This window comes from Microcoleus sp. T3_B1, assembly GCF_036700445.1.
In the GTDB taxonomy this organism is placed as follows: domain Bacteria; phylum Cyanobacteriota; class Cyanobacteriia; order Cyanobacteriales; family Microcoleaceae; genus Microcoleus.
Genome location: NZ_JAUBOX010000021.1, coordinates 1 through 56673, shown reverse-complemented (window position 1 = coordinate 56673; position 56673 = coordinate 1). Strand labels below are relative to the sequence as shown.

Sequence of the window (56673 nt, the reverse complement as noted above, 5' to 3'; positions counted from 1 at the left end):
AGCGAATTGGTAATTCCAGAGGCGATTAATCAGATCATCGTCTTCATGCTGCTCATGAAAATCGGTCTGACCGGTGGTCAGGCGATCCGCAATTCCAACCTGACGGAGATGGTGATACCCGCAGCGTCTGCTGTAGCAGTAGGGGTTCTTGTTGTATTCATCGCGCGCTATACGTTGGCCAAGCTGCCGAAGGTCAACACCATAGATGCGATTGCGACCGGGGGATTGTTTGGTGCTGTGAGTGGCTCTACCATGGCTGCAGCCCTGACACTACTGGAAGAACAAAAAATGCCATACGAGGCATGGGCTGCCGCACTCTATCCCTTCATGGATATCCCAGCGCTCGTAACGGCGATTGTGGTGGCCAACATTTATCTCAACCAGAAGAAGGGTAGTGCAGCAGCCCACTCTACCGTGCAGGAGTCTTTCAGCAAGCAGCCCGTTGCAGCAGGCGATTATCCCGATCAGCAAGATTATCCCCGCGGCCGGCAAGAGTATCTCAGCAAGCAGCAGAAGCCTGCGGATAATCGGGTCAAGATATGGCCGATCGTGCAGGAAAGCCTCCAGGGTCCTGCCCTATCGGCAATGTTGCTCGGCATTGCTCTTGGCCTGTTCACCCAGCCGGAAAGTGTCTATAAAAGCTTCTACGACCCCCTCTTCCGCGGCTTGCTTTCGATCTTGATGCTGGTCATGGGTATGGAGGCTTGGTCAAGACTTGGCGAACTACGTAAGGTTGCCCAGTGGTACGTCGTGTATAGCGTAGTGGCACCGGTGGTGCATGGGTTCATCGCCTTCGGTCTCGGCATGATTGCCCACTACACCACAGGATTCAGCCTGGGCGGTGTTGTGATCCTGGCTGTTATTGCCGCCTCCAGTTCAGACATCTCAGGTCCGCCCACGTTGCGAGCCGGTATCCCGTCGGCCAATCCCTCCGCCTACATCGGCGCATCCACAGCCATCGGTACACCCATTGCGATCGGCTTGTGTATACCGCTCTTCCTCGGGCTGGCCCAGGCGATAGGCGGCAGCTAATCCCAGACGGGTCGCTGTCTGTCGGCGCTCCCTTGACCCGGCAGACCAAGCAACTCAATATATTAAGATCAACATACGTAGGTAAGGAGGTAACCAATATGCCCAAGCCAGCCAAAAAGCTTGTCATCGTCACGGAAAAGATTCTGCTGAAAAAGATCGCCCATATCATCGAAGAAGCCGGGGCAACTGGTTATACGGTTGTGGAAACCGGCGGTAAAGGCAGTCGCAACGTGCGCTCGTCGGGACAACCCAGCGTTTCTGACACCACGGCGAATATAAAATTCGAGGTACTCACCCAGGATCGGGATATGGCCGAGAATATTGCGGATCAGGTCGCAGTCAAGTTTTTCCTCGATTTTGCGGGCATGATCTATCTCTGTGACGCGGAGGTACTGTACGGGCACAGTTTCTGTGGACCAGACGGCTGTTGAATCGAGACGACACAGACCTAAAAAGCCGGGGCATAACCCGGCTTTTTAGTAGCCGTATTTCTTGCCTGCGGGACTTGCGTCTCAGTTGCAGTCCCCAACGCTCGGCTTTCTGATTGGTGGTATGGTCATTGCCGCCCTCGGTAGCCAAAAGTTTTCAAAATTTTGTCCAGTCGTTATCGAAATCGTCGCCGCCGTTATGGTCTCCGTTGTAATTTGTTGTCAGCACTTTACAATTATGAGTTAGCTCTCAGGTCTAAAATTCAAAAGCTTTAATTCTAACATAGATTTTTTTTGCAAGAGGTCTAATATGAAATTACAGACTCGCCCCGGTACCAACAAAATCACTAACGTTCAAATCGCGTTGATGGCGACAGAGGCGCTGTGGAATAATAAGTTGCGTACCAGTTTAACTATGCTGGGCGTAATTATTGGGATATCTTCGGTAATTGCTATTACTTCGGTGGGACAGGGAGTACAAAAATCAACTGAAGAACAGTTAAAGGCTTTGGGTACAAATGTGCTGTTGGTTTTATCCGGCGCTTCGCGATCGGGTGGTGTCAGTCAGGGAAGCGGTTCTGCTACTACTCTTACTTGGGATGACGCTAGGGCGATCGGCAAACAAGCTCCTGCAGTTAAGGCGATTTCGGCTTATTTGCAGCGTCAAGTGCAAGTCGTTTACGGCGGACAAAATTCATTTACTTCGATTTTGGGAACGGATTTAAACTATCCAGATGTGAAGAACATTCAACCCCAAGAAGGACGGTTTTTTAACGAGGATGAATTGAATGCTGCTGAGCCTGTAGTTGTCCTCGGTTCTAAGGTGCGGGAGGAACTTTTTGGAGCCGGAGCTAATGCGCTATCCTCCGATATTCGCATTCAGGGAAACCGCTACAAGGTCATTGGAGTGATGGAAAGCAAGGGGTCTGTAGGGGGAACAGATCAGGACGATCGAGTGTATATTCCTCTCAAAAATATGTCTTCGCGGATTGTGGGGAGAAATTCTTTAGCGGGGATTGCAATATCGGGTTTTTGGTTGGAAACTGCCGACGAAGCGGATTTAGCGGATGCTCAATTTCAAGTGGAAAATATCATGCGCTTACGCCACAATATTTATCCGCCACAACCGGATGATTTTCGAGTTGTAAATCAAGCTGAAATAGTTAATACTTTCAGCAATGTGATAGGTTTATTTACGGTGATGGTGGGTTCGATCGCCGGAATTTCTTTGGTGGTTGGCGGCATCGGTATTGCTAATATTATGTTGGTGTCTGTTGTGGAACGCACTAAGGAAATCGGGATTCGCAAAGCGGTAGGCGCTACTAATGCAGCAATACTCATTCAATTTATGGCGGAATCTATTTTAGTTTCCACGGTGGGGGGAACGGCGGGTATTGGGTTGGGAATTGCGATCGCCTTTGGGGCCTCGACAGCGTTCAAATTTCCGTTTGTGGTTTCTGTATGGTCGATCGCAGCGGGTTTTGGGCTGTCTTTTACTGTAGGCTTATTGGCGGGAGTATTGCCGGCTCGGAATGCCGCTCGCTTAGATCCGATCGCAGCTTTGCGGAATGATTGAACTTAGTGACGTTCGCCCCCGTTAAATTCAACACTCTTGGACCCACGAGTGGTCAGAAACTGGGGAAAGATGGACGATCGGACTTCCTTGTCGGCCACAGATTCGCTAACGGGACTTAGACAAAAACCAGGTCAAAAATGGCTGCAAACGGGCACAGGTAAACGGTTTGAGCTTGAATTGAGCTCAGTCGATAATTGACAAGGGTTTCACCTCTGATATCAAATCCGCGCTTGATCGTCGGGCGTAAAATCGAGTCAACAGTCAACACTCATACCAATTTTTTATGAGGCCCCGTAGAATCCGATCCCCCCTAGCCAAGGGCGGGCACGGGGGCACCGCCCCTACTAAGGGGGGGACAAGATTCCGATCAAAGTCAACCCCTACTCCCCTTCTTAAGGGGGATTTAGGGGGATCGAGATATGTGCGACTTCACATTAAATTGGTATCAACCATCATTCAGTTTTTCGACTGACAGCCAACAGCCAACAGCCAACAGTCAACAGCCAACAGTCAACAGCCAACAGTCAACAGCCAACAGCCAACAGCCAACAGTCAACAGTCAACAGTCAACAAACTCTTTCCCTTACCTAGACTGCGTTTCAGGTAGTTTACGGGCTAGAAAATTTCTAAGTCCAATTAGAAATAATATACGCTAATTCAAATATAATAACAAAAACCCCTTATCCAACAGGCAATTTCCATGTTAGAAGCATTGGTATTGGCAACAGTATTTTGCGGATTTTTTGGTATCATCTTTAAAAAGAACCTGCTCATGAAAATCGTCTGTATGGATGTCATGAGTACAGGGGTTATCGCCTATTACGTGGTGGTGGCATCGCGAGAAGGCTTGCTGACACCAATTATTTCAAAGGGGAAAAATGTTGTCGCTTACGCCGATCCGGTTCCCCAAGCGGTGATCTTAACGGCGATCGTGATCGGCTTTTCGATTCAGGCTTTAATGCTGGTAAGTGTGATGAAGCTGGCACGAGATAATCCGACATTAGAAAGTAACGAAATCGAGATGAATAATACCCCATGAATACCCTGACGCTAGCCTGGATTGGACTCCCGTTTTTTGTCGGGTTTACTATTTATTTGATTCCGAAGTTTGACAAGTATCTCGCAATATTCGGAGCGCTCGCGTCCGCTGCCTATGCGTTCCAGCTTTTTGTTATGCCGTCAGCGGTGACGCTGGAGTTACTGGATAATTTCAGTGTCACGTTGTTAGTCGATCGCTTGAGCGGGTATTTCATCTTAACCAATGCCTTAGTCACAGCAGCGGTGATTATCTACTGTTGGCCCACAGAGAAGACGGCATTTTTTTATGCACAGATTCTGATGGTACACGGCAGCCTGAATGCGGCCTTTGCCTCTAGTGACTTTATCAGTTTATATGTGGGGTTAGAAGTCAGCGGGATTGCGGCGTTTCTGTTGATTGCCTATCCTCGCACCGATCGATCGATTTGGGTGGCTTTGCGCTATCTATTTATTAGCAACACGGCCATGCTGTTTTATCTAGTCGGTGCTGTGCTGGTTTATAAGGCAAGTAATTCGTTTAGTTTTGCCGGCTTGGGTGCAGCGCCCCCAGAGGCGACAGCTCTGATCTTTATGGCTCTCTTGGTTAAGGGAGGTGTGTTTGTATCGGGGTTATGGCTACCGTTAACTCACTCGGAATCAGAAACGCCTGTGTCGGCTTTGCTGTCAGGAATTGTGGTTAAAGCCGGGGTATATCCCCTCGTGCGCTGTGCGCTGATGGTGGAGGAGGTGGCACCCATCGTCCAGATTTTCGGAGTCGGGGCGGCGTTGATGGGCGTGTTCTATGGCATCTTTGAAAAGGATACCAAGCGGATGCTGGCGTTCAGCACGGTTTCGCAGTTAGGTTGGATTCTCGTAGCCCCGGAAGTGGCAGGCTTTTATGCCCTCGCCCACGGCGTGGTCAAATCGGCGCTATTCCTGATTGCGGGTTCTTTACCCAGCCGCGACTTTAAGGAATTGCGACAAAAGCAGATTAATACTACGCTCTGGATTGCGTTAGTGGTGGCTAGCCTTTCGATCTCAGGCTTTCCCTTTTTGGTTGGCTTTGGGGCAAAGATGTTGACTTTGAAGAATTTGACACCCCCTTATGCGATCGCCATGAATGTGGCAGCCGTAGGAACGGCTATCCTATTTGCTAAATTCATCTTTCTGCCCCGTGGTGGAGCAGCAAAATCAAAACCCGGTTTTTGGCCTGCGGTGTTGCTGTTGCTAGGTGGGCTGATTGCAGCCAATGCCTTTTATGTTGAGGCCTATACGCTGGACAATATGCTTAAGGCGATCGCCATCATCGGCGTTGGTTGGTTAGCCTATTTTCTAATTTTTCAACGCACGGCAATCAAACTGCCACGTATGCTTGAACAATTCGATCATTTGGTCGGTGTTATGAGCTTGATTTCGCTCCTACTATTCTGGATGGCATTCTCAACATGATTGGACAGCTAATATTAAGACTGACGATCTGGTTTCTACTCACTGCCGATTTTAGTTTGGCAAATATTGCGATCGGCTTCATCATTGCTTTCCTGTTGCCGCGCAGCTACTCACCCCCGGAACCTTTGAGAGAATGGTTGGGGGTGTTCGGTAAAATCTTGATGGCGATTCCGATAGCTTATCTGGAAGCTTTTGAACTCATCTTCCGCCCCCATAGACACGAAGATGTGATCATGGAAAAAGTGCCAAACCATCGATCGCCCTTGCTGATATTCTTAGATGTATTCCTGATCACTTTTACTCCTAAGACGATTGTCGTGAAATATCACGAAGAGGGTTTTTACGAAGTACACCGAGTGCGACGGACTTCGAGTAATTAGCTGAAGTTTTTTCGGAATTATTTAACCGCAGAGAACGCAGAGAACGCAGAGAAGGGAGAAATAAATAAGTAGATAGGCGATAAAATACGTAAGTATGTCCGCAGTTAGTAAAAGTGCTCTATCGCAGGGGTTACGATACTTTACATTTTGTGACATACCCGAGTTTATTTACACGCTCGATATTGGATCATTCTCAAGAATCTGTAGGGGCGGGTTCACCAATAGCTTTAAAGATTGCAGACAGGTTAAATAAACCCGCCCCCACCCGCGAAACAGCCCGTCAAGAACAGGCAGGATGCCTGTTCCACAATGATGGCAGAGGTCTATTAAGTTGCACTATTCTCAAGAGTTTCTTGTGGGGTGTAGGGGGTTGGGCACGCGAGCCCGCCCCGATATTAAGTAAGAAAAAAGCAGGAGTACACACAATTGAACAACTTGAACAACGTGATTTTAATAGCCATGATTTTGGCTCTGCTCATACCCATGTACGAGGTATGGAAAGATCATGATATCTGGCAGACAATGTTGGCGTTTGCCAGTATTTCGACCAAGGCGGCAATCATCGCTCTCGTCATATCCGTCTGGCGCGATGATTGGATGATCGGTGTGGTGGCGGCGATTATCCTCAGTGTGGGTAATGCTGGATTGATGTTGTTGGCACAAATAATCAAACGTATCAGTGAAGCATGATCGTAATAGATGTATTGAGCTATACCTGCATCGGTATAGGGATTTTTTTCTGGTTTTGGGGTACTTCTTACCTACTTGGGAAGCGATCGGTTTTATATAAACTGCACAGTCTTTCGGTAGCAGATACGCTGGGTTCGATCGCGATAGTCGTCGGATTGCTGCTGCAAATACCCAGTAAATGGCCCCTGCTGATTCTGGCGCTCATTTGCTTAGCAACCTGGAACACAATGCTGGGATATGTGTTGGCCTATTGTTCCAAAACAGGGACTGACTATGAACGATAATAGCTACATTTATGTCCTCGTCGCTCTGCTACCCTTAGCTGCTGGTATGGTGGTATTTCAGGTCAATCCATACCACGCATTGCTGCTGCGGGGGGTATTGGGAGCGATCGCCGCCTTGGTGTATACAATTTTAGGCGCGGGGGATGTGGGCTTGACCGAAGCCTTGATGGGTACTCTACTCGCGATTACACTTTATGCAGTGACGGTGCGTTCATCCCTCGTGCTGCGTCTGGGTGTCATCGAAGACGGGATAGAGGGCGATGCCGTACCAGACGGCAAAACCGCAGGTCATTTTAAGCAACTGATAGATGACATCCGCACAGTTTTTCAGAAACGCCATATGCGCCTGGAACTGGTTCCCTATGCTAGTGTACAGGCATTGCAGCGGGCGCTGATCGAAAAAGAAGTTCATGCAGCTTGTTCCCCACAAGACCCACTAGAACACAGTGGCGAAGCGCAACTTTATAACACAGCAATCAGAGTTCGGCGTGTCTACGACATCATGCAAACCGAACTTTCATCACCGGGGACAACCCTAACCTATGTAAATACACCTGACGCAGAGGACAAACATTGATGAAGTGGGTTTACTTTTTATCAGGGATAGCGCTGTTTATCAAAATGCTGCTAATCGCCAATCCCACAATGGACTTATCGCAGCAAAGTTCGATCGTCGAATTGGTTGTTCAAGATAGTGGAGTATCCAATGCGGTTTCCGGTATCATTTTGCGAAATCGGCTGTACGACACGATCTTTGAAGTCGTAGTATTTACGATCGCCATCTTGGGTGCAAGTTTTATGCTAGCAAATGAACAGCCGTCCTGCGCCATATATCAGTTTACCGATCAACCATCGATTATTTTGGCGCGATTGGGAGCGACGATTGCCGCCTTGGTGGGTGTCGAACTAGCAATTCGCGGGCATTTAAGTCCAGGCGGTGGTTTTGCAGCGGGTGTAGCGGGGGGAACTGCGATCGGCTTGGTGGCGATTACCTCATCACCGCAGTGGATGCAAGAAATCTACCAGCGCTGGCACGCCGCGACTTTGGAGAAAGTTTCGGTACTTGTTTTCATTGTATTGTCCGTTATCACTCTGTCAGGATATGAGTTACCGCACGGAGAGTTAGGCACACTTTTCAGCGGTGGCATTCTCCCCTTGCTCAATATCCTGGTTGCAGTCAAAGTCGCATTAGGATCGTGGGCGGTGCTGTTGGTGTTTATTCGCTATCGCGGATTGCTATGACAAATGTTCCGATCTCAAATCCATTGACATCGAAATCATTCATCACTCTCCTTCTCTGACTCTGTGTCCTCTGTGTTCTCTGCGGTTTAATCATTCAGCAACAACCGTAAACGATATTTTACGTTTATAAGGCTGACCCACGAGTAGTCAGAAACCGGGTTTTTTTGCGAGGTCAAAAACCCGGTTTCTTTGCTTTTGATAAGTAATTCCTGTGTACTCATCTGCGTTTATCTGCGTGCATCAGCGGTTAAAAAATCCAAATTTACGAGAGATCCGCTTACACTAAACCAGCTTGAAAAATCTGATTTGCTGTGAGGTTCAAATCAGGAAAAGTTTGCGACACAATGCGATCGTTCTCTCGAAACTTGAGGATTTGATATTCACCATCAACCAAGTTACAGACAGAAATTGTCGGTTGTTTAGGATTGCCAATAAAATTGCGTCCACCCAACGCAGCATAATCCACAATCCAATATTCAGGGATACCCATCTCCTCATAATCAGCATATTTCAAATAGTAATCATCGCGCCAATTGGTTGACACAACCTCAATTACCAACGGTATCGATTTACCCAAACTGAGGACAGATTGTTTTTGCCACAATGTCTCATTTACCAGATTTGCACGATTTAGCACCAACACATCGGGGAAATACCCAGAATCTTTTTCAGGAGGTCTAACTATCGCTTGGTTGGGGATACTGTATGGCAACCCCAGACGATCGATTGCAACGGAAACTTTGATTGTAAGAAAGCCTTTAACTTCCTCATGTTCGCCTACTGGTTGTGCCATCTCAACAATATCTCCATTATGCAGTTCGTAGCGTACCGCCGAATTTTCAGGCAGCCAGTCCACAAATTCCTCGAAGTTTACGAGTTTGGGTAAAGCTTGAGTCATAGGTTTTCAGAATTACCGATAATATCAATTATATCTCTATCTATCTGCGTTTATCTGCGTGCATCAGCGGTTACAAATTTCCATTTTTTATAAAGTCCACAAGTTATTGTGCGACTTATGTTGTAACCATTTCTGGTTTGATATCAGGTGATGCTGGCTCAAAATACAACACCATGATTTGCTCTGGATACAGCCCAACAGATTCATAAGTGCGTCCGTTGCGATCGCTAAATTCAACCTCAAACGCTGCACCATCAGCCAACAGTTCCACCACTGTCCCTACTTGTCCGCGCCAGAGATTGTATTCAGGAACATCAACTGTCAAGGCAACGACATCGAGTAATTTAATTGTATTCTTTGCCACTTTTATTACCTCCAGACATTACAGAGGATAGCAGGTTGTTAATCTCGGAATCTCGGAATCATGCTCAATAATCCAGCCACTCGGAAGGGTTGCACTTCTATTTTGCCATTCAATCCTGAAATCTAGGATGTAGCGTTGCCCGAACCCATCCCGCCTCCCTAACTGAACTTCGTGAGTTTGAATAACTTCAACCAAATTTTGGCGCAATTCCTCAGCATTGTCAGGTGTCATGCCAAGAATTGACGAAAAAAGCCGCGCTTTGTGTTTGCCATCGTCGTGTTCTGGATTGAGGCAGTAGTCACGAAGTTTACGAATATCAACAACTGCATTCTTTGCATTTGGAATGAGCATAGAAAAGCTGATACTAATAAGCAGCCCTCAGTTTATCTTGAAATTTGTGATGCAGGCTGACTTTCTGGAAATTAAAGTTTCGCGACATACTACCTTTTCCCCGCGAGGAGACTGAAACAGAGTAGATCCGAGAGCCTCCTGTTTTCTAAAGCAAGCGAGGCAGAGCCTCTGAACATGGGTTCCCAGGCTGTGCTTGGAAGTTAAATAGTAGAGTTAACTAGGTTCTGAAATATCGAGTTTGCTTTTTTCAGTAAAATAACTGATGTTAATTATCGGTACACAGTTTATTCTGGATACCGGAAAGGATTTCAATCTGCTCTTCAAGCGATCGATATCACTAACGAGCGGAGATGAGGCTCGTTAAAGTTGATGCCGTATATCATCGACAAGCTTGACGTTTATTGCGATTTGTTTTATATTGGTAAATGCGACAAATCATAGGCTGATAGCTCAATGAGCTCAGTCTTGTATAATCCAAAGACTTCTCTAAAACTCGTTAACAAAAAAAGTTGACATAGAGAGGTTTTTTGGACTATCATTTTTTTAATTGCGTATGATTGCCTAAACCCTTAAAACGGAGTTAAGTCTATGATTGGTCGCCAACTCGATCGGGATTTCTCCATGTTGAAGCTAGTCGATGACGCATCATAACTTACATCATAACTTAGCTGAAGTCGGGCCAAACGATAATTTTTAGCGTGTTGCAATGTAAGTTTGGTGTTTTGCAGATTTATTTGACTTGGAAAGGTTCAGGATGTGGCTCAATCTCAGATTATTGAGAGGCTTCTATGGTTTTCCAAGCAAAAGGTACTGCGATCGAAGCATTTTGCCCCGTTCTCAAGCTAGGTTTTCCGATCCATCTACATTTTGGAGAAAGCAGAAAATGAAGGACTTTAACAAAAAAGATAACGATCGAGTGGCATCGGGCTTGTCGATTACGCTGTTAAGTAATGCTGAGAATCAACAAATGGGATCGCCTTCATATTTTGAGGGAGATCTATAAACTTGGATGTGTGAGGGTGGAGAAATATGGAGATACTCATCAACCTAACTCTCTAGATGGAAATTAGGCTGATGAGTTCTAGGGAATTAGGTAAAAGTCAAGTGCAGAAAGTGAGTTGCCCCTCACTCTCTGCAAAAATTAGCGGTTCTGTCGAGTATGAAAATGTTAGCTTTCGTGACAATTGTCACGGTTGGATGCGATTTTCAAGATAGGTGACTTTCTATCGCATCTGCTACACTAATAATCATTAATGACAGACAAAAGCCAACAGGTTTTAGAAGCCTGTATCACCTTCAAAAAGTAAGTCGATTGAGTAACAAGTAAATCGTTTCATCATTTCTCCTTTTATTACACAAAAAGCACAACTACGTCCTTGTCTCCAGATTAGTAAAGACCTTCAAGGAGACTGATGCACCTTTTATGGCTCAGTTTACACTTCCTTTAATTGACTCTTCCATTTCTCTAGAAACAATCCGGAAATATTTCCAGATTGTTTTCTTCATTTGACTCAGTTCGATCCTGAATCCGCTCGGTAAAACCTTTTACAAACAATAAAAAGTCGGGTAATTAATGTCTCCATTGCTCACATAGATCTGTTAAGTGGATGTAAAGCCTCGGGCTCTGTTTGTCTCTTCGCGATCGGTGAACAAAGAGCGTGAAGGTATCGCAATAAGTACAAACTATATATCGATAAAACTCTTTCAAACATTTTTCGTCAACGAGACCGAAATGGACACACATAGACATTTCTTCTAAAAAATTAAGAATATTGACTATCTCCTGCTTTTTCTCTGCATCTGCATATATCTGATTCATGTACTCATCACTTTTGGTATCATCATTAGCTAGCGATTTGAGATCTTTATGAATTTTTGCTGCAATTTGTCGAACACTAAAATAGCTAGGATCGTTCCATATTTGTATGTAACGTAAGGTTCGATCGATTTTTTTGTCCTCTAAATTGATTTCGATTCCCCGCAAAGCATATACGGCACTAGATATTCCTGCGGCAGTAGCTAATGTAGTTACCGCAAAATTTAAAGTGTCTCGGTATTGTGATTTTGAGTCATAAAAATGAACAGCGATTAAAGTTAAGGCTGCAATAAAGGTAGTAATTCCAATTCCCATTGTGAGATTTAGACTGATTTTGAGGAATCCGTCGGGTTCTCTTTTACTGAGTGGAGTTGTCGGTTTGGTTAGCATTTTTAACTCTTTAGTGTTCAATGAATCTCAAATATTAATCATTTTTACAAATCTACTCAGGGTTTTCCGGCATCAATTTAAAATAGTTTTGTCTTGGGCGAGTGCCTTTTCAGAAATACCGTGCAATCGAGGGTTTTCCAGAAAGGAGCAAAAAAATTGCACCCACTCCTCAAAGAAGTGGGTGCAAAACGACCAAATGTATTTTGAGCTAAAAACTCAAAACTCTATTAATAAGCGTCTTGCAATTCGTAGAAATCAGGGGAAATGTAATCTTTCCGCAGCGGCCAGCCTACCCAATCTTCGTTCATCAAAATCCGTTTCAGATTCGGATGTCCTTCATAGACTATGCCGTACATATCATAGGATTCCCGCTCTTGAAAGTCGGCTGCTTTCCAAATCCAGTAGACTGATGGCACTCTGGGATCTTCGCGGGGAATGAATACTTTGACGCGGACTTCTTCGGGATGGGAAGCATTGTCTGTCAGCTTAGCCAAGTGGTAAACGCTGACTAAATCTTCTCCCGGCCCTTGGTCGTAGGCGCACTGGCACTGCATATAATTAAACCCGTAGGCATACAGTGCTGTTGACATTGGAATTAAGAAGTCTCGATCGACCTTTAATATCTCCACGCCCAAATTATCGGCCGCTAAAGCTTCGTGTTCAAAGCCATTCTGAGTCAACCACTGGGAAACCTTCCCGGCTTCAACAATTGAGGTTTCTGTCTCAGCCACGGTTTACCTCCTGTTTTTGTCCTGCAAGCAGGGCCGGCGGTACTGGCATTCCCATCGCTTCCGTCAATTCTTTCGGCGGCGCCATCCGGCCGGGAATTGACAAATATTTGCCATCCAAGATGTCGTCTACTACTTTCATTTTGTGGGGTCTGGTGTAGTAGCGGTGGGTTGGCAGCAAATTGGCCCGTTCTTGCATAGAATCGTTGGCGATTTTTTTCCGCAGTTTGATAATTGCGTCAATAATCGCTTCTGGGCGGGGGGGACAGCCGGGGATGTACACGTCTACGGGAATCAGTTTGTCAACGCCTCTGACTGCTGTGGGGGAGTCTACGCTGAACATTCCGCCGGTGATGGTGCAAGCGCCCATTGCGATGACGTATTTGGGTTCCGGCATTTGTTCGTACAGCCGCACTAAGATGGGGGCGTACTTCATGGTAATTGTACCGGCGGTGATGATCAAGTCGGCTTGCCGGGGGCTCGATCGCGGTACTAAGCCGAATCTGTCGAAGTCAAAGCGCGATCCGATCAAAGCTGCAAATTCGATGAAGCAGCAGGCTGTGCCGAAAAGCAGCGGCCACAGGCTCGAAAGTCTCGCCCAATTGTAGAGGTCATCCACTGTTGTCAGGATGACGTTCTCTGAGAGTTGGGATGTGACTTCCGGGCGAATAGCGGGGTTGGCAATTAGAGGTTTTTGTGATTTGTCAGAACTTAAGACCATTCCAAGGCTCCTTTGCGCCATGCATAGACAAGAGCAATAACGAGGATCGTGATAAAAAACAAGGCTTCGATGAAAGCCAACAGTCCTAGCTGGTTGAAAGCAACCGCCCAAGGATAGAGGAAGACGGTCTCTACGTCGAAGATGACGAAGACCAGGGCGAACATATAATATCGGATGTTGAACTGAATCCAGGCTCCGCCGATCGGCTCGACGCCGGATTCGTAGGTAGTGCGGCGGTCGTAGGGACGACTTTTGGGCCGCAGTACCTTAGACGCCGTGAGGGCGAGGATAGGGACTAGGCTGGAAATTAACAGGAAGCCTAAGAAATACTCGTAGCCGCTGAGTGCAAACACGGTGAATAATTACTGCCTAGGTGAAAGGGTTCTGTAACTTGTCTTTACATTATATAGATTGTGGGTAGCTAAAATTACGAGTTAGTTGAGATTAATCCTCCATCTTCTGCAATAATTTTTAATGTATATTTTAAGATTAGCTTACCTACTCTTTTTGAGCTGTCAACTACCCCCGACGGCAAGTCGCGGGCTTCGGGCATAAAAACTGAAGCCCCAAGTTGATCAGCCTCAGTCCCCTTTCGGGGCTACGTTATCGGCAAGAGTTCAAGTTCACACCAAGGAATCCGTAGCTAGTTCCTTGCTCTGTAACCTAGGGATTAAACATCTGTAAGGGGTTAAGGAAGTGTCTCTGGGAAATTACCGACCGATAACATTGGCGAAGCTCACATTACTGGAGTAGCAAGGCGCTTCCCGGCATACAGGGAAATGGATAAGCACTACTCCTCTACTTATCCAACCCCTTTCGGGGACTCTGAATTTATTCAGCGTCCTGTTTCATACGTGACCATCAAGGTACGCGGTTTCCACACTCCTAGAGATTTTATGAGCGATCGAGCCACGGAGACTAATACCCTCGATCGGCACGAGTGCCGAGCCTGCGGCTACGTCTACAATCCTAAAAAAGGCGATCCTAAAAATGCAATTGCCCCTGGCACTGCTTTTACAGATGTGACCCCGACTTGGGTGTGTCCCGTTTGCGGGGCGCGCAAATCGATGTTTCAAAATCTCGGTCAGATGGAAGGGGTATCGGGATTTAAGGCAAATCAGCGCTACGGTGTCGGTGTCAACGGCATGACCGAAGGTCAGAAAAGTTTGCTGATTTTTGGCGGCTTGGTCGTTGGTTTCTTGTTGTTACTTAGTATGTATGGTTTGCAGTAAAACGATTGTGAGATTTTGGCAACGAATTGTAATGTTATTGGCCGCTGCGCTTATCTGTACGAGTTGCAGCACCATCGGTTCTGTGAGTTACAACCCCTGGCAAGTGATTTCCTTGCCGACGGAAGCTAATTTGCAGGATATTGCCTTTACGGGCAATCCTCAGCACGGCTGGGTTGTGGGTTCTGAGGCGACTCTGCTCGAAACGCTCGACGGCGGTACTAGCTGGAAGTCCATAGCACTGGATATCGACGATCCGAGGTCGCGTTTTGCGTCGGTGAGTTTTTCGGGTTCCGAAGGCTGGATTGTCGGCCAGCCTTCTGTTTTGCTCCACACGAACGATGAGGGCAAGTCTTGGACGCGGATTGCTTTGAGCTCTCAGTTGCCCGGTTCTCCGAGTACGATCGCAGCTTTGGGCCCGAATTCCGCCGAGATGACGACCGATGTCGGGGCGATTTACCGGACTTCCGACGGCGGCAAAAATTGGAAAGCTGTCGTGCAGGATTCTTTTGGGGTAGTTCGCAATATCAACCGTTCTGAAAACGGGCAGTATGTTGCGGTTTCCTCGAAGGGCAATTTCTACTCGGTGTGGAAACCAGGACAAGAAGCTTGGGAACCTCACAACCGCAATAGTTCTCGCCGCCTGCAAAATATGGGCTTTACCAAGGACGGGCGTTTGTGGATGCTCGCCCGTGGTGGTCAGATTCAGTTTAGCGACCCGTCCAATCCTGAAGGTTGGGGGAAACCGTTTTTTCCCGATCGCAAGGCGAGTTGGGGTTTGCTGGACATGGCTTACCGGACTGATAATGAAGTTTGGGTAGCCGGCGGCGGCGGCAATTTGCTGTGCAGTTTGGACGGCGGGAAAACTTGGCTAAAAGACCGCGAAGTAGAAGATGTTCCGGCTAATTTTTACAGGATTGTCTTTATGGGCCCCGATCGCGGATTTGTGATCGGCGCGAGCGGTACTCTACTTAAATATCAAGGTTCAGCGCAAGCTGCTTGATAGTAGAATAGTAATAGAGATTGTCTGTCAATTTGTTGTTGAAAGGAGGATTCTAAATGGCTGGTACAACTGGAGAACGTCCGTTTGGGGACATTATTACAAGTATCCGTTATTGGGTAATTCACAGCATCACCATTCCGGCTTTGTTTATTGCTGGATGGCTGTTTGTGCAAACGGGTTTGGCTTACGATGCTTTCGGAACTCCTCGCCCTAACCAGTATTTCACACAGCAGCGGGAAGAAGTGCCGATTATCTCGGATCGCTTTGAAGCTAAGAAACAAGTAGATCAGTTCATTAACGCCAAGTAATTTAACAAGGATTTGGAAAAATGACGAGCAGAACCCCAAATAATGAGCCAATTTCGTATCCGATTTTTACGGTGCGCTGGTTGGCAGTTCATACTTTAGGTGTCCCAACAATTTTCTTTTTGGGCGCGATCGCAGCAATGCAATTTATTCAACGATAGGAGTTTACAATGCCTGAGCGCGTTCCTAATCCCAACGAGCAGCCTGTTGAGTTAAACCGGACTTCTTTGTATTTGGGTTTGTTGCTGATTTTTGTTTTGGGTATTTTGTTCTCCAGTTATTTCTTTAATTAACTGGTGTCTGAGTTGGCTTTCGATAGTTCGATCGAATTTGTTTACCTGTAAATTAGTGAGGTGATGGCTATGTTTAGTGAAAGTGGCAGAATTCCTTTGTGGCTGGTAGCTACTGTTGCAGGCCTCGGTGTTCTGAGCATTGTGAGTCTTTTCTTCTACGGTGCTTATGCCGGTTTGGGTTCTTCGATGTAAGGAGAATCAAGCTGATTTTCGGCTTTTAACCCCCCTTGAAAAAGGGGGGTTTTAATTATTAGGCGAATTGTGTTGGTAAATCTGGTATAGTCTTTCTCAGTAACATGAGGTGCTCTGGCGGGCATAGGGCATAGGGCATAGGGCATAGGGCATAGGGCATAGGGCATAGGGCATAGGGCATAGGGCATAGGGCATAGGCATAGGACTCACCCCATACCTCACCACGCTTGAGAACCGCTATAAATGTTATCGAAAGTATTAATTTGTGGGCAAGTTTATGATAATTTAATTTCCTGGTGAGATCGGGATTTGTTGTGGCTGGATGGAGATTTGCTCAATCAACTGCTCGCCTTGCGGGTTCACCAATAACCCCAAAATCGATCGCCACTAGCCGACGATCGCCGATCGAGTGTGGGCAGATCGTGAAATTAGCCAAAAGTTGCGAGTAGAATGGTGCAAGAGCCGATCGCTCGATCGTAGTGCACAGCGAAATATGACCCCACCGCCGCCGCCCCGCAAACCTCAAACCGTCTTGGGTGCGATTACCCAAGCAGTCCAGACTATTGCTAAGGTTAATTTTAACCAGCTAGCGCTGAAACCTAATGCCAAAGTACCCGAACTGTGGGTGCAGGATGCGGGTGCAGCTAAAGCTGAGGTTTATCCGCTGTTGGGCGATCGATATTTGTTAGGTCGATCGTCCAAATCTTCAGATATAGTAGTTCGCAATCCCGTTGTCAGTCACGTGCACTTATCCCTGTCGCGGGATAGTCGGCGGCGGACTCCTTTTGTGATCAAAGATGAAGACTCCACCAACGGCATTTACAATGGCAAAAGGCGAGTTAAAAGTATGTCCCTGCGTCACGGAGACGTGTTCACTTTAGGGCCGCCGGAACTAGCCGCCGCTGTTAGAATTCAATTCGTATATCCGCCGCCTTGGTATTTGGAACTTGTGCGTTACAGCTTTTATGGCGTCAGCGGAATCACCGCTTTGATTGCCGTGTTGGTAGGCATGGAATCGACAAAGTTTCAAGTGCGGCCTCTGCCGAGAAGTATCAATGGCCCCGTGATTGTTTACGCCCGCGACGGGCAAACTCCGCTGCGTCCTCCTCAGAATAACGCTCACTTAGAATTAAAGCAATTGCAGGATTTTTCGCCTTATTTATCCAAGGCGGTACTTGCTTCGGAAGACAGCCGCTACAATTGGCATTTGGGGGTAGATCCGATCGGAGTTTTGCGCGCGCTTTTGACCAATGTTCGCGGGGGAGGAATTCGCGAAGGCGGGAGCACTGTGACGCAGCAGTTAGCGAGGAGTTTGTTTCGAGATTATGTGGGAACTCAAGATTCGGCAGGGCGCAAGTTACGGGAAGCTGTAGTTGCCTTGAAACTGGAGAATTATTACAGCAAAGATGAACTGTTGCTGACTTATTTGAATCGCGTCTTTTTGGGAATTGACCTTTACGGTTTTGAGGATGCGGCTCGGTTTTATTTTGGCAAGTCTGCGAAGGATTTAACTTTGTCAGAGGCGGCAACTTTGGCGGGCATTTTGCCTGCCCCAAACAGTTTTAATCCGATTCAAAATTATCAGTTGGCGGTACAGTATCGCGATCGAGTGATCGAACGGATGCGGGCCCTGGGGACGATTTCTCAGGAAGAAGCCGATCGCGCGAGGCGATCGCGAATTGAGATCAATCCTAAAGCCCGCCAATATCTGCAAAGTACGATCGCTCCTTATTTCTACAGTTATGTATTTGACGAATTAGAGTTTTTGCTGGGGGAGCAGCTAGCCAGAGAAGGCAATTTTATTGTAGAAACAGGTTTGAATCCCGGCCTGCAAAAAGTGGCTGAAGCTTCCCTCAGAAATGCTGTTGAAAATGCCGGAGCCAGTGCAGGTTTTTCTCAAGGAGCCGTGGTAACTCTCAATAGTACAACCGGGGAAGTCTTAGCTTTAGTTGGGGGCGTAGATTACTTAAAAAGTCAGTTTAATCGGGCTACCCAAGCTTTGAGACAGCCCGGTTCTACATTTAAGATTTTCAGCTATGCAGCCGCCCTGGAACAGGGAATCTCACCCGATAAAACTTATTCTTGCGCCCCCCTTTCTTGGGGCGGACAAAGTTACAGCGGCTGCGAAAGAACCAGCGGCAGTGCGGATATGTATCGGGGTTTAGCACAGTCGGAAAATGCAGTTGCTTTGAGAATAGCACAGGATGTCGGTTTAGACAATGTAGTGGGAATGGCCAGACGTTTGGGAATTACTTCGGAACTGCGTTCTAACCCTGGTTTAGTATTAGGGGAAAGTGAAGTTAATGTGTTGCAATTAACGGGTGCATTCGGGGTTTTTGCAAATCGGGGTTTGGGAAATCGTCCCCACGTAATCAAGCGAATTATTGACAGCAGCGATTGCAAAGATAGAAATGATTTTAACAGTTGCCGGGTGATTTATGAGTATCAAAAAGATGGCGTTGCCAATCGGCAGTTAGTTTCGGAAGCCGTAGCGGATACTATGACTGATATGCTGCAAGGTGTTGTGCGGGGAGGTACGGGTAGCAGTGCTGCTTTGGGGTTGGGAGAAGCTGGAAAAACAGGCACGACTAATGATAATAGAGATTTGTGGTTTGTCGGTTATATTCCGAGTCAGCAACTGGTGACTGGAGTTTGGTTGGGAAATGATGATAATTCTCCGACTGGGGGAGGTAGTTCAAATGCCGCTCAGTTGTGGGGGGAATATATGCGGCAGGTGGCGCGTTAAGTCATTAGTCATTAGTCATTAATCATTAGTCATTAGTCATTAGTCATTAGTTAGTGGTTGGTTGTTAGTTGTTGGCGAGCATAACTAATCGCAAAAAAAGATTTAGCAGTAAGGTGCGCGGCGCGGCGCACCCTACGAGGATTTAGGGGCAATTTCTGCGCTTATCCTACAGTCTGAGAAACAGGCCGACAGCCCGACAAGATCGAGTGCAAATTGACGACATTTCCGATTACCGCGATCGCAGGTGCTGCAAATCCGATCGCCTCAACTTGCTCTACAATACTACCCAAAGTTCCGATCAATTCTTCTTGTTCCGGCCGCGTTCCCCAGCGCACTAATGCTATGGGCGTTTCTGCACTCAATTCGGCTGCTGTTAACTGGCCGATAATGTAAGGCAAATTGTGGATTCCCATGTATACTACAATGGTTTCGGAGCCGCGGGCGATCGCCTGCCAATTTACCTCCGGTCGATATTTTCCCGCTGATTCGTGACCGGTGACAAAGGTGACTGAGGAACTGTACGATCGATGTGTTAAAGGAATTCCTGCATAAGCAGGGGCCGCAATCCCAGAAGTTACACCGGGCACAACTTCTACCGACACTCCAGCTTTTACCAACTCTTCCATTTCTTCGCCACCGCGGCCGAAGATAAACGGATCGCCGCCTTTGAGACGAACTACGATCGCATTATCTCCAGCTTTTTCTATCATTAACTGAGTTGTTTCGTCCTGCATTAACGAGTGACGCCCTTTGCGTTTTCCGGCATCAATTCGTTCTGCTTGGGGGTTGATTGCTGCCAAAATTTGAGGGCTGACTAAAGCGTCGTAAATCACCACATCCGCGCACTCTAACAAAGCTTTTCCCTTCAAGGTCATCAAACCCGGATCTCCGGGCCCCGCACCTACTAAATACACTTTTCCTAAAGACATTTTTCTTGCTTCCTTTACCTCTTCTGTGCCTCTGCGGTTCATTTTTGAATTAAATTCCCAATTAAGTCTGCTAATTGTACACTTGGGCCTAGAGGATTTGCGAGATGAAGTTCCGCCGCAGGAAATTGCTGCTTTAGCTGTGCGACATTTTTGGCGATCGCATCTGTAATTCCTCCATTAAATAAGAAGTATGGCACAATTCCTATTTGCTGCTGTCCACCACGAACCAAACTGTCAATTTGTTCTGACAAACTCGGCTTTACCGACCAATAAGCGGTCTGTGCACCGAGTTTGCTGGCGATTTTCTCAACAGTCGAGTTACCTCCGGGCCGACGGCTGCCGTGAGATAATAAAATCCATTTTGGCAATAGCAGATTGGGGAGAAAAGCCACCTCTTCCATCTGACTTTTCACCAATTTTGTTAAGCCTGCTTCCTGAGAACCTAAATGCGGGCGCAATTCAATTTTTAGCTTGTCACCAAAAGTTTGTTGGGCAATTTCCACCTCTGCCGGTATGTCTTCGGCGACGTGAACTCCCGGCAATAAAAATACAGGCAGTATTTGCAATTCTGTCAGTCCCAGGGACAGTGTACGTTCGCCAAAACTGCAAATTTGTTCGTGCAGCGGTGCGGGGCCGAGTTCTAAGGTGGCGGTTGCGACTGCGGGGAATGAGTCAGCCAATGTTTGAGACAGCAGTTGACCTAGGTTTTCCAAAGCTAGTTGGGGTCTGGGGTCACGGCTGCCGTGAGAGACTAATAAATAGGTCGATCGCAATTTCAATATAGATTTGATGTTAATGTTCGAGCCGGATTTCAAATAATTATAACACCGTTGGGCGCGTGACTTGAAAAATACTCAACACAAAAGTTCGATATCCTAGGGTGCGTGGCTTAAAAATCAATAAGGTTCAGTTAAGGAAAATTGTAGAGAAAATGTTGGGTTTCGTTCCTCAACCCAACCTACGCACTGGGCTTAAATCTTCTAAGCCGCACACCCTCAAAAAGAAGGTGTGCGGCTTAAAAATTACTTAACACTGGGCTTAAATCTTCTAAGCCACACACGCTACACAACTCACAAATTAACCTTTGGGAGCGGGATCGGCAATGTATTTGAAAGTGGGTTCCGAGTTCCAAGGGCCGCGTTCATCCTTGCCATTTGTGGACAAGTTAAAGTAGAGATCTACGGTGTTATCTGGCGGAATGTTGCCGAACATCGGATCGGTGAGTTTACCGAGAGATTCCAGAGCTTTCATGAACATTTGAGTGTGAGAAATTTCGCGAGTCAGCAAAAACTGCAACGTCTTTTTCGTTCCCATATCCGGTGCTAGTTTAATCAACTCTTCGTAGGTTTGGCGGGCTCCTGCTTCCGCGCCGATATCAGCGCGCAAATCGCGCACCACATCCCCGCCTTCGTTGATATAAGCTGCTGTCCAAGCTTGACCTTGGCTGTCCAACAAGTGTGGGCCTATGCCACGCACGGCAAACAAAGTGCTTTTGTAAGCTTCTGTTTGGTCAACGTTTTTGGTGTGCATTTCTATGAGTTGGCCCACCATTTCTAAGTGGCTGAATTCTTCGATCGCAATATCTTGGAGCATATCCTTAATCCCTGGATTTTCACAGTGGAATGACTGCACCCAGTATTGCAAAGCTGCTGTCAGTTCTCCTGTTGCTCCGCCAAACTGTTCTAGCAGCAATTGGGCAAAACGGGGGTTGGCTTCGTCTACTGTGACTGCAGCCATTAATTCTTTTTTATGAAAAAACATGGATCGGTACCTCTTTTTAGTTCTGTTGTTAAAGTCTCAAGGATGGCAGACTTTATCTGTGTTCGCCTTAATCCATTGTGCGACAAGCGATCGCACCGAGCCTCGGTCGATGGATACATCTAGCTCGACAAATTTCTCTGCTTTCAGGTAGAGTTTAAATATGAAATTTTACTTAGTGAGTCGGTAGACCAAATTACAATTTACAAGCAGGATTATTGTCGCACTCGGTTAATTTTGCTGACAGGGCATCGAGGTGTCGCAGCCACTGAATGCCGCCAACCCAACTGCGAGAGGGGAGGTGTCCGATTGGTGCTTGCTGACTAAATTTAATCTGCCCTAAAGTAGTAGCAGAATTGTAGGTTTGCCAGTTGACCCGATCGCAAAATCTGATATAGTCTCCCTTAACGCTTTCATAAATTTGTTTTTGGACGCTGAAGCCAAACCGACCTTGACTGTAGTGCAGCCAAAGGCGATCGACTGTGTGCAAATCTTCGCAGGGGATCTGGTAAATTTGGCTAATTTCTAGCTGAGTTCCCGGTTGCTGGGAAAGAGATTGACACATCAAGCCCCAAGTTTCGCGATCGGCTTCTTTCCACTTTTTGTTTGACAAAAAATCTCGTAGTTTGGTATAATTAATTCCCCGTGCAGAAATCATGGTTTGATCGAGATTTGAAGTAACAGATAAGGGAAAAGTTTCTGCGGAATTGGCTACGGCATTTGTGGGTAAAATCGGAGAATCAGGAGTTGGTAGCGCGCTGATATCGGCCGAGTTGTCGCTATTATTAAGAGCAGGAGCGATGATCGGCTTTTTGGGCGAAAGCAAATGTTGATGGCGAATATCTAAAGCTGCTGTGATATCTTGCAAAACTTCCGTAGCAAAACTGTAACGCTGAGTGAGACGAGTTTGCAGCAATTTATCTAAAATTTCACCTAACTCGTCGCTAATACTCGTGGCTTTGGGAAGAAACTCGCGCCACCACCAACGCTCGTTGTTGCAGTCGTACATATCCAAGGGAGGAACTTGCGTCATTAGGCGAATGCAAGTAACCCCTAAACTGTAAAGGTCGCTAGCAGGAAATACTTTGCCGCGCATTTGTTCGGGAGCTACATAATCTTGACTGCCGATGAGCGTTGCTGAACGGAGTATCGCTGAATCAGTCAGGAGTTTGGCAATGCCGAAATCGATCAATACGAGTTTGTTGTCTGACTGTCGGCGGATAATATTTTCGGGTTTGATGTCGCGGTGAATTACGCGCTTGTCGTGGATAAATTGCAGCACGGGCAATAAGTCTTGCAGCACTTGCCAAATTTGCTCTTCATCGTATACACTCTTGTCTAATTCTTGTTTAAGAGTCGCTCCCTCTATAAACTCTTGAACTAAATAAATATGACCTTCTTGTTCAAAGCAGGCTAATAATGTGGGGATTTGCGGGTGTTTTCCTAGTTCGTCTAAACGGACGGCTTCTTGGCGAAATAATTCAACGGCTTTGTTGAAAATTTCGGGGTCACGGTCGTAAAAATAAAATTGCTTGACTGCACAGCGCGGTACAGATGGGATGTCTTGATCAATTGCTAGGAAAGTTTTACCAAATCCGCCTCTACCTAAAAGTTCAATCGGGCGATATCGCTGTCTCAGCAACAGGTTAAAGCCGCAGTTTAAGCAAAATTTGGCGGTGTGGGAGTTTTGAGGATTTTGACATTCTGGGTTGATACAGTAGCTCATATCGATTTTAGATTTTAGATTTTAGATTTTGGATTGCGGAGAAGAGTTTTTTTTAAACGAACCGCGAAGACGCGAAGCGGCGCGAAGGAATAGGGAAGAGAGAAGAGACAGAAGAGAGAGGGTTCATAACTGTCCCGCTTCTGGCGTTGTATTTTTCGGGCTGGACACCCCACAAGCATTTCATCTGAGATGTTGCACCATTCTCAATCAGGCTTTTAGGGGCGGGCTAGAAGAGCCCACCCTAAAAGAAATTCATTCTTTGTGGAACAGGCCGGAAAGCCTGTTCTTAAAAATGGTGCCAGAGGTGAGTTTTACCAAACTGGACTTTAGATGCGCCTGGGCTGATAAGGCTATTTTAATGCGCTGGATCGAATCGGGACGCTGCCAGAGCTGCCGAACCCACGCCGCATAAGTGCTGAGGGCGAGATAATTGCCGATCGCACAGGCCGATCGCGCGGAGCGAAAATTGTGCTATAGTCTTACTGTGCTTGGAACTTGAGGCACCATCGATCTGTCCGGTTCAGGGACGCTCAGAAATATTTCAAAATATTTTTGCCTTACCCCTAGACTTGTGCTGAGATATGATGCTATAGTTAAAACAGATACGGCGAGCGTAGCCAAGTGGTTAAGGCAGTGGTTTGTGGTACCACCATTCGTGGGTTCAAGTCCCATCGTTCGCCCTTTTGATTCTCAACTGTTTAATTCGATCGCCTCCGGGTGGGCTTCGGCACACCTTAATCTTTGGGATTTAGCGGTTCTGTCGGCATCATTTGTGTCAACTTAACGTTAAAAGTAGTATGGGTCTGCTGTTTGACAGTTAGGGAGCGATCCCCCCTAACCCCCCTTAATAAGGGGGGGACAAGAGCGTACTCAAAGTCAACCCCTACTCCCCTTATTAAGGGGGATTTAGGGGGATCTAGACTCAGCGAAAAGCGAGATTTCTCAGGGGTTTCAGGCTGGTTATTGACACCAATGTGTCGGTACAAGTTCCGATGTGCTAATCTTAAATCCAATCTAAAATCTAAAATCTAAAATCTAAAATCTAAATATGCCATCTTTAGTAACAGAAGATTGGGGATATAAATTTAGTGGCGATCGCACAATTAATAAGTTTATTCGGGATATAGAAGGAGAAGCGGCTTTAGGGAAATATTGCGATTGGGAATGCAGAGAACGTGCGGAAATTCTGATGTCGGAGATAGCTGGCAAATCCCACAGTCTTTTCTACGTGCGCCGCCAAAAGGTAAATGACAGATTTTCGGAAGAAGAAATCTGGGAATTGCTCCTTGCTACGGATGGAGATGATTTTGAATTACCCCAATTGTTGCAAAAAGCCGATCGCACTTTGCGGTTGTTAGCAACTGTACGCTGTGAAGACGGAATTGGCGGTTTAAAACTGCTGGATGCTGGTTTGGTGGCGGTTCCTAGAGGGAGGAAAGATGGGTATTCTTTGCCGGTTCAGTTGCGACTTTTGGCTAACAGTCGATCGCCAATTCCTGCAAAGTCGATCGCCCGCGTCCAACAAATGCCATTTTGGGACGACAGACACATACCAACTACGGAACAACTAAAAGTTTGGCATACTTTTTTAAATGTAGAAAAACGCATCGCCGAAGCGCGTCAATTTTGTGTACCTTTCCGAGCGCACAATTACGGTTCAGGCTTCAAAATCGTCACGTTTGAAATTGAGCGTAATTCCGCAACTCTTGATGGCTATGATGAAAATCCCTTAGAATTGGGCGACTTTCGCGAAAGGCTGAAAAAAGCCAGAAATGAAGAAATTATCCTGTTTGATTCGCCGCCCGGAAGCAGAAGCAGCCGAGATGGAGAGACATTGGGTAGCATCGCTGAAATTGACTTTGAACATGGTAAATTACGGATTAAGTTAGATGTTGATTTAGGATCTCGCATGGCGGGCGGCAGATATCAAATGCCCAAACAAGGATTCTTGTATTTTGAGGCGGCGGGCGATATCAGTCAGATTGAACGTAAGAAAAAAGCTTTAAAAATGCTGACAGATGGCCGCGCTCAAAATCCCTATTTGAGTGAGTTTTTATTCGACTCTTCTCAGGCGAGAATGCCCGAAAAAATGATTAAATTGGATCGGGAAAACTTATTAAATCGCAATGCTAATGACGATCAACTGGCCGCCGTAGAAACGGTGCTTTCGGCGCGGGATTTAATTTTGATTCAAGGCCCGCCGGGAACGGGCAAAACGACTGTGATTGCGGAGATTTGCTATCAAATTGCCCGTCAGGGTGGCAAAACGCTCATTGCTTCCCAAGCAAATTTGGCTGTAGACAATGCTTTGAGTCGGTTAGTTCACAATCCGGCGATTCGGGCTTTGCGGAAGGGAAAAGCTCATAAGGTGCAGGAAGAAGGGCAGCCGTTTTTGGAGGAAAATGCGATCGGCACTTGGCTGCAAAATACGGCGACTGACTGCGAAGAAAAGCTCTCGCAGCGCCTGACTAATGTCAAATCTTTGCGGCAGTTGGTGGCAGACTCAGAGCGATTTACCGCCTACTGTGCCGCAGAGAGAGATTTTTTTAATGAATTAAAACACCTGCACGACAGTAAAGCAAATATTGAGGAAAAGTGCAACCAGCAAGCAGCAGATTATGAACGGAATTTAACCGACAAAAGCGAGCTTGAATCTCTAGTTAGTGGGTTAGAAAATCTGCTGGATGCGCCTAATGTCAACTGGGAATCTCCCGAAGTTGCCGAGTTTATGCCCCGACTAAAACCCTATTCAGAAGGCAATGTTTTAGTAGAAAACTTTATGGCAAATGTGCGGATTGCCGCTAGCCATGCTATTCAAATAGGCTTCGATCGCCCTGCTTGCGGCGCGTTTGGGATTGCTGTTTGGCTGCAGGAAACTGTAGCGGCGCAAATATCGGAATTTAAGACGGCATTCGATCGCGCTGATGATATTTGTCACGCTATGTCAACGGTTGCAGAGTCGTTGCGGGTGTCGCGGCAGATGTCTGAGGCTGTGAATCAACTCGAATTGGGCGATCGGCAAAATCAGATACACCGCCAAAATCTCGAACAGAAAATCAAGAATTTGGAACTGCGAAAAGCGGAAATTGCAGCCGTTGTCGTCGCTGTTGCACAGTGGATTGAGACGGCTGATACGGGGCTCTATGAAGTTGTGAAAACTTGCTGGGAAACGGGCGCAATGCTGACGGATGATATGGTAGAATTGCCCGCAGGATTGCTGAAAATTGCCCGATCGCTCAAATTGCCGATCGTGCCGCCCAAATGCAAAATCAATTTGCCCGATTTGGATCGGTTGCAAAAGGCGATATCCCACGAAGAAACCGCAGGTTTTAAGGATCTACAAGGGCAACAGTTCCGGTTTAGCGAGTTTCTGCACCTAAATTTGAGTCAAACGCCGATCGTGCTCTCTGCGGGCGATCGAACACAGTGGCAGCAACTAGCCAAAGACTTCGCCAGCTACTCCCAAGTCAGCCAAAGTCAGCGCAAATTTATCATCGAAAAAGCTCGCACTTTCTTAGGTAGCATTCAACAATTTTACAGTCAATCCTTGCAGCCAAATCAGATCCAGGCTACCTTCGATCGCCTAGTCAAAGAATTGCTGCACAGTATCCTCGCCAATGCGCGTCAGTGCGTGGTTCCCCTGAAAACCGAAACCGAACAGCAGCTTATCAAACAGCAACAATTATTAGATAAAATCGGTCAAACATTAAGCCAGCAGCAAATAGCCGCCGCTAAACTTCAGGTAGAAACAGCGCAGCAAGAGGCAAACTTAAAAATTAGCGAAGTTACTAATTTATTGCAAGCAATTGTCCAACAGCCAAACGTCCCTGAAAAATTGCGAATTTTAGCCGAACAATATCTCGCCCAAAAATCGAATATTTGGGAGCAACCGCAGCAGTTTGTCAAGCAAGTTGAGGCTTGGAAAGCCAGCCTGATTCAGCTTGAAAAATCAATTGCTGACTTAGATCCTTTTGGGGTTTTGGAGACTATCAAAAATAGTCTTGACGAGCATTTATCCCCGCTGCAAACTGCGGCTGCAACTTCGCAGCAGCAACTCGCCGAACTTCAAGCAGAGTTGAGCGAAATTAACGCTCAACTGCAACAGCAGCAACCGACAGCAGCATTACTTGTCGAAAGAAATTGGTGGGAGTCAGCATGGCAAACTATCCCGACTCAATATCAGCCAGAAGTTCCGAATACAGGATTATTCACCGTAGCTTTTTTGAACAAAATTAAGCGTTTATTCAAAACTTGGCAGAGGAAATTAGAACAAGAAGAAACAGCGCTAAATCGTTCTCAAACCTTTGTGACAGATTGGATTCAAAAACTCCGCAATCCATCAGAAAAAGACCGCAACGATTTAAAGCAAATTTATATTGACAATGCCAACGTTATCGGCATTACTTGCGTGCAAGCTGCCAGTTTCGATTTTACTAAAAACTTTCCCAGCTTTGATGCAGTCATCATTGACGAAGTTAGCAAATGCACTCCCCCAGAGTTGTTAATCCCCGCTTTGAAAGGTAGAAAGTTAGTATTAGTGGGCGATCATCGGCAATTGCCGCCGATGTTTAATCAAAGTACGATCGACGATATTGCCGAAGACATCGGTTGTACCGGAGACGAATTAAGTTTTATCAAAGAATCTTTGTTCAAAGTATTGTTTGAAACTGCCAGCGAAAGCATCAAAAAAATGCTGACAACTCAATACCGAATGCACCCGCAAATTATGGGCGCAATCAATCAGTTTTACCAGCAAAAACTCAACTGTGGCATTCAGGAAGCAGACACCAAACGCGCCCACAACCTCGCAGGTAGAATCATTCAAGAAAATAATCACATTCTGTGGGTGAAAACGCCCGTGGCACAAGGGTTTGAAGAGGAAAAACAGGGTACTTCGCGGTTGAATGTCAAGGAGATTGATGCGATCGAGCGTTTGTGCGAACAAATGGAGACAGCTTGGCAGCCCAAAGTTGCCGACGGTGAACCACCGAAAGAAATCGGAATTATCACTTTTTATGCTGCTCAATTAAATGCAATTAAAGACAGAATCGAAGGGGAAAGATTCCCGGCTTTGAGCATCCGTACTGGTACGGTTGACATATTTCAAGGCATGGAAAGACCTGTAATTATTGTCAGCACAGTGTGCAATAATGTTAGGGGCGATATTGGATTTGCTAAGGAACCGGAACGGGTGAATGTGGCATTTTCCCGCGCTCAAGAATTGCTGATTGTTGTCGGCTGTCACGATTTATTTACCCAACAAACAGGTACAGTGGGAAAAATGTATCAGGAAGTTTCAAAAACGGTGCGTCACTGCGGAGGTTTTGTAGATGTTTCTAGCGTCCTCAACTAAACCAATTGACTCGAATTTAAGTTCGCTAGCCGAACAAATTGAGCAACAAAATCCGGGTTTGTCAGTGTTGGCGGCGCGTCAATTCCGCTTCGCAATCCGCCAAACTCCGCTGGAGGTGGCGGTTAGCGAACCGCGCGAGTTTAACGTGTTGGAAGAGTTCATTTTGCGGGCGGGTGTTGAGTTTGAACCTGCGCCAACTTTGAAGGAATTGGCGGATTTGCTGGGGTTAGACGAGATTTTTGTGAAGACTACGGCGGCGACTCTGGTTAGTTTGGAAAGCTTGGAGGTGGCTGAAAATGGCCAAATTGCGATCGCCCCGCAAGGTAGAGATTTTTTCGATAAAGGTGCGGTTAGTCGATCGCAAATTCAATCAATTTATGCCATTTCCGATCCGCTGAATCAAACTCTTACCTTTAAATTCGATGCTTTAGCCGCAGAATCGGTCAACTTACCCGATTTAGCAGATTTAGTGTCCCTCGAACATAAAATTAGCGACCTTGCGAATTTAAGTCTAGCAGAAATCCAGCCGTTAATTCAAGATTCCGGCTTAGGAATTCACGCCCCACAAAACGGCAAAATTGTCTCTGCTTGCGATGTCGTCGGCGACGATTTAGATATTTGGCAAACAGTCTCGATTTTTGTGTTGTTAGATGCGATCGAAAATAAAACTACTATTCAAGTTCGACAGGGAAAGCAAATATTAGAAACCGCATCAAACTTGCTAAACGAACTTGAATCCCAGCAAAAACTTTCCTTAAATGACTTGTGTAAAGTAACCCCAGACAGCGCACAGCAAGAATCAGAGACAATCCCCGTTCCGAAAAATCGGAAACCAGCCTCTAAGAAGAAACGCAAGGAAACAGAGTCAGGAAACAAGTAATATGAGGACTTTAGTCCTAATTAACTTAAAAATTGAAACTATTTATACAATTAGTATTGTACCGATTGACAATATACCGCGATTTCGGTATAATTAATAGTTATTTGCAATCGCGCTGAGAATTTGTTTGTGTCTGCCAAAGATACTTTCCACGAATCCGTAAAACGGGCACTTGAAAAAGAACAGTGGGTGATTACTGCCGATCCACTAAAGTTTAAGTTTGGCAATATTAAATTTCAGGTCGATTTGGGAGCTGAAAGGTTAGTCGCAGCGGAGCGAGGTGGGGAGAAAATTGCAGTCGAAATCAAAAGCTTCCTAAATCCCTCTGCAATTACAGACTTTTATGCTGCATTGGGACAATTTCTCAGTTATCGGCTGGGCCTGGCATCGGTTGAACCTAATCGGAAATTGTATTTGGCAGTACCCATTGACGTGTATCAAACATTTTTTCAGTCTCAGTTTACTCAAACTGCGGTACAAGAGTATCAGGTGTTGCTAATCGTATACGATCAAAAAAATGAGGTGATTGTGCAATGGACAAGCTAGCTCAATATCGTCAATATGTTCAGACATTAATGAGCCGTTATGCCGAAGAAGATGTTTCTGATGATGAAGTCGAAGTGCAACTTATCTGCGACACAGAACGAGATCATTATCAGTGGATGAATGTCGGCTGGGAACACTTAACCCGGATTTATCAAACCTTCATTCACATTGACATCAAAGATGGAAAAATCTGGCTTCAGCAAAATTTGACAGAGCAAAATCCTGCGGAGGAATTAGTTGCAATGGGAGTACCGAGAGAGGATATTGTTTTGGGATTGCAACCCCCATATAAACGACCGTATACTGATTACGGTGTAGCGTAAACAGTTGACAGTTGACAGTTGACAGTTGACAGTTGACAAATGTCCACTTAATATAGGGTCAGTCTCTTTAGAAAACACCAATTATTTTGTACTTCCTCCTGTGACGTACTATTATCATGTAGGGTGAGTCACTTGGGAAAATCCCAATTATTTTGCATTCGCTTCCGTGACGCACCCTACAATAATCCTACTAAGCCTTGACGCATTTCAGCATCCGTAAAGTAGCCGCCGCGTAATTGCGCTTTGCAGAATTCTCGAAAACAAACCGAGCCCATTTCGTTAATAGCAGCAGCAACAGAACAATAAGAAGACATTTGAGTAATAATAGAAGCAGCCCAATAATTCTGAATGTCTGAAAAAGTTTTAGACGGCTCTTTAGCAACTAAATTCGGCTGCATTCCCGCCGACAAACCAAATTCCGCCGCTCGACGGCGCACCGCACTCAATTCAGCGCGAGTGACGGGCTGCGTAGGTTTAAAAGTTGCATCTTGATAGCCACTAACTATCTTGTTGTCCCGCGCCAATAGAACTTTTCCCGCACTCCAGCGGGAAATATCAACTTCGCTAAATGGACGGATAGAAATATGGCTAGGAAATGTGATATTAGCGCCTTGTATTCATTTCAAAGATTCCCAAACTAAAGATACCAATTGCTCTGTGGTAACAGCAAGTTGCGGTCGAAAGCTATTGAATAGTAGATATCATCGGTAGCTATCTCCGAATGGTAGAAAAGCCAGTATTGCCTACGGTATTGGTATTTCCTGCGGTATTGGCTGCGGTATTGGTATTTCCTGCGGTAATGGCTGCGGTATTGGCTGCGGTATTGGCTGCGGTATTGGCTGCGGTATTGGCTGCGGTATTGGCTGCGGTATTGGTATTGGTATTGGTATTGGTATTGGCTCCGGTATTGCTTCGGTATTGCCTCCGGCATTGCCAATTTCTCCCGGTGCGGATTGATTGGTAGTGAAATAAAAGTGACCTAATGTGCGGCCTTGGTAAGCTCTTTTACTCAAGCGCCAAGCAGGATCGAGAGTGATTTTCATGAAGTCGTTAACATCGCCGTTTGTGCGACCGATAATCACCGATTTACCTTGGTAATCTACCGGAGTTCCCATTAGAAGAACATTACCATCAACACTTTCCAAACTTAGGGTGTATTTTAATGCTAAATCGGTGCCGGCCATGCGAATTGAAAAGCCGTTGCTGTCTGTTGCGCGACCACAAATACCGGTAAAATCAAAAGTAACTAATAACGGATCGACTTTCACGGGATTAGATCCGCTTTCGCTCCAGCATTTTCGCTTGTCAGATACTTGTTCTACAATTAGCAATTGGTGGCCGCCGTAAGGGCGGGGTTGGGCGATGACAATTACTCGCTCTTGGTTAATTTCGGTTTCGTCAAAAGTAAATGCTTTAGCCGAACCGATCGCGCCAAGTGTTAAAATTGCTGAACCTGCCAGTGCTGCCACTGTTCGTAGAAGTGAATGTTTCATGATTTTTCCCTATTGGCTCCTTATTGTGATGAGACTTATCTAGAATATAAAAAAGTCGCCCTCTTCCAACAACAAGATAGAATTTTACCATCTCTTGTTCCGGTGGTACCAAGTGCGATCGATCGGCGATCGTCACATTGGTTCGTAGTGAGAACTAAAGTCCGAGCGAATTTTATGAGGACTTGAGTCCTTACTACAAACTTATAACCGTTATTTTACCGAGGAACTGGATAAGCTGTTGGGCATCTAAATTGTATTTTCCGGGCGGGCGGGACGCCGACTCCACAAGAATTTGATGGGACTTGACAGTAAAATTTAGATGCGCCTGGGCTGATTACTTGCGGGAAACGATCGCACTATTGGGCAAAAAAACGGTGCGTTACACTCTTGTTAACGCACCCTAAAACAAACATTCAAAAAGCGCCTTTCCTGTCTAGCGGAACATACTACTTACAGAACTATCTTCGTGAATCCGCCAAATAGTTTCTCCGAGCAAATTCGCTACCGAAAGCACCGTCAACTGCTCAAAACGGTTCTCTTCCGGCACAGGAATTGTATTTGTAACAATTACCTCTTCCAAAATCCCGCTAGACAAACGCTCGATCGCCGGAGGCGAAAACACCGCATGAGTAGCACAAGCATAAACCTGCCTCGCACCCTCGCGGCGCAACAATCTCGCACCTTCAGAAATCGTGCCGGCAGTATCGATCATGTCGTCCACCAACACAGCAGTTTTGCCCCTGACATCACCGATGAGGTTCATCACTTCTGCCACGTTGTGAGCTTGGCGGCGCTTGTCAATAATTGCCAGGGGAGCATCACCAAGCTTTTTGGCAAAAGCTCTCGCCCTAGCGACTCCGCCAACATCCGGCGAAACCACAACAATATCCGTCAATTGCTTGCTCGCCAGATAATCCAAAAGCACCGGCGAACCGTAAACGTGATCGAAAGGAATGTCAAAATAACCTTGAATCTGAGCCGAGTGCAAATCCATCGCCAAAATGCGACCTGCCCCAGCTTCCGTAATCAAATTAGCCACTAATTTTGCCGTAATCGACTCTCTTCCGGCCGTTTTGCGGTCAGCCCTAGCATATCCGTAATAGGGAATGACAGCAGTAATTTGTCTAGCCGAAGCGCGGCGACAAGCATCGATCATAATTAACAATTCCATGAGGCGATCGTTTACCGGACAGCAAGTTGGCTGAATCAAGTAAACATCGCAACCCCGAATCGATTCTTGAATTTGAACGTAGAGTTCCCCATCAGCAAACCGCTTGCGAACCATCGGCCCCAAATCAATCCCCAGATAGCGAGCCACCTCTTGGGCGAGGGGAATATTAGCAGAACCGGAGAACAGCCGCAGACGGTCATGAGCGGAAACCGGCGGCTCGGGAAGCGGAAGCGGTAAAGTAGCAGAACGGATCACAGCAGGCCTCTTGCAGGACGTTTATTCCATCGCTATCTTACCATCTGAAACTAGAAATATTAGCCAATTTTTTAATAGATTTAACTTTCGGGGCGACCACAAGTGTTAACTTAGCCGAATTGAATAGGACTTGCAGAAATATCTCCGAGAAACCGGGTTTCTAGCCCACTTTCGGCACCCTCAACGGTCACAATCGGTTTTTACTTATTTTTATCCAGCAATAAAACTATAAGTTATACTAGAATACCGTACATTAACGGATAAATTACTTTTTAAGCGCATAATTTATTACTGTAAAGATAGAGCATTCTGCGTAATTATGCTGTGTGACACCCCCAGGGTGTGGAATGTGGGTTCTAGCTGAAATGTTGCACCATTGTCAATAAGCTTTTTAGGAACAGGCAAGATGCCTGTTCCACAAGAAAATCTACTCTTTGTGGAACAGGCCGAAAAGCCTGTTCTTGAGAATGGTGCAAGATGTGAGTTCTAGCGAACTCTGTACTGGCAGAAGTACGATCGCACTTGTGCCCCTGCGTCTAAAAATTCTAGCGAGAGTCAATTTGGGGCTGAGGCTGCAAGTGCAGCCACCCCAAATTCAGGCGAAAGCCGAAGGCATCCGGGTTCAAGGCGATAAAAATGCCACCAACAGGCAATAAACTGGAAAAATACTGTAAAAAAAGTTAAGAATCGGAGCATACTCCAGATTTTTGATATCGGGCAAAGCAAGGTAGAAATCGATGAGCTTAAGAGAACGCATTGACGCAGAAATCAAAGCAGCCATGAAGTCCAAGGACAAAGTTCGCTTGGAAACAGTTCGCGGCATCAAGAAATTTATTCTCGAAAAAGAAGTCAGCCTTCGTCCCTCCGGGCAAGAAACGCTGACAGAAGCTCAAGAAATGGAAATTTTGATGCAAATAGCCAAACAGCGCCGGGATTCGATCGAACAATACCGCAAAGGTGGCCGCGAAGATTTAGTGGCACAAGAGGAGGCGGAGTTGGCAATTGTTGAAGAGTATTTGCCGGCGCAAATGTCAGACGAAGAGGTGAGTCAAGTCGTTGACGAAGTGATTGCCTCGGTTGGCGCTACTTCTGCAAAAGATATGGGCAAGGTGATGGGTAAGGCAATGCAGCAGCTTAAGGGCAAAGCAGACGGTAACAGAATTCAAGACATGGTGAAAGCAAAGCTTAACAGTTGACAGTTGACAGTTGACAGTTGACAGTTGGCAGTTGGCAGTTGGCAGTTGACAGTAGTCAGTAGACATCTCCCATAAATAATCTCAAGTTTTATAGAGATGTATGGCTTAGGCCGGGGGGCGACAATTTATTAGGGCTAAGGCCAAAAAACCCGGTTTCTACGAAAAATCGTGCATTTCTCCCTTGAGATATTGACGCAGAAACCGGGTTTTCGATCGGATATGCAGGTGGCAACCTCTGTATTTTCGTGAAAAAACCCGGTTTCTGACCATCATGGCGTCCAAGAATGTCAAAAAAATGTAAAATACTAACTTTGGTCGGGACTGGGGACTACAGAGAGTGAAGTCTGCTCAAGAGCATTAAAGACCTAGCATTACTAAGTCTGTGAGCGATCGTCTATTTTTTAACAGTTTCTACTTAAACTTATGCAGCCACCTATTGCTATTGGAACTCTCCTACAAAACCGCTACCGTTTGGTGAATATTTTAGGTCAAGGAGGATTTGGCAGGACTTATTTAGTAGAAGATTTGGGACGGTTTCAAGAACGCTGCGCCCTGAAGGAATTGATTCCGGTGCAAAGCGGGCCATACGTTTTGGAAAAATCGAAGGAATTGTTTCAAAGAGAGGCGGCAATACTTTACCAAATTGGGCACCCACAAATTCCCCAGTTTCGGGCAATATTTGAAGAGAACCAGCGTTTGTTTTTAGTGCAGGATTACGTGGAAGGGATGACTTACCGCGAACTAATGCTCGATCGAACTTCAAATGGTCGCACCTTCACCGAAGCCGAAGTCTTGGTATTTATCCGGCAAATGCTGCCGGTACTCGCTCACATCCACGCCCGCGGCATCATCCACCGCGACATCTCCCCAGAAAATATAATTCGGCGCGAAAACGACCAAATGCCGGTGCTGATTGACTTTGGAGTGGTGAAGGAACTCGCCACCAAAGTCCAGTCTCCCGAAGGAACAGCCCACGCAACAACTGTCGGTAAAATCGGCTACGCGCCGATGGAACAGTTGCAAAGCGGGCGGGCAACAGCCAGCAGCGACCTCTACGCTTTAGCTGTAACGGCGATCGTCCTGCTGACAGGCAAAGAACCGCAGGAATTGCTCGATCAAACAACGCTGCAGTGGAATTGGCAGCAGCAAGCGCAGGTGAGCACGGGTTTGGCTTTGGTGCTCAATCGGATGTTGAGCCGGTCTCCGGGCGATCGATATCAATCTGTCAGCGAAGTCGCCCAAGCACTCGACGCCCAAACTAATCCTAAACCTAGCCAGCCAACTGTACCGCCCGCGCCAGCAGTGGTACCGACAAACCCTTCGCTAATAGCAACGGTGGCCGTGGGCAGGCCGCCAGAGCCCGTCGCCCAGAGTTCCCACCCGCAAAAAAACCAGCCAGACCCGTTAATTGAGCCTGCTGGCGACACTTTTTGGGACAATCCCATTGCTGCGATCGGTCTGCTGGCGGGCTTAGTAATCTTGACGGGCTTCGGTTCCTGGGCTTTAGTCGGCTCATTTCTCAACAATTCGCGCCCCAAACCCACTCCGACTGCGCCAGCACTCATAAATCCCACGCCGACACTAACTCCGATACCAAACCCGCTACCTTTGCCAACCCCAACCCCCCAACCTTTGCCAACCCCAACCCCGGAACCTTTGCCAGAACCAAGCCCAGAACCTGTGCCAGAACCCAGCCCAGAACCTGTGCCGGAACCGAGCCCAGAACCTTTGCCGGAACCGAGCCCAGAACCTTTGCCGGAACCAAGCCCAGAACCTTTGCCGGAACCAAGCCCAGAACCCAGCCCAGCGCCAACTCCCGCACCCAAACCGACGCCCGCGCCGACGCCCGCGCCCAAACCGACGCCGGCACCAACTCCTGCACCAACTCCGGCACCCAAACCGACGCCCGCGCCAACTTCGGCACCGTCACCGACTCCCGCACCAACTCCGGCACCGTCACCGACTCCCGCACCGTCGCCGGAACCGGCGCCAACTCCGGCACCATCGCCGGAACCGGCCCCAACTCCGGCACCGTCGCCGCAACCGGAACCGGAACCCGCGCCGTCACCGGAACCAGCACCAACACCCGCACCATCGCCAGAACTCTAAACTTCTGGCAAAATTCCCCTAGACTGAGGTTGATGCCAATTAATTGTTAGCTATTTGCCAATGAACTCCCTGCTAATTGCTGGAACTGATACCGACGCGGGCAAAACTGTTTTGACCAGCGCTCTGGCTGCTTATTGGCAAATGTATTTTCCCGATCGCAGTTTGGGAATTATGAAACTCATGCAAACAGGAACGGGCGATCGCGAACTCTACACCCGTTTGTTTTCCCTCGACCAATCCCCCGAAGAACTCAATCCGCTGCACTTTGATGCGCCTTTAGCACCGCCGATTGCTGCGGAACGGGAGGGGAGACGTATCGAGCTCGAAAAGGTCTGGACGGCGTGGCAAAGCCTCTCTGAGCGCAAGGATTTTGTGTTGGTGGAAGCTTTGGGAGGGCTGGGATCGCCTGTAACGCGGGAACTGACTGTGGCAGATATTGCCAGGGATTGGCGGCTGAGGGGGGTTTTGGTAGTACCTGTGAGGTTGGGGGCGATCGGGCAAGCTGTGGCAAATGTTGCTCTCGCCAGACACACTGGTTTTAAGCTCAGAGGAATTGTGCTCAATTGCGTTAAAGCTTATTCTGAACAAGAAATTGCCGATCTAGCGCCCGTTGATTTGATCCAGTCGCTGACTCAAATACCTGTGTTGGGTATTTTGCCGCATTTAGATGACCCGACTGACCTTGCTAAATTAGCTAAAATTGCTTCAGATTTAGATTTAGAACAGTTACTGCCAGGGGTTAATTTAGTTCCTCAGACTTCTAAATAACCCTATTCTCAACACCTCTCTTTCTCATTCTTCTCTTCCTCTGCGTACTCTGCGTCCTCTGCGGTTAAAAACTAAGATTTTATTTAAACCGCAGAGAGCGCAGAGAGCACAGAGAAAGAGAAGAGAGAGTTTCACAAATTATTCAGAATTGCTATAAGGAGAATAAAACATGGTTTCTACTTTACCGAATTTAACCTCTGTAGATTTATCTCAATTGCGACTGGAGATTAGAAATTTGCAGCCTCAGCTAGTCGAATGGCGTCGCCTTTTGCATCAAAGGCCGGAGTTGAGTTTTGATGAAAATTTAACGGCGCAGTTTGTCTCGCAAAAGTTGCAGGAATGGGGAATTGAGCATGAAACTAATATTGCTAAAACTGGTATTGTCGCCACTATAGACAGCGGCAAACCGGGGCGGGTTTTGGCAATTCGGGCGGATATGGATGCTTTGCCTATTCAAGAAGAAAATGAGGTGGATTATCGATCGCAGCATGATGGAATTATGCACGCTTGCGGTCACGACGGCCACACTGCGATCGCCCTCGGTACTGTCTGTTATCTCGCAAAGCACAAACACAGCTTTTCGGGTAAAGTAAAATTTATATTTCAGCCCGCCGAAGAAGGGCCAGGAGGCGCAAAACCGATGATTGAAGCGGGTGTTTTGAAGAATCCTGATGTTGATGCGATCGTCGGCTTGCATTTGTGGAACAATCTACCTTTGGGCACTGTAGGCGTCCGCAGCGGCGCTTTGATGGCGGCTGTGGAAGTTTTTGACTGCACGATTTTTGGGAAAGGTGGACACGGCGCAATGCCACATCAGACTGTGGACTCGATCGTAGTTACAGCCCAAATTGTCAGCGCTTTGCAGGCAATTGTCGCGCGGAACATTGACCCGATCGACTCAGCGGTAGTAACTGTCGGCAAATTCCACGCAGGCCACACCCACAATGTGATTGCCGATACTGCTCAAATCGCTGGCACGGTGCGCTATTTCAATCCAGCATATCAAGGTTATTTTGCACAGCGGATCGAGCAAGTAATTGCCGGAATTTGTCAGAGTCATGGGGCCAATTACCAATTAGATTATTGTGCGCTTTATCCGCCAGTTATTAATGATTCGAGAATAGCTGAATTGGTGCGCGACGTGGCAGAATCAGTTGTAGAAACTCCTGCGGGAATCGTTCCAGAATGTCAAACAATGGGCGGCGAGGATATGTCGTTCTTTTTGCAAGAAGTTCCCGGTTGCTATTTCTTTTTGGGTTCAGCAAATCCAGAGAAAAACTTGGCTTACCCGCACCATCACCCGCGTTTTGATTTTGATGAAACTGCGCTGGGGATGGGTGTAGAAATGTTTGTGCGCTGCGTGGAAAATTTTTGTGTGAATCAATGAAAGATTGTGTCATCCGGTGGGGGCGGGTTTATGAGATTATTGATTTTAGGCAATGATAGTTTGTAAAACCCGCCCCTACAGCAATCATATCTATTTAACCCGATCTCTTGCACCCGCAGTCAAAAAACTGTAGGGGCGGGTTCACCAAAAGATTTAAAGAATGCAGACAGCTTAAATAAACCCGCCCCCACCCCACGCGAGAGTCTTTTTACCGAGTTTGAAAAATATTCTGCACCATTTTTTTATCTACACTCGCCGCCGCCTTATCCAATTCTGCAATCTCCCCGGAGTCTAACTCCCAGCCCAAAGCACCAATATTATCCCTCGCCTGTGTCGCAGATTTGGCCCCCGGAATCGGAATAGTTTCTTTGCAGATGCACCAGTTGATTGCTACCTGCGAAACAGTTTTGTTTCTGAATGCCGCTATTTCTCGCAAACACTCCAAAAGCGATCGCATTCCCGGAAGTAGCTGCTTGCACGCCAAACCTCGGATACCTTTAGGAAGAGAGCCGTTTTCGGAATATTTACCCGTCAGCAACCCCAAGGCTAGAGGACTGTAAGCAATCAATTTTATCCCCAATTCATCGCAAACATCTTTCAACCCGAGTTCTGTCACCGGATAGGTGGAAAGTAGCGAATATTGCACTTGTAAAGTAACAATAGGAATTTGGCGATCGCTAAATCTTTGATGCACCCATTTCAGCCGTTTCGGCCCGTAATTAGACAAGCCCACTCCCTTAACTAATCCTTGCTCGTAAAGGTCAGCCAAACCATCTAAAAGAGCCCCCTCTTGCCAAGGAGCGTAATTAGCTGTAGACCAGTGCATTTGCACCAAATCTACATTTTTTCCGAGGCGCGCAGCCGAGGCTTTGCAAGCCGATATCATTGATTGTCGCGTCAGTCTCCAAGGATAAGCAGCTAGTTTTGTCGCAATACAAATACTGTCTTTATTTGCACCTTGATATTGTTGAGAAAACTGCCCCAAAAGCTGCTCGCTGCGGCCATTTAATTTCCCTGTTCCGTAAGAGTCCCCGGTATCGAATAAAGTGACGGCGTTACTAACACAAAGATTGAAAACGGCTTGCAATTCCTCGTCCATACTTTCATTGTAGCCCCAGAGCAATCTGTTGCCCCAAGCCCAAGTGCCGCAGCCCATTTTTGGAAGTAAAAGTTTTTGGTTAGTTGGCATTTTTATTGATGGTAGTTGTTGGTAATACGGATATTTTATAGGAACATAACTCGGTATCGCCTAGCCCCCAGTATAGCTGTTTCATTCTGCCACGGGCCGCCAGGGACTCAAGTCCCTGTCTAATAGCATAAGTCGGTTAAAACCGACTCAAATAGTAATTTCAATTTTGAAAATTAGAGTTACACATATATTCTGCGCTAACTCTATACAAAAACAGCTTTGATAGAATTGCTACAGTCGTCTTTAGACGACTTCAGCTATGAGACAGGGGTTTAAACCCCTGTCGGACTGTCGGACAAATGGCACACCCTACTAAATTACCAATGACTGATGACTCTTTAATTCTTTTACGTGGTTGGCGAGGGCGAAGGTGGGCTGTTTTTGGTAGGTTGCTCTGGCTTAGCTTTGGGGTCTGGTTTTGGTGGCGCAGGCGGAGGGAAAGTCGCCGCGCGTCTGGGTATTTGTAGCGCTGTTCGGAATGCAGAAGACGGGAAGAAACCGCTAAATTGAGAAAGTCGAACTGCTAGAGGTTCTGGTGCATATTCCCACAAGCTTTCGTAGTAGAAGAAAGCGGCGCCTAAGCCGTATTCTTGGACTGCTTGCACCTGAGATTTAATTTGCTGAATCGGTACTGGGTTATTTCTCAAACCTGTCATAATCCCAACTCCGGTGGGAATTTTTTGCTGCGCTTCTTGCATTTCTGGACGGTTAAGCTTGTCTACAAATGATTCTAGATTGGAACGGTAGACTTGCACGATTAGCTCGTCGGCAATATCCAAACGCACCCAAGTCAGCCAATCTTGTAGGTGATGTTTGTAAGCAAACTCGTAGTAATTGGGAGAAATTGAGAAAATTGCATTGGGTTTGACTGCTTTGACGGCTTGATTTAGCTGCGACATAAAAGCGGTGATTTTATTGGCTCGCCACCGCACCCATGCTGGATTTTGAAAATCTTTTGGCGGAGCTTTTTTTGTTTCTTTGGTATACAAAGCAACTGTGTACTCATCGTATCCAAATTCAGACGGCAAACTCATGTGATCGTCAAATTGGATGCCGTCTGCGTTATATTTAGTGGTGATTTCTAGTACGAGTTTGGTAATGAATTGCTGCACTTCTGGATGAAATGGATTGAGCCAAACTACTTCGCCACCTGCACCGATTGATGTTTGGCTGCCGTCCTGTTTTTGTGTCAGCCAATCGGGATGATTTAAGGCTAATTCTGATGTGGGAGGAGCCATGAAACCAAACTCAAACCAAGGAATTACTAGCAGACCTTGGCGGTGAGATTGAGCTATCAAATCTCCGATCATATCTTGTCCCTCTAACCCTCTGTAAACAAAGGGTTGAATGTCTTTTTGCTGCGCTACATCGCTGGGATACATTGCATAGCCAGAATTCCAGACAACGGGATAGATTGTGTTAAAATTTAACCGTTTTAGTTTGCTGACAGCATCTCCTAGTTTGCGACGATCTCTGAGGATGTCTTTGTCGTTTGTCGTCATCCAAACGCCGCGAATTTCCTGGCGGGGTTCCTGGGCGATCGCCGGAATGAAGTTGTTCGCCAGCAATACTATAATGAATGAGAGGGCAAACAGAAGCGGGAAAAGAGTTTTAATCGATCGCTGCCAACTGCGCGGAATGATGCGTAATGTCATAGTTTTGAATGGTGAGTTAGCTATTGAAACACACCCTGGCATAATTTGGTGATAAAATTTGCTCGCTCTACAGTCTACAGCCATTTGCGCTGAATGTGGAATCGGTTAACTGAAATGGGTGAAGTGATGTTATGCGATCGCAACTGAGCTCCGTATAATCTCTGAGACAGAGGGTAAGTGAGAGCATTCTGTCTAACTGCTGGGAAATCATTAATTACGCACTGCCAGCTATCCTTACCGGACTCTGCGGCCTGCCGGAGTGCGAGTGCTGTACAATATCGGGGAAAAGAACATTTCGATCGAACATCTGTAATTGTGAAACATTTAGTGTTAATTGGCGGCGGTCACAGTCATGCTATCGTATTAAAAATGTTCGGTATCCAACCTCTGCCGTCCGTGCGTTTGACTCTGATTAGCGATGTGCTGCACGCACCTTATTCGGGGATGCTGCCGGGACACGTTGCCGGGTTTTACGATTATGATGAATGTCACATCGATTTGCGATCGCTCGCTGAATTTGCCAGGTGTCAAATATTAATCGATCGGGCGATCGCGATCGACCTTAACAAAAATTTAGTTATTTGTCAAACTAGCCCTCCGATTAATTTCGATGTGCTTTCTGTGGATATCGGCAGCACTCCTGCGACTTTATCTGTACCGGGTGCCGCAGAATATGCAATTGCAGCTAAACCCGTACCGGAGTTTTTAGCTAGCTGGAATCAGTTAATTTCCGCAAGGCAAAACCATCCCGAAAAACCGCTGCGGATAGCGATTGTTGGCGGCGGTGCAGGCGGCGTAGAATTAGCATTAAATATGCAATCTCGATTGGGGAAGGAAGAGGGAAAAAGGAAGAGGGAAGAAGGAAGAGGGAAGAAGGAAGAGGAAAGAAGGAAGAGGGAAGAAGGAAGAGGGAAGAAGGAAGAGGGAAGAAGGAAGAGGGAAGAAACTTTAGAAAATTTATCATCAGAAATTCATTTGTTTCACAGCGGTGCTGAATTAATGCCGGCACATAACCAGCGAGTGCGTCGCCGCCTGAAAGAAATTTTGATTAGTCGTGGGATTAAACTGCATTTAATGGAAAAAGTTAGTGTTATAGAAAAGCCAGAAACGATTGACATAGAAGATAATCAAGAATGCCCGATGCCCAATGCCCAATGCCCAATGCCCAATGCCAAAATTTCCTGTCAATCAGGTTTAGAATTAGAGTGCGAGATCATATTTTGGGTGACACAAGCATCGGCAGCCAATTGGATAAGAGAATCCGGTTTAGCAGCCGACTCAAACGGCTTTATGCAAGTCAACGATTGCCTGCAATCCGTCTCTCACCCCAACGTATTTGCGGCTGGCGATATCGCTGCGATGGTTAATTATCCGCGTCCCAAAGCAGGCGTGTTTGCCGTGCGTCAGGGCAAACCGCTGTTTGAAAATTTGCAGCAGTTTTTATTGGGAAAACCGCTGAAACCCTTTGTACCGCAAGAACAATACTTAGGCTTAATTGGTACTGGGAATAAAAGGGCGATCGCATCTCGCGGATCTTTCATGTGGGAATCGGCGCTGCTGTGGTACTGGAAAGATTGGATCGATCGCCAATTTATGCAAAAATTTAGCAATCTGCCCAAAACCCGCAATACCAAATAGCAAGACATTCAGATATTCTCCTCTCTTCCTCTGTGTCAAGAGCGTCCTCTGCGGTAAATAAAAAAAGTCTTATTGAAAAACCCTTTAAGCTTGCTATAGTAATATCAGAAGTAAGAAAAACTAACTATGTTCAGAAAAATTGGATTTGGGCTGCTTTGGATTGCATTTATCACCTACGCCTTTGTATTTGCACCACCCGACAGCCCAGAAAAAACCATCACACTAATTACCAATATTTCCACAGGCAAAATAGCAGACATCAACCCTTTAATTGTAGCGTTATTCAACCTCATGGGAGTCTGGCCGCTCATCTACAGTTGCGTCTTATTTGCTGACGGCAGGGGCCAGAAAATACCTGCATGGTTATTTGCCACTTTATCCTTTGGCGTCGGCGCTTTTTCCTTGCTGCCTTATTTAGCCCTGCGCGAACCGAATCCAGAATTTGCCGATCATAAAAATATCTTTTTAAAGATATTAGACTCCCGTTTTACTGGAATTTTCTTAACATTAGCTGCGGTTGGTTTAGTTGCCTTTGGCTTGACAAACGGCGATTGGTCTGATTTTATTCAGCAGTGGCAGACTAGCCGCTTTATCCATGTAATGAGTTTAGATTTTTGTATGCTTTGCCTACTATTTCCTGCCTTATTAGGAGACGATATGGCGCGCCGAGGAATGCAGAACTCTACAGCATTTTGGGCAGTAACATTAGTACCGCTGTTCGGGCCGCTGGCTTATCTGTGCACGCGCAAACCCCTGTCGGAAACTAATACTGAAACTGTTACAAATTAGACAGCAGTGCAGGGAATTTTCAGTTTAATCTAGAAATCCATCACAAGTAATCAGACAAGAAACAGGCAAGATGCCTGTTTCACAACCATAAGTAAGTTTTATTGTGGGTCGTTGCTCCTAGTAGCCCGCCCATGAAACACTGATTACAAATACTGCCAAATCTGAGTATTAATGTAAATAATTATCTCCCAGTCTCTAGCAAATGAAAAAATTTCCTATTGTTGGCATCACAACATACAACCGCTGTTCAGCAGGCGAATATCGCTTAAATGGAACTTATATTGATGCAGTTCAGGCGGCTGGTGGCATTCCGATTTTACTGCCGCCCCATCAATTAGATCCCGCTAGTATTTTTGATGCAGTAGATGGTTTGATTTTTTCCGGCGGCGGAGATATCAACCCAGAACTTTATGGCGGTTATGTCGATCGCACAGTTTACTCGGTTAATGCAGAACGCGACAATTTTGAATTAAGCTTAGCAAAGCTAGCTTTGAAGGCTGACATACCTGTGTTGGGGATTTGCCGGGGAATGCAAATTTTGAACGTAGCCAGCGGCGGCAGTTTGGTGATTCACGTACCGGATGCTTACGGAGATGAGGTTAATCACGGATCGGGAATTCCCCCGCGTGCGATCGAGCATACCATTGAAATTGAGCCAACCTGTCGGCTAGCAAAAATTATGGGAAAAACTTCAACAACAGTTGTTTCCTGGCATCATCAAGCAGTGCGGAAGGTAACATCCGATTGGCGAATTGTAGCCGATGCACCTGACACTGTGGTAGAAGCAATGGAACACTGCTATCACCCTTGGATGATAGCAATTCAATGGCACCCGGAAATGTCGCCAAACTGTTCATTTAACTCTCGAATTTTTCAGGCTTTCGTAGAAGCAGCAGCTTCAAAATTTATGAATTCTACCAAGTCAGCATCACAAACAATTCATACATTTGGATAGTCACTTATTCTTGATAGTCAGTATCTATTTCAATATCCAGGGTATCTTCATCTATTCTGACATACAGAACATTCGGGCGACAGCAAACCTGACAATCTTCGATATAAGATTGCTCCATACCACCGCTGATATCAACAAAAGTTGTACTCGGTTCGCCGCAGAAAGCACAGTAATATTCAGCCGTTGTTTGCATCTTTCTCGCACTCTCTTTTTGTGACTTCGTGGCGGTAGCGAAACATATCTGTTAACCGCATTTCCACCCACCAACCTAACAACAAATCGACAATTGGGCCGCCCGGTATCGAAAATGCGTTAGCGAAGCCCTCGAAGAGGATCGCATCTGTCAATCTAGTCTTGCCATTTTCTGAGGTAAACTCGTGTCGGTGAGTCCAACGTGCCATCGGCCCCTCAGTTTGTTCATCAACAAACAAGCGATATTGTTCGCACTCAGTGTGAGTCGCCACCCATTTTACAGGAATCGGCCCCAATAACAGGCGAAATTCTGATACAGCACCCACATCGAGTCCCCCTTCGCGGCGAATGATTTTCACCGGTTGCCAAGGCGGAGTCAAAAGTTGCAGAATGTCCGGCCTTTCGTGAAAGTTCCAGACTGCTTCAACGGTAGCATTAATTAAGGATGAATATTTAAAATTGGGCATTTTCTAGATTAAGTTAAACAGTTATTTGCGATCGCGTTTCAGCATTTGCAGTATTATCCTCTGTATCAGTACAAACAGCAACAGTTAGTTTCAATCCCAAAGCATTCAGCCAAGTTCCCAGATGGTAAATCGCATCACTTCCTTGCTGTGACAGCAATTCATCCAGTTTTTTTAAGTGCAATTCATATTCTTCAGGACTCATTTTTGGTTGGCCAAGAGCTTCTGCTACATCGCGGAGAGCTCGTTTTAGCAGTTCAGCTTCCGGCTCTTCCTCCTCTAATGTCGCCGTTATATAGGCTGCTGCTAGTTCTGGCTTTTTTCTGAGAGATTCAATCAAAAATGGATGATAAGGTAGGCTTTTAGGCATTGTCTTAACTCCTATAATCTGTCCAGTATTCTTTAGCTTGGCGGATATCTCTGTCTTGAGTGCTTTTATCGCCTCCGCAGATGAGAATCACAATTGTCATTCCTATTTGTCCAAAATAGATTCGGTAGCCAGGCCCATAATTTATTTTGAGTTCGCATACGCCTTCCCCCACGGAGCGATAGTCTCCTAAATTACCATCAGCAATTCGGTTAAGCCTAGATATAATCTTGGCTTGAGCATTTATATCTCTCAGTGAATCAAACCACTGATCGAAAGGCACTTTGTTATCTGGCGTAGTATAACGCTGAATTTCTCTCGGCTGGACTTCGGGCATAATTATATTATAGTGCGTCACTCATCCCAGTATCCTGGCAATTAATTATACTCAAGAAATGCCACAGGGGAAAGATGGAAAAACTTAGCTAACTTTTGAATTTGACTCGCCGTCAGTTCCCGCTTTCCATCCATCATCTCAGATACCCAAGACTCGGATTCAAAAATATCAACCAAATCTTTTTCTTGAATATTGTCTTCAACCATCAATGCTTTCAGTAGTGCGATACCTTTCAAGACTGGCATTGGCTCATGTTTTTGTTCGTAATCATAAACAAGAGTACCCAACACGTTTAAGTAATCTCGATCGTCCTGCGTGAGATGGCTCCGACTCACAATAGAATCAATCCGATTTTGTGTAGCGATTAACTCAGCTTCACAAGTAATTGGACGCGGTGGAAAAGTTGTGATGATCTCCATATAGTAGCTACTAGGAGTTTTTAAACCCGTCGTCATTTTTCCAGTTCTCCTTTTTACTAAACGGGACTTAGTGAATTCTCACATTCTTGATTTGGCTGTCGTGTTGTATGACTCATCGCCTCAGCCAAATGCTTCTTCAAAGTCGCCTCCGGTAGCGGCCCTTTTAAATGACTCCAAGGCAAAACCTGATCCAATTCCCACTCTTGAAAAATATAAAAATCCATATCCGGCAACTGTCCCCGCAACTCCTTAAAAGCCCGCCGATAACTGCCCAAAGTATCGCCGTAATGCCGAACTAATTCCAACAGCCGAGACAACCGCCGATCGCCCTTTGACAACAAACCCTGAATCACCGACCAATTATAGCTTTCAGGTCTAAATTCTAAACCTAACTTCCGCAATTCTTTATCTAAAAACTTCAGCCTCTTCTCCGCATCTTTATTCACTCCAAACCACTGAAAAGGAGTGTGAGATTTCGGAACAAAAGTGCTGCATCCCAAGGTCAACCGCAAACCGGGAGCGGCTTTTCTAATCGCCCGCATCATCTCCACCGTCTCCTCTAAATCCTCCATTTCTTCGCCGGGAATTCCCGCCATTCCGTAAAGTTTAATTCCCTTTAAGCCCCCCGCTTTAGCATTGATAGCAGCTTGAATAATTTCGTCATTTGTGAGTTTTTTGTTAACGATTTTGCGGAGGCGATCGCTCCCGCTTTCCACCGCAATTGTCACAGATTTGCTGTCTCTGTTGGTCAATATTTCTGCCAATTTAACTGTCACCGTATTCGTCCTTACCGAAGAAAGACTCAACCGCACGCCGTCGTATTTCGGATGATTCAAATGATCCAGCAACGCTTCAAATTCCGGGTGCTGAGTCACCGAAGCACCCAACAAACCCAAACGATTAGTCACAGTTAAACCGCGATCGATCGCTGGAATTAGCGAACCCTCCAAACTCGCAGTTCTAAACGGCAAAGTCAGATAACTTGCCAAACAAAAACGGCACATTTCTGGACAACTCCGAACCACTTCCACCATGTAAATATTTTCCCAAGCCGCTTTTTCTGTCACCACAGTGGAAGCAGATAAAGTATTGCCACGATAAGTCTGTTTTTCAACCATACTGGGAATTCCCGAATCGACAGGCTGAATCGATTTAATCCCCTCAGTCGCATCCAGATAAGTTACTTCGTACAAACTGGGGACGTAAACTCCCGGAACTTGGGCTAAATGCCGCAATTTAGTTTGTCTGTCGGCGGTACGGACTTCTTTATAAGCATCAATAAAATTGTCAATGAGATGTTCGCCATCTCCCAGCAAAATCACATCAAAAAAATCGGCAAAAGGTTCTGGATTCGCAGTAAAAACCGGGCCACCGCCGAAGACGAGCGGATGATTATCAGTTCGTTGTGACGCCCAAATCGGAATTTCTAGAGATTCCAATAAATTTAGAATATTTACATAGTCTAGTTCCCAAGAAAGCGAAAATCCCAGTAATTCTGGATGTCGAGGAAGTTGTTCGCGGATATCAGTAAATAAACGGCTGACTTCAATATCCGATCGCACAGCCAAAGTTGCCCAGACTATCTGATAGCCGAGACTGGTAATACCCACCGTGTACTCGTTGGGAAAAGCAAAAATAGTCGGGATAGCATCAGCATCGGGGGTTGCTGGGGCAAATAGTAAGCGTTCTTGAGCAAATGGATTAGGATTCACGGGCAAATTTAGTTTTAACAATAGGTCTGTTCTTATCTCATTTTAAGCCATTTCCAAAGTCATTGTAGGGTGCGTCAGGGTTGAATGTGGCGACCACAAACTAAGGATCTCCCCGCTGACGCACCCTACAGTTAGTTAGCTGTTACATCCGTTACATCCGAAGAAAGCGAATCGGTTGGCGAACTTCCTTATTGCTTCTTCAAATTTACTCTGAAATAGAATCGCCATCGTCTTGCCTTCTCGGCGGCGGTGCACTGTGAAAAGTTGCAATCAGCAAACAGATAATCCCAGCATTAATAAACACATCCGCCAGATTAAATACGGGGAACCGAATTATCCGAAAATCGATAAAATCTACAACGTGGCCCGAAACAAATCGATCGATCCCATTGCCCAGTGCTCCCCCCAAAATCAAACCGTAGCCAGCTTGTTCCCAGCGGTTAATTCGCGGCCCGAACCAAGCTAGTACCATCAATCCGACACTAACGCCCAAAGACAGCCAGCGCAACCAAATCGCCCCGCCATTGCTGAACAGACTAAAAGCCGCACCGGTATTAACAACATAAGTGAAGTGAAACACCCCAGGTAACAGTGGCTGCGTTTGCGGAGGAACCGTCAATTCAAAATTTTGCACCACCCAAAACTTAGCCAGGTGGTCTAAAACTAAACTGATAACAGCAGCAACCCAGAACAAGGGATTTCTTTTAAAACGCATGAATTAAGCAATAGAAAATGGGGCATCGGACATGAGAGAATTTACTCCAATCTCACTTGTCATTGCGAGCAAAATGCAGTGGATAAAAGCAATCCCAGCCGCAGCGACAGGACTCTCCCGTTGGGCAATTTATAGTATAACCTTATTTTGCACAATTACCAGTTACCTCTTCCTCCTTCCTTCTTCCTTCTTCCTTCTTCCTTCTTCCTTCCTTCTTCCTTCTTTCTTCTTCCTGACATCCGTTACATCCGTTACATAATCCGTTGCCGAACTTCCCTCTTCCTTCCCAATCAATAAAACATCAAGCGGCGCAAAGTAAATGACAGCACTGCGATCGCACAAACTACCGCCAATTGTCCCGGCAGAGGATAAACCGAATATTTAAGAATCTCATCAAATAAAGGTGTTTTTTTTGCCGGAGGCAGCAAGTAAGTAAAAATTAGATAAATTAAGCCGATCGCGTGAACAGTGAACAAACCGCACAAACAGCTAAAAGCCATAGATTCCAGCCGCGAAGCCACCTTAAAAGCCACCCAGCCGCACACCCAAGCACCAGGCACAAAACCCAGCAAATACCCAAAACTCGCTTCTTTGAGATAGCCGATGCCGCCGCCTTGAGAAAAAACTGGCCACAAAGTTAATCCTAATGCCAAATAGGCAATTTGCGAGAGAGCCGCAGCATTTTTCCCCCCCATGCAGCCTACTAGCAAAACGGCTCCAATTTGATAGGTAACACCTAAAGAGTACGCTTGAAGTCCTCGATCGTCCCACAACCCAATCGGAATTGTGACAGATGCAGGCAAAAAAGTGCCTCCTATCGTCAGAAGCAAACCAATAACAGCCCAGATTAATTCAATAGGAGCAGGCATTATAGCAGAAGAAAGAAGGAAGACCGAAGTTGCAATCGACCGTTTATGTTTGTGCAATTAAGAACGTCCTAACCGTCAGGGCGGTTGCTATATCATCAAACGGCATTCCTCAGAATGTATTTGTCAGATGCAAGCTTCAATGCCCGCAGCTTTTAAATTCTTAATAATAGCACTACTATCAAAATAACCACCATTGTATTGTTTTCTGATTCTCAAGCCTCGATCTTGTGATAATTTAATAGGGAATTTTTCGCGATCCTCTTCGAGGGCTTCGCTAACGGGCGATCGACTGCTTGTTTCCGTAGCTCGGTTTCTGCCATATACCTTATATGTTGACACTTGTCAAGCTCATATATAACATTAATAATATTAATTAATATTAAATTGCCATTAAGTGTAAAGATTCTTAACCTAACCTTTACTTTTGCGCGCTATGCTGATGCGGGACACCCATATAACGATCGCAGATTTTTTATACCTATGCTTTTTCGTCTCAACTTGATTAATCCAAAGCGTCTGACTACAGCAATTACCGTAATGGCGATCGCCCTCAGTGTAGCAGCTTGCCGCAGTGACAGCCCAAACACGAGCACCAGCCCCAGCCCCGGCGGCGACACCGCAGCATCCCCCGGCGCATCCCCCGTTGCAGCCACGGGCACAGCGGAAAACACCAAACTCGCCCTAGCCTCAGACGTAGCCATCACCGCAGCCGGCGCCTCATTCCCCGCCCCCCTGTACCAGCGTTGGTTTCAAGACTTCAACAAAATCAACCCCAAAGTACAAATTAACTATCAATCAGTAGGCAGCGGGGCCGGAGTCGAACAATTTACCAAAGGCACAGTAGACTTTGGGGCCAGCGACACCGGCATGAAAGACGACGAAATCGCCAAAGTTCCAGCAGACAAAGGCGTGATACTGCTGCCCATGACAGCCGGCAGCATCGTCCTGGGCTACAACCTGCCAGACTTAACCGAACCACTGAAACTGCCGAGAGATGTTTACTCAGAAATCTTCGCCGGTAAAATTACCAACTGGAACGATCCCAAAATTGCAGCGGCCAACCCGGGCGCTAAATTGCCAGACCAAGCCATCACCATCGTCCACCGTTCCGACGGTAGCGGTACCACCGCCGTCTTCACCAAACACCTGAGTGCCATCAGCCCCGACTGGAAAAGTGCAGTAGGCGACGGCAAAACAGTACAGTGGCCCGTAGGCGTAGGCGCAAAAGGCAACGAAGGCGTCACAGCCCAACTCCTGCAAACCGTCGGCAGCATCGGCTACGTAGAATACGGCTACGCCAAAAACAACAATCTCAAATTTGCATCTTTGGAAAACAAAGCAGGCACATTTGTAGTACCTAACGACGAGTCAGCTTCTCAAGCTTTAGCGACTGTGCCGCTGCCGGAAAACCTGCGAGCATTTATCGAAGACCCCGAAGGCGCTCAATCCTATCCAATTGTCACCTACACTTGGATGCTAGTCCCCAAAACAGTTACTGACCCCAACAAAGCCAAAACCATCGAGGCAATGGTTGAATACGGCTTGAATGAAGGTCAAAAAGTTAGTTCCGAATTGGGCTACGTTCCTCTGCCCCAAAACGTTAAAGAAAAAGTAGCCGCGGCCGCTGACGGCATCAGCCCAGACTACAAGATTGAGGTTGCCAAATAGTAAGAGAAGTCAGTGGGCAGTTGACAGTTGGCAGTTGTTAGTTGACAGTTGGCAGAGGGAAAAAAGGAAGAGAGATATTTCTGTAGGGGCGGGTTCACCGACAATAATTGCCTAAAATCAATAATCTGATAAACCCGCCCCACCCAACGGTAAATCGCCATCTACCTCTTTGAAAATACAAGGGGCGGGTTTTACCAGAAATATTTGTTGAAAAGTCAGGGGATTAATAAACCCGCCCCTCTTTGATTTTATTTATCGTCTTTCTTTCTGCTTCCTTCTAGCTTTTTCCGAAACAGGCTATTTTCCGCTACTATATATTTGGTTTTTTTTTCTATGATTTCAGATAATAACAGCGCTCCATCACAGAGCCGATCGCGCTCTGGGGCAGAAAAATCCTTAGATCAAGGCTTTATCTGGCTGACTCGGATTTTGGGAATAGGAGTTGGTGTAATTTTGCTGGTAATCGCCCTCACCGTTGGTTACAGGGCTTTACCTGCGATTCAACAGTACGGTTTGGGCTTTCTGTTTGGCAGTAGCTGGAATCCGGTTAAAGAAGAGTACGGTGCGCTGCCGATGATTTACGGGACGATCGTCAGTTCGGCGATCGCGCTCCTAATTGCTGTACCATTAGGAGTAGGGACTGCCATCTTCTTGAGTGAAGATTTTTTGCCGCTGCCAGTCCGCACAGCTTTGGTTTTTTTAGTAGAACTTTTAGCTGCCATTCCCAGCGTAGTCTACGGTTTGTGGGGAATTGCTGTATTGATTCCCCTGATTACCACTCTCGGCAAGTTTCTCAACGGCACTTTCGGATGGCTGCCGATTTTTAGCACCTCGCCAGTTGGGCCGGGAATGTTACCAGCAGGAGTAATTTTGGGAATCATGACTTTGCCCATTATTACTGCTATCTCCCGCGACTCTTTGGCAAGTCTCCCGCCCGATTTGCGACAAGCATCTCTAGGTTTAGGGGCTACTCGGTGGACAACGATTTTTAGGGTACTCGTACCGGCGGCTTTTTCCGGCATTGTCGGCGGAATTATGCTTGGGCTCGGTCGCGCGATGGGAGAAACAATGGCTGCGACTCTGTTAATTGGCAATTCCAATCAGTTAAGTCTTTCTGTGCTAGCTCCGGCAAATACAATTGCTTCTCTGATGGCAAATCAGTTTGCGGAAGCCTCCGGGTTGCAAGTAGCAGCTCTGATGTACACTGGGCTAATTCTGTTTATTATGACACTGATTGTTAATATTTTGGCAGAGTGGATTGTTTCTCAAGTAAGAGCGAAGTACAACTAGAAGTTTGCCGCCATTTCCTACATATTTTTAGTTTATGTCAAATAGCGTCTCCGATGAGAATCCTTTGGTATCGAAAACAGGCAGTTTAAAGAAGGTTAAAAACAGCCCGCAAGCGCTGTTTAGTCTGGGGATGACTGTATTGGCTGGAGCTAGTCTGGCCATCACTCTGCTGCCTTTGTTTGCAGTTCTTTCCTATGTCACCGTACAAGGTTTCAATCGCCTGAATTTAGACTTGTTTACCAAGCTGCCACCGCCGCCCGGACTATCGGGAGGCGGTATTGCTAATGCAATTCTCGGTACATTGATGACGGTGGGAATTGCTTCTTTAATTGCTGTTCCTTTTGGCGTATTGGCCGCCGTTTATTTGTCGGAATTCAGCAGCGGCCAAGTAGCTCGCTGGGTACGCTTTGCTACTAATGTCCTCAGCGGCGTTCCTTCGATTATTGCAGGGGTATTTGCCTACGGTTTGTTCGTGGTAAATATGGGAGGTTTTTCGGCAATTGCAGGGGGCGCGGCGCTGGCCGTGCTGATGTTGCCGACGATTGTGCGGACTACTGACGAAGCTCTACAAATCGTCCCGCAAGATATTAGATGGGCGTCGGTTGGTGTGGGTGCTTCTAATTATCAAACGGTGTTGCAGGTGGTTTTGCCTGCGGCAATTCCGGCTATTTTAACGGGTGTGACGCTGGCAATTGCTCGCGCTGCTGGAGAAACTGCTCCTTTGATTTTTACGGCGCTGAATTCGCCTTTTTGGCCGGCAGGATTTGATAAGCCAACTCCGAGTCTTTCGGTTTTGGTGTACAACTTTGCAACGGTTCCTTTTAAGGCACAGAAAGAATTGGCTTGGGCTGCATCTTTGATTTTGGTGTTTATGGTTTTGCTGACGAGTATTCTTTCTCGCTGGGCTACTCACAAAAAAGTGTATTAAAGGGTGAGTTTTAAAAAGGCATTCATGCACTTATGGTGAAGGCCGAATGTAACCCAGGTTTTGAGTAAAATTTGAGAGGATTGTTACCTGTATGATGATGGATTTAGACAAGCAAACGGAAACAGTTTTGCGGACAGAGAATATCAATATTTTTTACGGCGCTTTTCACGCGGTTAAAAATGTTTCAATGGAAATTCCTAAAAATCGCATTACTGCCTTGATTGGGCCGTCTGGCTGCGGTAAAAGTACAATTCTGCGATGTTTTAACCGCCTCAACGATTTAGTTAACGGTTTTCGTTTAGAGGGTAGAATTGATTACAAGGGTCAAAATCTTTACGATCCTGATATTGATGCTGTGGAGGTGCGCCGCAAGATTGGGATGGTGTTTCAAAAGCCGAATCCTTTCCCGAAGTCGATTTATGACAATATTGCTTACGGTGCGAGGGTGAACAATTATAAGGGGGATATGGATGAGCTGGTGGAAAAATCGCTCAGCCAAGCTTATTTGTGGGATGAGGTGAAGGATAAGTTGAAGCAAAGCGGTTTTTCTCTTTCGGGTGGCCAGCAGCAGCGTTTGTGTATTGCTAGGGCGATCGCGATTAATCCTGATGTAGTGTTAATGGATGAACCTTGCGCTTCTCTTGACCCGATTTCTACGATTAAGATTGAGGAGTTGATGCGGGAACTCAAGGAGAAGTATACGATTGTGATCGTTACTCACAATATGCAGCAGGCTTCTCGGGTTTCTGACCTCACAGCTTTTTTCAATGCTAAACTTTCTGACGATGGGAAGCGGTTTGGCTATCTTGTGGAGTGTGACAAGACTGAGGTAATTTTCCAAACTCCGAAGGAAGAGTCTACTTTAGATTATGTGAGTGGCCGTTTTGGTTGAGTCCCCGACAGGTTGAAACGTGTCGCTACAAAAACTATCGTCCCTCTTTAAGAGACTAAAAACATTTAATTTACTGAGTCTGGTAGCGACAAAAAAAACCTCGTAAAACTTTTCTGAATTTAGAATCCCGCTTTCTTGGAGAAGGCGGGATTCTGGGTTTTATGTTTAATAGCTCGATCGCATTTTTTGCAGATACAAGCCGCTGATTTTTGTGAAGAAATGCTCGAAGAGTTCACCAAAAAACTGGGCGGAGCGTAGCGGAGGGCTGAAGCCCCGTCCTTTCAGGACGGCTTTTCCTTAACCTTGAGGCTCCTGATTGACTATAAATACATCAGTTTTAGTTCTATCTACAGATTTGCAGCGATCTTCAACGAGTGCCAATTTAGATTCCTGCCTCTAAAAAATCTCAACGTTTGTTCACGCTCTTTTCCGGTGTTTTGCTGTATTATATTACAACAAGGAGGACTACTCATGTTTGGCTGTCAACAAAATGTAATTCGGGCTGATTCAGATGTTCAAGCTATTCTTGAATACCTGTGTTCCGAAGCTGCCAAGCTTTCTAATTGCGGAACTTACTATGGCCGCCAGCTATACTTTAAAACTGGTAAAATCCCAAGCCGTGCTCAGTTGCACAAAGTTTTGGGGACTGAAAATCGGAACCGACACTATCAAGCGTTCTACTCTGATACTGCCCAACAAATATTGACGGGCGTAGCAGAGTCTTTTAAGTCATTTATGGGATTACTAAGAGCTTTTAAAAGTGGGGTAATTACGGAACGCCCGAAACTACCAAAATATCGTCAAGGCGGAAGGGCACTTGTGACATTTACAGGTAGGTCGGTAAAACTCAAAGATGGAATGTTGAGATTCCCCCTTGGAAGCAAGGTTAAAGCGTGGTTCGGCTTAGATGCGTTCTTTTTACCGATACCCTCTAATCTTGATTTTAAGTCGATTCGAGAGTATCGCATTCTTCCTCGTAACGGCTGTTTCTACCTAGAATTGGTCTACAAAGTAAACCAAATACAGGCAGATATAGACCCGACTAAGTGCTTAATGATTGACCACGGCGTAGATAACTGGCTAACTTGCGTGAGCAATGTCGGTACAAGTTTTATTGTTGATGGCAGGCATTTAAAATCGCTCAATCAGGGATACAACAAACGGGTGGCATTTCTGATGAAGGGAAAAGCTAATGAATTCTGGTCTAAAAGACTTGCCTGCTTAACAGAGAAACGTAACCGCCAAATGCGAGATGCCGTCAACAAGGCAGCAAGGAAGGTAATAAACCACAGCTTAAAAAATCGGATAGGAACGATTGTATTCGGCTGGAATAAGGGACAAAAAAAATCTGCCAATATGGGAAACACAACTAATCAAAAGTTTGTGCAAATCCCTACGGGCCGATTAAAAGATAGAATTGCTCAACTTTGTGAGCAGTACGGATTGAAATTTGTGGAAACGGAAGAATCTTATTCATCCAAAGCGTCGTGTGCGTTTCGTTCTGAAGAAACCCAGAAATGGGGGGAATTCAGGCTCTAGCAAGGTAATCCAATATGGATTGAGTTC

Annotated in this window: 62 protein-coding genes, 1 tRNA gene and 1 pseudogene (1 of these 64 only partly in view); 38 read left to right on the top strand and 26 right to left on the bottom strand. The window is 46.2% G+C overall.

All coding sequences use genetic code 11. From position 1 onward, the window contains the following. The 12 genes and pseudogenes from QT990_RS14010 to QT990_RS13955 form a co-directional block, all read left to right on the top strand. Positions 1-1032: the 3' portion of a sodium-dependent bicarbonate transport family permease gene (locus QT990_RS14010; protein ID WP_333309863.1), read on the top strand. 99 nt of this gene lie to the left of the window's left edge; the window shows 1032 of its 1131 coding nt (coding positions 100-1131); its start codon lies beyond the left edge, outside the window; the stop codon is at positions 1030-1032. Between the two features lie 98 nt (positions 1033-1130). Further along, positions 1131-1463, top strand: coding sequence for a P-II family nitrogen regulator (locus tag QT990_RS14005; RefSeq protein WP_333139408.1), 333 nt, complete (start codon positions 1131-1133; stop codon positions 1461-1463). Between the two features lie 147 nt (positions 1464-1610). Continuing rightward, positions 1611-1736, top strand: a pseudogene (locus QT990_RS14000) (IS5/IS1182 family transposase); the annotation flags it as partial. A gap of 34 nt (positions 1737-1770) precedes the next feature. Next, entirely contained in the window at positions 1771-3036 is a 1266-nt protein-coding gene (locus QT990_RS13995) for an ABC transporter permease (protein WP_333309865.1), read from the top strand. A gap of 419 nt (positions 3037-3455) precedes the next feature. After that, positions 3456-3692 carry a hypothetical protein gene (locus tag QT990_RS13990; protein WP_333309868.1) on the top strand — a complete coding sequence of 79 codons (237 nt, stop codon included), beginning with the start codon at positions 3456-3458 and terminating at the stop codon, positions 3690-3692. A gap of 44 nt (positions 3693-3736) precedes the next feature. Continuing rightward, positions 3737-4075, top strand: coding sequence for an NADH-quinone oxidoreductase subunit K (locus QT990_RS13985; RefSeq protein ID WP_333052085.1), 339 nt, complete (start codon positions 3737-3739; stop codon positions 4073-4075). Further along, entirely contained in the window at positions 4072-5502 is a 1431-nt protein-coding gene (locus QT990_RS13980) for a cation:proton antiporter (protein ID WP_333139412.1), read from the top strand. Before QT990_RS13985 ends, QT990_RS13980 begins: the two co-directional genes overlap by 4 nt. Then, positions 5499-5882, top strand: a complete 384-nt coding sequence (locus tag QT990_RS13975; RefSeq protein WP_333139414.1) for a Na+/H+ antiporter subunit E — start codon at positions 5499-5501, stop codon at positions 5880-5882. The genes QT990_RS13980 and QT990_RS13975 overlap by 4 nt, the downstream gene beginning before the upstream one ends. A gap of 459 nt (positions 5883-6341) precedes the next feature. After that, on the top strand, positions 6342-6572 hold the full coding sequence (locus tag QT990_RS13970; RefSeq protein WP_333052300.1) for a hypothetical protein: 231 nt from the start codon (positions 6342-6344) through the stop codon (positions 6570-6572). Beyond that, complete coding sequence (locus QT990_RS13965; protein WP_333139416.1) at positions 6569-6856, top strand: monovalent cation/H(+) antiporter subunit G; 288 nt, start codon at positions 6569-6571, stop codon at positions 6854-6856. Before QT990_RS13970 ends, QT990_RS13965 begins: the two co-directional genes overlap by 4 nt. Further along, entirely contained in the window at positions 6846-7433 is a 588-nt protein-coding gene (locus tag QT990_RS13960) for a DUF4040 domain-containing protein (RefSeq protein ID WP_333465348.1), read from the top strand. Before QT990_RS13965 ends, QT990_RS13960 begins: the two co-directional genes overlap by 11 nt. Continuing rightward, positions 7433-8098: a Na(+)/H(+) antiporter subunit B gene (locus QT990_RS13955; protein WP_333139420.1), complete on the top strand. Its 666-nt coding sequence runs from the start codon at positions 7433-7435 to the stop codon at positions 8096-8098. The genes QT990_RS13960 and QT990_RS13955 overlap by 1 nt, the downstream gene beginning before the upstream one ends. 277 nt (positions 8099-8375) lie before the next feature. Here the strand turns inward: QT990_RS13955 and QT990_RS13950 are convergent, their stop codons facing one another. From QT990_RS13950 to ndhC, 7 genes are all read right to left on the bottom strand, one after another. Beyond that, positions 8376-8996, bottom strand: a complete 621-nt coding sequence (locus QT990_RS13950; protein WP_333465347.1) for a Uma2 family endonuclease — start codon at positions 8994-8996, stop codon at positions 8376-8378. Positions 8997-9111: 115 nt separating this feature from the next. After that, entirely contained in the window at positions 9112-9360 is a 249-nt protein-coding gene (locus QT990_RS13945) for a DUF4926 domain-containing protein (RefSeq protein ID WP_333052104.1), read from the bottom strand. Positions 9361-9378: 18 nt separating this feature from the next. Continuing rightward, entirely contained in the window at positions 9379-9711 is a 333-nt protein-coding gene (locus QT990_RS13940) for a DUF6883 domain-containing protein (RefSeq protein ID WP_333465346.1), read from the bottom strand. A 1570-nt stretch (positions 9712-11281) separates the two neighbouring features. Then, complete coding sequence (locus QT990_RS13935) at positions 11282-11938, bottom strand: DUF4760 domain-containing protein (protein ID WP_333465345.1); 657 nt, start codon at positions 11936-11938, stop codon at positions 11282-11284. 206 nt (positions 11939-12144) lie between these two features. Further along, complete coding sequence (locus tag QT990_RS13930) at positions 12145-12648, bottom strand: NAD(P)H-quinone oxidoreductase subunit J (protein WP_333084555.1); 504 nt, start codon at positions 12646-12648, stop codon at positions 12145-12147. Then, positions 12641-13366, bottom strand: a complete 726-nt coding sequence (gene ndhK, locus QT990_RS13925; RefSeq protein WP_333465344.1) for a photosynthetic/respiratory NAD(P)H-quinone oxidoreductase subunit K — start codon at positions 13364-13366, stop codon at positions 12641-12643. Before ndhK ends, QT990_RS13930 begins: the two co-directional genes overlap by 8 nt. Next, positions 13357-13719 (bottom strand): photosynthetic/respiratory NAD(P)H-quinone oxidoreductase subunit C, encoded by a 363-nt coding sequence (ndhC, locus tag QT990_RS13920; RefSeq protein WP_006635500.1) that lies wholly within the window; start codon positions 13717-13719, stop codon positions 13357-13359. The genes ndhK and ndhC overlap by 10 nt, the downstream gene beginning before the upstream one ends. A gap of 543 nt (positions 13720-14262) precedes the next feature. Between ndhC and QT990_RS13915 the strand changes: the two genes are divergently transcribed. From QT990_RS13915 to QT990_RS13885, 7 genes are all read left to right on the top strand, one after another. Then, positions 14263-14598 carry a rubredoxin gene (locus QT990_RS13915; protein ID WP_333052113.1) on the top strand — a complete coding sequence of 112 codons (336 nt, stop codon included), beginning with the start codon at positions 14263-14265 and terminating at the stop codon, positions 14596-14598. Next, the gene (locus tag QT990_RS13910; protein WP_333139430.1) at positions 14585-15598 is read left to right on the top strand and encodes a photosynthesis system II assembly factor Ycf48; all 1014 of its coding nucleotides are present in this window, start codon (positions 14585-14587) and stop codon (positions 15596-15598) included. Before QT990_RS13915 ends, QT990_RS13910 begins: the two co-directional genes overlap by 14 nt. A gap of 56 nt (positions 15599-15654) precedes the next feature. After that, positions 15655-15906, top strand: coding sequence for a cytochrome b559 subunit alpha (psbE, locus tag QT990_RS13905; protein ID WP_333139432.1), 252 nt, complete (start codon positions 15655-15657; stop codon positions 15904-15906). A gap of 20 nt (positions 15907-15926) precedes the next feature. Then, positions 15927-16064, top strand: a complete 138-nt coding sequence (gene psbF, locus QT990_RS13900) for a cytochrome b559 subunit beta (protein WP_006635504.1) — start codon at positions 15927-15929, stop codon at positions 16062-16064. 9 nt (positions 16065-16073) lie between these two features. Further along, positions 16074-16196, top strand: coding sequence for a photosystem II reaction center protein L (locus QT990_RS13895; RefSeq protein WP_015176850.1), 123 nt, complete (start codon positions 16074-16076; stop codon positions 16194-16196). Positions 16197-16265: 69 nt separating this feature from the next. Beyond that, complete coding sequence (locus QT990_RS13890; RefSeq protein WP_006635506.1) at positions 16266-16388, top strand: photosystem II reaction center protein J; 123 nt, start codon at positions 16266-16268, stop codon at positions 16386-16388. Between the two features lie 493 nt (positions 16389-16881). Next, the gene (locus QT990_RS13885; protein WP_333139619.1) at positions 16882-19134 is read left to right on the top strand and encodes a PBP1A family penicillin-binding protein; all 2253 of its coding nucleotides are present in this window, start codon (positions 16882-16884) and stop codon (positions 19132-19134) included. Positions 19135-19295: 161 nt separating this feature from the next. Here QT990_RS13885 and cobA read toward each other — a convergent pair whose 3' ends face one another. The 4 genes from cobA to QT990_RS13865 all read right to left on the bottom strand — a co-directional run bounded on the left by cobA (position 19296) and on the right by QT990_RS13865 (position 23547). Continuing rightward, the gene (gene cobA, locus QT990_RS13880; RefSeq protein WP_333465343.1) at positions 19296-20105 is read right to left on the bottom strand and encodes a uroporphyrinogen-III C-methyltransferase; all 810 of its coding nucleotides are present in this window, start codon (positions 20103-20105) and stop codon (positions 19296-19298) included. Beyond that, entirely contained in the window at positions 20102-20878 is a 777-nt protein-coding gene (locus QT990_RS13875) for a sirohydrochlorin chelatase (RefSeq protein ID WP_333300307.1), read from the bottom strand. Before QT990_RS13875 ends, cobA begins: the two co-directional genes overlap by 4 nt. A 262-nt stretch (positions 20879-21140) precedes the next feature. After that, a complete protein-coding gene (locus tag QT990_RS13870) occupies positions 21141-21824 on the bottom strand; it encodes a manganese catalase family protein (protein ID WP_333107647.1) in 684 nt (227 codons plus the stop codon). A gap of 193 nt (positions 21825-22017) precedes the next feature. Then, complete coding sequence (locus tag QT990_RS13865; protein ID WP_333465342.1) at positions 22018-23547, bottom strand: serine/threonine-protein kinase; 1530 nt, start codon at positions 23545-23547, stop codon at positions 22018-22020. A 607-nt stretch (positions 23548-24154) separates the two neighbouring features. On the opposite strand from QT990_RS13865, the gene QT990_RS13860 reads away from it, so the two are divergent. From QT990_RS13860 to QT990_RS13840, 5 genes are all read left to right on the top strand, one after another. After that, positions 24155-24227 (top strand) — tRNA-His (locus QT990_RS13860). 368 nt (positions 24228-24595) lie between these two features. Next, on the top strand, positions 24596-28900 hold the full coding sequence (locus tag QT990_RS13855; protein WP_333139441.1) for an AAA domain-containing protein: 4305 nt from the start codon (positions 24596-24598) through the stop codon (positions 28898-28900). Next, positions 28878-29780: a hypothetical protein gene (locus QT990_RS13850; protein WP_333139443.1), complete on the top strand. Its 903-nt coding sequence runs from the start codon at positions 28878-28880 to the stop codon at positions 29778-29780. Before QT990_RS13855 ends, QT990_RS13850 begins: the two co-directional genes overlap by 23 nt. 129 nt (positions 29781-29909) lie before the next feature. Then, positions 29910-30326, top strand: a complete 417-nt coding sequence (locus QT990_RS13845; RefSeq protein WP_333139445.1) for a XisH family protein — start codon at positions 29910-29912, stop codon at positions 30324-30326. Then, entirely contained in the window at positions 30314-30649 is a 336-nt protein-coding gene (locus QT990_RS13840) for a XisI protein (RefSeq protein WP_333139447.1), read from the top strand. The genes QT990_RS13845 and QT990_RS13840 overlap by 13 nt, the downstream gene beginning before the upstream one ends. A 176-nt stretch (positions 30650-30825) precedes the next feature. Here the strand turns inward: QT990_RS13840 and QT990_RS13835 are convergent, their stop codons facing one another. Beyond that, positions 30826-31173: an S-layer homology domain-containing protein gene (locus QT990_RS13835; protein WP_333139448.1), complete on the bottom strand. Its 348-nt coding sequence runs from the start codon at positions 31171-31173 to the stop codon at positions 30826-30828. A 219-nt stretch (positions 31174-31392) separates the two neighbouring features. Next, on the bottom strand, positions 31393-32142 hold the full coding sequence (locus QT990_RS13830) for a DUF3747 domain-containing protein (RefSeq protein ID WP_333139450.1): 750 nt from the start codon (positions 32140-32142) through the stop codon (positions 31393-31395). On the opposite strand from QT990_RS13830, the gene QT990_RS13825 reads away from it, so the two are divergent. Beyond that, positions 32134-32328: a hypothetical protein gene (locus QT990_RS13825; RefSeq protein ID WP_333410838.1), complete on the top strand. Its 195-nt coding sequence runs from the start codon at positions 32134-32136 to the stop codon at positions 32326-32328. The genes QT990_RS13830 and QT990_RS13825 overlap by 9 nt on opposite strands. A 247-nt stretch (positions 32329-32575) precedes the next feature. On the opposite strand, the gene QT990_RS13820 is transcribed toward QT990_RS13825, so the two are convergent. Continuing rightward, positions 32576-33568 (bottom strand): ribose-phosphate pyrophosphokinase, encoded by a 993-nt coding sequence (locus QT990_RS13820; RefSeq protein ID WP_333153616.1) that lies wholly within the window; start codon positions 33566-33568, stop codon positions 32576-32578. Positions 33569-34035: 467 nt separating this feature from the next. Here QT990_RS13820 and QT990_RS13815 point away from each other — a divergent pair, with 467 nt between their 5' ends. From QT990_RS13815 to QT990_RS13795, 5 genes are all read left to right on the top strand, one after another. Then, complete coding sequence (locus tag QT990_RS13815; RefSeq protein WP_333300303.1) at positions 34036-34224, top strand: hypothetical protein; 189 nt, start codon at positions 34036-34038, stop codon at positions 34222-34224. Positions 34225-34305: 81 nt separating this feature from the next. Further along, a complete protein-coding gene (locus QT990_RS13810) occupies positions 34306-34764 on the top strand; it encodes a GatB/YqeY domain-containing protein (RefSeq protein ID WP_333139456.1) in 459 nt (152 codons plus the stop codon). Between the two features lie 423 nt (positions 34765-35187). After that, positions 35188-36873, top strand: a complete 1686-nt coding sequence (locus QT990_RS13805; protein ID WP_333139458.1) for a serine/threonine-protein kinase — start codon at positions 35188-35190, stop codon at positions 36871-36873. A gap of 60 nt (positions 36874-36933) precedes the next feature. Continuing rightward, positions 36934-37641, top strand: a complete 708-nt coding sequence (gene bioD, locus QT990_RS13800) for a dethiobiotin synthase (RefSeq protein ID WP_333139460.1) — start codon at positions 36934-36936, stop codon at positions 37639-37641. A gap of 169 nt (positions 37642-37810) precedes the next feature. Next, on the top strand, positions 37811-39028 hold the full coding sequence (locus QT990_RS13795) for a M20 family metallopeptidase (protein WP_333465341.1): 1218 nt from the start codon (positions 37811-37813) through the stop codon (positions 39026-39028). A gap of 208 nt (positions 39029-39236) precedes the next feature. On the opposite strand, the gene QT990_RS13790 is transcribed toward QT990_RS13795, so the two are convergent. Further along, positions 39237-40217 (bottom strand): aldo/keto reductase, encoded by a 981-nt coding sequence (locus QT990_RS13790; protein WP_333139464.1) that lies wholly within the window; start codon positions 40215-40217, stop codon positions 39237-39239. A gap of 347 nt (positions 40218-40564) precedes the next feature. Then, positions 40565-41956: a glycoside hydrolase family 10 protein gene (locus QT990_RS13785; protein ID WP_333204537.1), complete on the bottom strand. Its 1392-nt coding sequence runs from the start codon at positions 41954-41956 to the stop codon at positions 40565-40567. Positions 41957-42241: 285 nt separating this feature from the next. Between QT990_RS13785 and QT990_RS13780 the strand changes: the two genes are divergently transcribed. The 3 genes from QT990_RS13780 to QT990_RS13770 all read left to right on the top strand — a co-directional run bounded on the left by QT990_RS13780 (position 42242) and on the right by QT990_RS13770 (position 45254). Further along, the gene (locus QT990_RS13780) at positions 42242-43510 is read left to right on the top strand and encodes an FAD-dependent oxidoreductase (RefSeq protein ID WP_445305439.1); all 1269 of its coding nucleotides are present in this window, start codon (positions 42242-42244) and stop codon (positions 43508-43510) included. 126 nt (positions 43511-43636) lie between these two features. Further along, on the top strand, positions 43637-44299 hold the full coding sequence (locus tag QT990_RS13775) for a DUF2834 domain-containing protein (protein ID WP_333465339.1): 663 nt from the start codon (positions 43637-43639) through the stop codon (positions 44297-44299). 202 nt (positions 44300-44501) lie between these two features. Then, positions 44502-45254 carry a gamma-glutamyl-gamma-aminobutyrate hydrolase family protein gene (locus QT990_RS13770; protein ID WP_333465338.1) on the top strand — a complete coding sequence of 251 codons (753 nt, stop codon included), beginning with the start codon at positions 44502-44504 and terminating at the stop codon, positions 45252-45254. Positions 45255-45258: 4 nt separating this feature from the next. Here QT990_RS13770 and QT990_RS13765 read toward each other — a convergent pair whose 3' ends face one another. From QT990_RS13765 to QT990_RS13720, 10 genes are all read right to left on the bottom strand, one after another. Next, the gene (locus tag QT990_RS13765; protein ID WP_006635525.1) at positions 45259-45447 is read right to left on the bottom strand and encodes a CPXCG motif-containing cysteine-rich protein; all 189 of its coding nucleotides are present in this window, start codon (positions 45445-45447) and stop codon (positions 45259-45261) included. Next, the gene (locus QT990_RS13760) at positions 45431-45913 is read right to left on the bottom strand and encodes an SRPBCC family protein (protein WP_333107082.1); all 483 of its coding nucleotides are present in this window, start codon (positions 45911-45913) and stop codon (positions 45431-45433) included. The genes QT990_RS13765 and QT990_RS13760 overlap by 17 nt, the downstream gene beginning before the upstream one ends. A 13-nt stretch (positions 45914-45926) precedes the next feature. Continuing rightward, positions 45927-46280, bottom strand: coding sequence for a transcriptional regulator (locus tag QT990_RS13755; RefSeq protein WP_333410845.1), 354 nt, complete (start codon positions 46278-46280; stop codon positions 45927-45929). Between the two features lie 4 nt (positions 46281-46284). Next, positions 46285-46614, bottom strand: coding sequence for a type II toxin-antitoxin system RelE/ParE family toxin (locus tag QT990_RS13750; RefSeq protein WP_333410846.1), 330 nt, complete (start codon positions 46612-46614; stop codon positions 46285-46287). Positions 46615-46655: 41 nt separating this feature from the next. Beyond that, positions 46656-47069, bottom strand: a complete 414-nt coding sequence (locus QT990_RS13745) for a transcriptional regulator (protein WP_333410847.1) — start codon at positions 47067-47069, stop codon at positions 46656-46658. Positions 47070-47089: 20 nt separating this feature from the next. Further along, a complete protein-coding gene (locus QT990_RS13740) occupies positions 47090-48745 on the bottom strand; it encodes a radical SAM protein (RefSeq protein ID WP_333465337.1) in 1656 nt (551 codons plus the stop codon). 205 nt (positions 48746-48950) lie between these two features. Then, positions 48951-49460, bottom strand: a complete 510-nt coding sequence (gene lspA / locus QT990_RS13735; RefSeq protein ID WP_333465336.1) for a signal peptidase II — start codon at positions 49458-49460, stop codon at positions 48951-48953. A gap of 162 nt (positions 49461-49622) precedes the next feature. Beyond that, a complete protein-coding gene (locus tag QT990_RS13730) occupies positions 49623-49754 on the bottom strand; it encodes a hypothetical protein (protein ID WP_333465335.1) in 132 nt (43 codons plus the stop codon). Then, positions 49751-50329 (bottom strand): biotin transporter BioY, encoded by a 579-nt coding sequence (locus QT990_RS13725; RefSeq protein WP_333244950.1) that lies wholly within the window; start codon positions 50327-50329, stop codon positions 49751-49753. Before QT990_RS13725 ends, QT990_RS13730 begins: the two co-directional genes overlap by 4 nt. 123 nt (positions 50330-50452) lie before the next feature. Next, complete coding sequence (locus QT990_RS13720) at positions 50453-50668, bottom strand: hypothetical protein (RefSeq protein WP_333410850.1); 216 nt, start codon at positions 50666-50668, stop codon at positions 50453-50455. 141 nt (positions 50669-50809) lie between these two features. Here QT990_RS13720 and pstS point away from each other — a divergent pair, with 141 nt between their 5' ends. The 5 genes from pstS (at position 50810) to QT990_RS13695 (ending at position 56646) form a co-directional block, all read left to right on the top strand. After that, a complete protein-coding gene (pstS, locus tag QT990_RS13715) occupies positions 50810-51997 on the top strand; it encodes a phosphate ABC transporter substrate-binding protein PstS (RefSeq protein ID WP_333465334.1) in 1188 nt (395 codons plus the stop codon). 333 nt (positions 51998-52330) lie between these two features. Continuing rightward, positions 52331-53287, top strand: coding sequence for a phosphate ABC transporter permease subunit PstC (gene pstC, locus QT990_RS13710; protein ID WP_333465333.1), 957 nt, complete (start codon positions 52331-52333; stop codon positions 53285-53287). Positions 53288-53321: 34 nt separating this feature from the next. After that, a complete protein-coding gene (gene pstA / locus QT990_RS13705) occupies positions 53322-54215 on the top strand; it encodes a phosphate ABC transporter permease PstA (RefSeq protein WP_333139489.1) in 894 nt (297 codons plus the stop codon). 91 nt (positions 54216-54306) lie between these two features. Beyond that, positions 54307-55107, top strand: a complete 801-nt coding sequence (pstB, locus tag QT990_RS13700) for a phosphate ABC transporter ATP-binding protein PstB (protein WP_333139491.1) — start codon at positions 54307-54309, stop codon at positions 55105-55107. Between the two features lie 471 nt (positions 55108-55578). After that, a complete protein-coding gene (locus QT990_RS13695; RefSeq protein WP_333465332.1) occupies positions 55579-56646 on the top strand; it encodes a transposase in 1068 nt (355 codons plus the stop codon). The last annotated feature ends 27 nt before the right edge of the window (positions 56647-56673 follow it).

Bases quoted from the DNA above. Each gene is read 5' to 3' on its own strand.
- QT990_RS13960 (WP_333465348.1), top strand. From the start codon at position 6,846: ATGAACGATAATAGCTACATTTATGTCCTCGTCGCTCTGCTACCCTTA.
- lspA (WP_333465336.1), bottom strand. From the start codon at position 49,460: ATGCGTTTTAAAAGAAATCCCTTGTTCTGGGTTGCTGCTGTTATCAGT.
- cobA (WP_333465343.1), bottom strand. From the start codon at position 20,105: ATGAACCGCAGAGGCACAGAAGAGGTAAAGGAAGCAAGAAAAATGTCT.
- QT990_RS13755 (WP_333410845.1), bottom strand. From the start codon at position 46,280: ATGCCTAAAAGCCTACCTTATCATCCATTTTTGATTGAATCTCTCAGA.
- QT990_RS13745 (WP_333410847.1), bottom strand. From the start codon at position 47,069: ATGACGACGGGTTTAAAAACTCCTAGTAGCTACTATATGGAGATCATC.
- QT990_RS13890 (WP_006635506.1), top strand. From the start codon at position 16,266: ATGTTTAGTGAAAGTGGCAGAATTCCTTTGTGGCTGGTAGCTACTGTT.
- QT990_RS13825 (WP_333410838.1), top strand. From the start codon at position 32,134: ATGTTTCATGATTTTTCCCTATTGGCTCCTTATTGTGATGAGACTTAT.
- bioD (WP_333139460.1), top strand. From the start codon at position 36,934: ATGAACTCCCTGCTAATTGCTGGAACTGATACCGACGCGGGCAAAACT.
- QT990_RS13790 (WP_333139464.1), bottom strand. From the start codon at position 40,217: ATGCCAACTAACCAAAAACTTTTACTTCCAAAAATGGGCTGCGGCACT.
- QT990_RS13805 (WP_333139458.1), top strand. From the start codon at position 35,188: ATGCAGCCACCTATTGCTATTGGAACTCTCCTACAAAACCGCTACCGT.
- QT990_RS13850 (WP_333139443.1), top strand. From the start codon at position 28,878: ATGTTTCTAGCGTCCTCAACTAAACCAATTGACTCGAATTTAAGTTCG.
- psbE (WP_333139432.1), top strand. From the start codon at position 15,655: ATGGCTGGTACAACTGGAGAACGTCCGTTTGGGGACATTATTACAAGT.
- QT990_RS13725 (WP_333244950.1), bottom strand. From the start codon at position 50,329: ATGCCTGCTCCTATTGAATTAATCTGGGCTGTTATTGGTTTGCTTCTG.
- QT990_RS13910 (WP_333139430.1), top strand. From the start codon at position 14,585: ATGGTTTGCAGTAAAACGATTGTGAGATTTTGGCAACGAATTGTAATG.
- QT990_RS13980 (WP_333139412.1), top strand. From the start codon at position 4,072: ATGAATACCCTGACGCTAGCCTGGATTGGACTCCCGTTTTTTGTCGGG.
- psbF (WP_006635504.1), top strand. From the start codon at position 15,927: ATGACGAGCAGAACCCCAAATAATGAGCCAATTTCGTATCCGATTTTT.
- QT990_RS13770 (WP_333465338.1), top strand. From the start codon at position 44,502: ATGAAAAAATTTCCTATTGTTGGCATCACAACATACAACCGCTGTTCA.
- QT990_RS13965 (WP_333139416.1), top strand. From the start codon at position 6,569: ATGATCGTAATAGATGTATTGAGCTATACCTGCATCGGTATAGGGATT.
- QT990_RS13895 (WP_015176850.1), top strand. From the start codon at position 16,074: ATGCCTGAGCGCGTTCCTAATCCCAACGAGCAGCCTGTTGAGTTAAAC.
- QT990_RS13995 (WP_333309865.1), top strand. From the start codon at position 1,771: ATGAAATTACAGACTCGCCCCGGTACCAACAAAATCACTAACGTTCAA.
- QT990_RS13775 (WP_333465339.1), top strand. From the start codon at position 43,637: ATGTTCAGAAAAATTGGATTTGGGCTGCTTTGGATTGCATTTATCACC.
- QT990_RS13785 (WP_333204537.1), bottom strand. From the start codon at position 41,956: ATGGCTGTAGACTGTAGAGCGAGCAAATTTTATCACCAAATTATGCCA.
- QT990_RS13955 (WP_333139420.1), top strand. From the start codon at position 7,433: ATGAAGTGGGTTTACTTTTTATCAGGGATAGCGCTGTTTATCAAAATG.
- QT990_RS13765 (WP_006635525.1), bottom strand. From the start codon at position 45,447: ATGCAAACAACGGCTGAATATTACTGTGCTTTCTGCGGCGAACCGAGT.
- QT990_RS13885 (WP_333139619.1), top strand. From the start codon at position 16,882: ATGACCCCACCGCCGCCGCCCCGCAAACCTCAAACCGTCTTGGGTGCG.
- QT990_RS13940 (WP_333465346.1), bottom strand. From the start codon at position 9,711: ATGCTCATTCCAAATGCAAAGAATGCAGTTGTTGATATTCGTAAACTT.
- QT990_RS13780 (WP_445305439.1), top strand. From the start codon at position 42,242: ATGTTCGGTATCCAACCTCTGCCGTCCGTGCGTTTGACTCTGATTAGC.
- QT990_RS13750 (WP_333410846.1), bottom strand. From the start codon at position 46,614: ATGCCCGAAGTCCAGCCGAGAGAAATTCAGCGTTATACTACGCCAGAT.
- QT990_RS13855 (WP_333139441.1), top strand. From the start codon at position 24,596: ATGCCATCTTTAGTAACAGAAGATTGGGGATATAAATTTAGTGGCGAT.
- QT990_RS13865 (WP_333465342.1), bottom strand. From the start codon at position 23,547: ATGAGCTACTGTATCAACCCAGAATGTCAAAATCCTCAAAACTCCCAC.
- pstS (WP_333465334.1), top strand. From the start codon at position 50,810: ATGCTTTTTCGTCTCAACTTGATTAATCCAAAGCGTCTGACTACAGCA.
- QT990_RS13870 (WP_333107647.1), bottom strand. From the start codon at position 21,824: ATGTTTTTTCATAAAAAAGAATTAATGGCTGCAGTCACAGTAGACGAA.
- pstB (WP_333139491.1), top strand. From the start codon at position 54,307: ATGATGATGGATTTAGACAAGCAAACGGAAACAGTTTTGCGGACAGAG.
- QT990_RS13915 (WP_333052113.1), top strand. From the start codon at position 14,263: ATGAGCGATCGAGCCACGGAGACTAATACCCTCGATCGGCACGAGTGC.
- QT990_RS14005 (WP_333139408.1), top strand. From the start codon at position 1,131: ATGCCCAAGCCAGCCAAAAAGCTTGTCATCGTCACGGAAAAGATTCTG.
- QT990_RS13760 (WP_333107082.1), bottom strand. From the start codon at position 45,913: ATGCCCAATTTTAAATATTCATCCTTAATTAATGCTACCGTTGAAGCA.
- QT990_RS13970 (WP_333052300.1), top strand. From the start codon at position 6,342: ATGATTTTGGCTCTGCTCATACCCATGTACGAGGTATGGAAAGATCAT.
- QT990_RS13795 (WP_333465341.1), top strand. From the start codon at position 37,811: ATGGTTTCTACTTTACCGAATTTAACCTCTGTAGATTTATCTCAATTG.
- QT990_RS13990 (WP_333309868.1), top strand. From the start codon at position 3,456: ATGTGCGACTTCACATTAAATTGGTATCAACCATCATTCAGTTTTTCG.
- QT990_RS13985 (WP_333052085.1), top strand. From the start codon at position 3,737: ATGTTAGAAGCATTGGTATTGGCAACAGTATTTTGCGGATTTTTTGGT.
- QT990_RS13815 (WP_333300303.1), top strand. From the start codon at position 34,036: ATGGTGCAAGATGTGAGTTCTAGCGAACTCTGTACTGGCAGAAGTACG.
- QT990_RS13830 (WP_333139450.1), bottom strand. From the start codon at position 32,142: ATGAAACATTCACTTCTACGAACAGTGGCAGCACTGGCAGGTTCAGCA.
- QT990_RS13695 (WP_333465332.1), top strand. From the start codon at position 55,579: ATGTTTGGCTGTCAACAAAATGTAATTCGGGCTGATTCAGATGTTCAA.
- pstA (WP_333139489.1), top strand. From the start codon at position 53,322: ATGTCAAATAGCGTCTCCGATGAGAATCCTTTGGTATCGAAAACAGGC.
- QT990_RS13950 (WP_333465347.1), bottom strand. From the start codon at position 8,996: ATGACTCAAGCTTTACCCAAACTCGTAAACTTCGAGGAATTTGTGGAC.
- pstC (WP_333465333.1), top strand. From the start codon at position 52,331: ATGATTTCAGATAATAACAGCGCTCCATCACAGAGCCGATCGCGCTCT.
- ndhK (WP_333465344.1), bottom strand. From the start codon at position 13,366: ATGGTCTTAAGTTCTGACAAATCACAAAAACCTCTAATTGCCAACCCC.
- QT990_RS13840 (WP_333139447.1), top strand. From the start codon at position 30,314: ATGGACAAGCTAGCTCAATATCGTCAATATGTTCAGACATTAATGAGC.
- QT990_RS13810 (WP_333139456.1), top strand. From the start codon at position 34,306: ATGAGCTTAAGAGAACGCATTGACGCAGAAATCAAAGCAGCCATGAAG.
- QT990_RS13975 (WP_333139414.1), top strand. From the start codon at position 5,499: ATGATTGGACAGCTAATATTAAGACTGACGATCTGGTTTCTACTCACT.